The sequence below is a fragment of the Allobosea sp. 2KB_26 genome, from assembly GCF_052115715.1.
GTDB lineage: Bacteria > Pseudomonadota > Alphaproteobacteria > Rhizobiales > Beijerinckiaceae > Allobosea.
In genome coordinates this window covers 56249-113919 of record NZ_JBFRHE010000003.1, presented here as the reverse complement: position 1 = coordinate 113919, position 57671 = coordinate 56249, and the positions used below count along the sequence as shown (strand labels likewise).

The following is a 57671-nucleotide window of genomic DNA, read 5'->3' as shown; positions in this document are numbered from 1 at the left end:
CGCGCTCGGTCCCGCTGCACGCCTATGCGCCGGCCAAGGCCGCAGTCATCGCGATCACGCGCGGGCTCGCCGCCGAATGGGGGCCAGCCCAGGTCCGCGTCAACTGCGTCTCGCCGGGCTATACCCGCACGCCGGCATTGCAGGCCGCGATCGACAAGGGCGAGCGCGACATCACCAACCTCGTCGGCAGCGCAGCGCTCGGCCGCCTGGTCGAGCCCGACGAGGTCGCGCGCGTCGTCGCCTTCCTGGCCTCGCCCGATGCGTCCGCGATGACGGGCATCGACGTCCCCGTCGACTGCGGCTGGCTCGCGGGCACCTCCTGGCACAGCTATGGCGGCTTCCGTGATCCGGGAAACGGCAGCGATGCTTGAGATCCGCAATCTGGTGAAGGCCTTTGGCGGGGTGCGCGCGACCGACGACGTCACGCTGACCTTCGAGACCGCCTCGCTGACCGCGATCATCGGGCCGAACGGCGCGGGAAAGAGCACCTTCTTCAACCAGCTCTCGGGGGCGATCCGGCCCGATAGCGGCGAGATCCGGCTGGATGGCCAGAACCTCGTCGGATTGAGCATCGGCGAGATCGTGCGGCGCGGGGTCGGGCGGGCCTTCCAGGTCGCGAGCATCTTCCCGTCGCTGACGGTCGAGGAAACCCTGCTGGCCGCGGTCTCCGCACATCACCGCCATGCGGGCCGCCTCGGCACGCGTTTCCCGCTCGCCTCGACGCGCGCCCATGCCGGACATTGCGTCGCGATGGTCGGGCTTCACGACAAGCGCCACATCCTCTCGGCCAATCTCTCGCATGGCGACCAGAAGCTGCTCGATATCGCGCTTGCCCTGGTGCTCGAGCCGCGCGTGCTCCTGCTCGACGAGCCGACTGCCGGCATGGGCCCCGAGGAGCGCTGGCGCGTCATCGACAAGGTCCATGAGCTCTGGGAACGGCAGAAAATGACCGTGGTCTTCATCGAGCACGACATGGACATCGTCTTCAAGATCGCCCCGTCGATCCGCGTCCTGAGCTATGGCCGGGTTCTGGCGGAGGGCACCCCGCAGCAGATCCGGACCAACCCGGCCGTGGTCGAGGCCTATCTCGGCAGCGAGCATGAGGTGGCGGCATGAGCGGCGGTTCCGTCACCAGCCCTGCGGTCATCGAGCTGTCCGGCGTCGACGTCTTCTATGGGGCGAGCCAGATCCTGTTCGGCGTCGGTTTTTCCGTCGAGCAGGGCCAGACCATGGCGCTGCTCGGCCGCAATGGCGCCGGCAAGAGCACGACGATGAAGGCAATCGCCGGTCTTGCCCCGCCGCGGCGCGGCAGCGTGCGCCTGAACGGCGCCGAGACGACGCGCCAGAAGCCGCACCGCATCGCCTGCGCCGGGCTCGGTTTCGTGCCCGAGGACAGGCAGGTCTTTCCACAGCACAGCGTCGAGGACAACCTGCTGATCGCGGCGAAGAAGGGCCCCGATGGGCGGGACGAGTGGAACCTCGAACGCATCTACGAGGTGTTTCCGCTGCTCGTGCCCCTGCGCCAGCGCATGGCCGGGCGCCTCTCTGGCGGTGAGCAGCAGATGCTCGCGATCGCCCGCATGCTGATGGGCAACCCCTCGGTGCTGCTGCTGGACGAGCCCAGCGAAGGCCTCGCGCCCATCATCGTGCAGCGCATCGGCGAGCTGATCCGCACGCTGCGCCAGACCGGCGTCACGATCCTGATCGCCGAGCAGAACATGCATTTCTGCCTCGGCCTCGCCACCGACGCGACCGTGATCGACAAGGGCCAGATCGTCTTCAAGGGCTCGATCGCGGCCCTGAAGGCGAATGCCGACATCCGCCAGCGTTATCTCGCGCTCTGATCGCCCAGGAGATTGCTCGTGCCGACGCTCACCCGCGAGATCGCCCGTTTTGTCGTGCAGCTGCGCGCGGAAACCCTGCCGCCCGAGGTTGTGGCCAAGGCCCGCTCCTGCCTCGTCAATGCGCTCGGCATGGCGGTCAACGGCTTCGACACGCCCTATGCGCCGGTGGCCCGCAAGGCCGCCCTGGCGCTCGATGGCGAGATTGCCCACGGGGCGACCCTGCTCGGCGATGGCAGGCGCAGCACGATCGGCGCTGCCTGCCTCGCCAATGCGGCGCTGTTCCATGGCCGGGCCCAGGAGGATACCTCCGGGGCGGCGCATTTCGGCACGATCCTGATCCCGATGCTGCTGGCGATGATCGAGGCCAGGGCCTATCCGCTTGCAAGGCTGCTTCCGGCGCTGGTCGCGGGCTACGAGGCTGGCGGCCTGCTGGAGCAGGCCTTCGCCGGGCGCACGACGCCGGCCGGGTTCCGCTCCTCTGCGACCTATGGCGCCGTTGCGGCTGCGGCTGCGGCCGGCGCGCTGATGGAGCTTGACGAGGCGACGCTTGCGGCAGCGCTGGCCAATGCCGTCTCGTTCACCGGCGGCGTCCTGCAATCCTTTGCCGACGGCACCGACGAATGGCGCTATCAGGTCGGCATCGTCGCCCGCAACGGCCTGGCCGCCGCCGAGCTTGCCGCGGCCGGCTCGGTCTCCGCGCCGCATGCCGTGGAGGGCAGGGCGGGGCTCGCGCGCAGCTTTGCCGGCGTGGAGGCGCCGGCCGGTCTCGCCGCCAGCCTTGGTCGCGACTGGGCGATCCTGCGCGTCACCTTCAAGCCTTTTCCGGTCTGCGCCTTCAACCAGACGCCGGTCACCGGTGCGCTCGCCCTGCGCGAGGGGCTGGCCGGCAGGCCGCTCGCGGCGGTGCGCGTGCGGATGAACCCCTATGAGACCGGTTATGCCGGCATGGATGCAACCGGCCCGTTCAGCTCGATTTCAGGCACCTTGATGAGCATTCCGTTCTGCATCGCTACGACCCTGGTCCACGGCGCGCCGAGCACGCGGCAGATGACGACCTATGACGATGCCGCGGTGAATGCGCTGGTCGAGAGGATCGCGCTCGTCACCGATCCCGGCGTGCCGGTGCTCAGCGCAGTGCTCGAGGCCGACACGCTGGACGGCGAGACCCTGATCCATGAGCAGAGGATGACGCCCGCCGACTATGCCTTCGATCGCGCGACCTTGCGCGAATTGCTCGGTCGCATCGGCAGCGAGCAGGGGCTGCCGCGATCCCTGTTCGAACGGATCGAGGCCGTCGTCGATGCCCTGCCGCATGGCGCCATCGCGGATGTCGTCGGGCTCTTCTCGGAGATCGAAGGCCGGCGCCGGGCAGCGTAACGGCCTGCCGTGATCCACTTGGCGTGACCCGCCTTGCATCAACGTCCTGGTATCGAAGGAGTCGAACTCTCAAAAAATGAATTATGACTCATAAATCATTTTATGCTAGATGCGACTCCTGGGGATTGAGAGCTTCATGACAGAACCATTGGACCCTTCCGCCGCGCCGGCCGGCCACAACGCCGACCACGGGCTGCTCGCGCTCTATCGTTCGCTGGTGCTGATCCGCTGCAGCGAAGAGCGGCTGAGCGCGATGTTCGCCGATGGCGAGGTGCCGGGCTTCATCCATCTCAGCATCGGCCAGGAGGCGGTGTCGGTTGGGGTCATGGCGGCCCTGACGGCGCAGGATACGATCGCCTCGACCCATCGCGGCCACGGCCATGCCATTGCCAAGGGGCTTTCGCTCGACGGTTTCTTCGCGGAACTGCTGGCCAGGGATACCGGGCTCTGCCGCGGCCGCGGCGGCTCGATGCATGTCGCCGACATGTCGGTCGGCATGCTTGGCGCCAACGGCATTGTCGGGGCCGGGCTCTCGATCGCGCTCGGCAGCGCGCTGGCGCATCGGACGCAGAAGAGCGGCGCGGTCGCGGTCGCCTTCTTCGGTGACGGGGCGCTGGCCGAAGGGCTCGTGCATGAATGCCTGAACATGGCGGCGCTCTGGCGGCTGCCGATGCTTTTCGTCTGCGAGAACAACGGCTGGGGCGAATTCCTGCCGACCTCGAAGCAGCTCTCCTTCGCATTGAAGGATCTGGCCGCCGCCTACCGGATCCCGCATGTCCTGGTCGACGGCAACGACGTCGCCGCCGTTGCCGAGGCCGCCGCGCGGATCGTGCCTGAGGTCAGGGCGGACGGCCCGCGCATCATCGAATGCATGACGACGCGGGTGCGCGGCCATTTCGAGGGCGATGCCCAGAAATACCGTGATGCCGACGACCTCGCGGCGCTGAGCGAACGCGATCCGCTGCGGATCACCGCGACGCAGCTGGTGCGGGCCGGCATCGCCGAGGACGCCCTGGCCCGCATCACCGAAGAGGTCAAGGCGCGCATTCATGCCGCGGTCGAGGCGGCGCGCGCGGCACCTGGCCCTGGTTTCGAGGCCGCGCTCGCGGATGTCTACACAGCGGCGCCAGCCGGGATGGAGGCACGCTGATGCCGGAGCTTCGTTATCTCAAGGCGATCAACCTCGCTTTGGCCGACGCGATGGCGGCCGACCCGTCCGTCATCCTGATCGGCGAGGATGTCTCCGAGGCCGGCGGCGCCTTCGGAGCCAGCCGCGGCCTGCGCGAGCGCTTCGGTGCCGAGCGCATTGTCGATACGCCGATCTCCGAGGCGGCGATCGCGGGCGCCGCCGTGGGAGCCGCGCTTAGCGGCCTCAGGCCGGTCGTCGAGATCATGTTCATGGATTTCACCACGCTGGTCATGGACGCGATGGTGAACCAGGCGGCGAAGGCACGCTTCATGTTCGGCGGCCAGAGCTCAGTGCCGATGGTGCTGCGCACGCCGCATGGCGGCGGCCTAGGCGCCGGCCCCCAGCATTCGCAATGCCTGGAGGCCTGGTTCGCCCATGTGCCGGGGCTGAAGGTCGTTTGCCCCTCCGATCCGGCCAGCGCCTATGGCCTGCTGCGCGCCGCGATCGCCGATCCCGACCCGGTCGTCTTCGTCGAGAACAAGGCGCTCTACGCCATGAAGGCCGAAGTGCCGGCCGAGCTGCCGATCATCCCGCTGGGCCAGGCGGCGACGCTGCGCGAGGGCAGGGATGTCAGCATCATTGCCTATGGCGCCGCCGTCCACACGGCCCTGGCCGCTGCCTCCCAGCTCGCGGGAGAAGGCGTCGAGGCCGAAATCCTGGACCTGCGCAGCATCCAGCCCTGGGACGAGCAGGCCGTCCTGCGCTCGCTCGCCAAGACCCATCGCCTCGTCGTGGTGCACGAGGCCGTCGAGGCCTTCGGCGTCGGCGCCGAGATCGTCGCCCGTATGGCCGATATCGGCTTCGACGAACTCGACGGGCCGATCGTACGGGTCGGCGCCCCCTTCATGCCGGTGCCGTTCTCCAAGGGCTTGGAGACGGCCTACCTGCCTTCCGCCGAGCGGGTGGTGCAAGCCGTGCGCCGCACACTCGCCTGAGACCGAGAGGAACGCCCGTGTCCGACAGCATTCTCTATGAGCGCCGTGACGCCACCGCCCTGATCACGATCAACCGGCCAGCGACGCTGAACGCGCTCGACATGGCGACGCTTGCGGCGCTTGACGAGGCCGTGGGCCGGGCCGGGGCCGATCCGCTGGTCAAGGTCGTCGTCCTGACCGGAGCCGGCGAGCGCGCTTTCGTCGCCGGCGGCGATATCGCCGATCTCGATAGCCGCCAGGGCTTGCCGCATTATCTCGAGCTCGGCGAGCGGCTGCACAGCGTCTTCCGCCGCATCGAGACGCTGGACAAGCCGACGATCGCCGCGGTGAACGGCTGGGCGCTGGGCGGCGGCACCGAATTGCTGCTCTGCCTCGACATTCGCCTTGCCGCCAGCTCCGCCAAATTCGGCCTGCCCGAGATCAATCTCGGCCTGTTCCCCGGCGCGGGCGGCTCGCAGCGACTGATCCGGCAGATTCCGCTGTGCCGGGCGAAGGAGCTGATGTTCACCGGCGGACGCATCGATGCGGCCGAGGCTGAGCGGCTCGGCCTGATCAACCGCGTCGTGCCCGATGCCGAACTGCTCGACCAGGCGCTGGCACTGGCGGCCAGCATCGCGACCAAGTCCCCGCTCGTCCTGAAGCTCCTGAAGCGCACGCTCAATGACGGTGCGGATATGCCGCTGCCTTCGGCGCTGCGCCATGAGCAGGCGATGATCGGCCTCGTGCTCGATTCCGCCGATGCACATGAAGGCTGCCAGGCCTTCCTGCAGAAGCGCCAAGCCAGCTTCCGGGGCGTGTGACCATGTCGAGCGCCGCTCCCATCGTGATGCCCAAGCTCGGCCTGACCATGACCGAGGGCCTGCTCGCGTCCTGGCGCGTCTGTCCGGGCGACAGGGTTGCGGCCGGCGACATCCTGTTCATCGTCGAGACCGAGAAGATCGCCACCGAGATCGAGGCCCAGCAGGCGGGCCACATCGGCGAAATCCTGATCCCGGAAGGCGAGACGGTCCCTGTCGGCGCCGTGCTCGCGACCTGGGCCGGCACCGCTTCCGCCGCCGGGGCGCAGAAGGCCGCAGCTCCGGAGATGACCACGGCCAAGCCTGAGCCGGTGCCTGTGCCGGCCCCGGTTGCCGGGGACCGCGTGATCGCGACGCCGCTGGCGCGGCGCATCGCCCGCCGGCATGGCCTGGATCTGTCCTTGGTCGCAGGCTCCGGCCCACGCGGCAGGATCAAGCAGGCCGATGTCCAGGCGGCCCTGGCCGCGACCATCGCACCGACCGAGACGAGCGTCCGACCGACCCCGGCCGCGCGAGCGACGTCCGACCGGCGACGCCCCGCCAGCACGATGGAAAAGATCGTCGCGCGCCGGCTGACCCTGTCGAAGCAGACGATCCCGCATTTCTACGTTCATGCCGAAGCCGATATTTCGGGGCTGCTGGGCCTGCGCGAGGAGTTGAACGGCAGCAGTGGGCACACGCGCCTGAGCATCACGCATTTCATCATGGCGGCCGTTGGCCGGGCCCTGGTCGAGATGCCGGCCTGCAACCTGCTCTGGGCCGAGGACGAGATCATCGAGCTCGCCAGTCCGGATGTTGGGCTCGCGGTCGACAGCGAGCGCGGCCTGCTCGTGCCGGTGCTCCGCGAGGCCGGCCACCTGAGCCTGGATGCGGTCGCAGACGGGTGTGGCGATCTCGTGGCCCGCGCGCGCTCCGGACGCCTGGCGAGCGCCGAGCTCGAGGGCGGCGCCATCTCGGTCTCCAATGTCGGCATGTTCGGCGCCTCGCATCTCGTGCCGATCATCAATCCCGGCCAGTCGGCCATTCTCGGGGTCGCGGCGCAGAAGCCGGTCTTCCGGCCGGATGCGAACGGCCTGCCGTGCCTGCGGCGCGAGGTCGGTCTCGTTCTCTCCTGCGACCACCGCGTGCTCGACGGCGTGCGGGCGGCGCGCTTCCTCGATCACATCGTCAACACCCTTGAAAACCCGTTGCGGCTGCTGCGCCAGCGCGCGGCGGAGCGGAGGCCAGCATGAATTTCGACCGCAGCGACGAGCAACAGATGCTGGCGGAAACCGCGCGGCGGGTGGGCGAGAAATTCGGCCTGGACTACTGGCGCGAGCTCGACGCGAAGAAGGAATTTCCCAGCGCCGTCTGGCGCGAGATCTGCGCGGCCGGGCTCTGCGGCATCGCGATCCCGGAGGAGTATGGCGGCGCCAGCCTCGGCATGGCCGAGGTCGCGATCGCGGTCGAGAACCTCTGCGCGGCGGCCGGCGGGTCGACGCTGAGCCAGATGTTCATGTGCAATCCGGTCTTTGGCGGGGTGACCATCAGCCGGTTCGGCACCGAGGCGATGAAGCGCGAGCTCCTACCGGCGCTGGTGGCGGGCGACGCGCTGTTCGCGATGGCGCTGACCGAGCCGGATGCCGGCACGAATTCGCTCGCGCTCAAGACCTTCGCGCGGGCCGACGGCAATGGCTGGCGCCTCAACGGCCAGAAGATCTGGATCACCGCGGTGCCCCAGGCGACGAAGATGCTGGTCGTCGCTCGCACCCGCAAGCTGGAGGAGGTCGGCCGCAAGACCGACGGCATCAGCCTCTTCCTCATCGATGTCGACAGGGCGGGGCTGACCCATCAGGCAATCGAGAAGGTCGGCACCCACACCTTGCCCTCCAGCGCCGTGTTCTTCGAGGATGTGCGCGTCGAGGGGCATGAGCTCGTCGGCACGCTCGATGGCGGCTTTCGCGAATTGCTCGACGTGCTGAACACCGAGCGCATCGTCACCACGGCCGGGCTGGTCGGCACGGCGGAACTCGCGATCCGCCTCGCAGCCGACTATGCCCGCGAACGCAAGATCTTCAACGGCGCGGCGATCGGTTCCTATCAGGGCATCCAGTTCCCACTCGCCGAGGCGCATATCCAGCTGGAATGCGCCAGGCTGATGAACCAGAAGGCGGCGGCGCTCTACGATCAGGGCAAGCCCTATGGCAGCGAGGCCAATATGGCCAAATGGCTTGCCGGCCACGCCGCGGGGCTGGCGACGGACCGCGCCATCCAGACGCTGGGCGGCATGGGCTATGCGAAGGAATACCATGTCGAGCGGCTTTGGCGCGACGCGCGGCTGTTCCGCGTCGCACCGGTCTCGGAGGAGATGATCCTCAACTACGTCGCCCAGCATGACCTGGGGCTGCCACGCTCCTACTAGGGGCGCTGTGCGCTGATGCGATGCGGGCTGTCCGGCCAGCGCTGGCAGCCAGCGGCGTGGCGCCTGGCGGGCCAGCCGATGCGAAAGCCGGGGAGGCGACGCTCCAGAACAGGGCTTCAGGCGAGTATCCCCCCGCCAGCAGGCCCCTGCCGGGTTCATTCGTTCTGACGATGCCGTTGCCGCAGCGGCAACGCAGAATGCGGCAGAACTCGGTCAATAATGGGGGCAATGTTGGAAGCGATCGGGCGCCGACGTTCAGAAGGTTCGCCTTCTCATGCCGTGCAGTCCACTCCAGATGATGGGAGGCCGCAGGATGGTATGACCGTCCGAAACAGCGTCCTCGACCATGCGACCTGGGCAGGGGCATCGACGTACACCCTCGACAGGGATGGCCCCACCCACCATCCATTCGTCGAGATGAGCGACGATTTTTCGGACGCACCGGCGTTCGAACATCTGGAACGGGTGGTCCAGAAGCACGCAGACAAGGTCGCGCTCAGTGACGGTACGACATCGCTGACCTTTCTGCGGTTGTTGCACGCGGTTCAGATCCTCGCCGCCGTCATCGCCGATGCGGTCCCGCCCGGAGAGACGGTCGGACTGCTTCTCGGCAACGCCCTCTGGTACCCGGTGGCCATGCTGGCCGCCATGCGCGCCGGCAGGCCCGCGGTGCCGCTCAATCCGCGGGACCCGGTGCCGCGCCTGGCGGCCATTGCGGCGGATGCGCGCCTGAAGGCTATCGTGAAGGTCGGCCCTGGCGAACCGCAGGACTGGCCGGATTGGGTGGGGCTACGATGGATCGACCCGGCGCAATGTCTCGCGGAGGCGCCGCCTGGCAGGGTCCCGCTGTCGTCGTCCGCGATCTCCGTCGATGCGCCGGCCATCGTTCTCTACACATCGGGCAGCACCGGAACGCCCAAGGGTGTCGTCAACAGCCAGCGCGCGCTCCTCCAGCGCGTTCAGCAATATGTAAACGCCGGCCATATCGGCCCCGATGATGTCTTCATGCCGCTGACCGGGCCTGCGACCATCGCGGGATGCCGTGAAATGATGACCCCGATGCTCTGCGGCGCGACATTGTATCTTCTGGATGTCGAGAGCGCCGGCATCCGCGCCGTTCGCGAGCATTTCCGGACATGGGGGGTGACGGTCGCCTATCTCGTGCCGGCCTTGTTGCGCGTCTTGATGAATGGCGCTCAGCCCGACACGTTTGCCTCGCTCCGCGTTGTGCGGGTCGGCGGCGAAAGGGTGCTCTGGGCCGATATCGATCGTCTCCGCCAGGCGGTGCCGGAGACCTGCTTTATCCAGATCAGCTATTTGTCGACCGAGAGTACGGGAACACAGTGGTTCCTGCCCAGGGACTATCCCGAACAGGGTGCAACGGTTCCGGTCGGTTTCGTGCTGCCCGGTGTCGACTATGCCGTGGTGGATGAGAACGGAGACCCGGTCGCTCCAGGGCAGGAGGGCGAACTGCTGGTCCGCAGCAGCTACGTCGCCCTTGGCTATTGGGAACGCGGCAGAAATCTCCCGCTTCAGGGGAGCTCGCTCGATCCTCAGCTTCGGCTCTTCGCAACGGGCGATCTCGTCACAGTGGACGAAACCGGCTTGCTGCGGGTCGTTGGACGCAAAGGGCGCCAGATCAAGATCAATGGACGGCGGGTCGAGCCGGCCGAACTCGAGCTTGTCCTGCGGCGCGCGCCCGGCATCCGCGATGCCGTCGCGGTCGTGACGGACGGAAACGAACTGGTGGCCTTTGTCGTTCCCGCCGAACAGGCAGGCACGGACCTGATTCGAGAATTGCGCGCGCTGATCAGGCGGTCGCTGCCGGCCGCCGTCCATCCGACGCGACTGCATAGTCTTGCCGAATTGCCACGGCTTCGGGGCGGTAAGATCGACAGCATCGGACTGCGGGAGCTGGATGGCGCGCTACGCCCGCCCCAGGGCAGCCAGCAGGACATCCAGGATGCGCCAGAGGCCCGGCAGGTCGGAAACCCTCATGCTGTCGAGGCGATGGTCGGGACCATTTGGGAACGGATCCTCCAGGGCAAAGGAGAGGCAGGCCGCCGCTGGGATGAGGCGGGCGGCGACTCCCTGAAGCTGCTGCAATTCGTCATGGAACTCGAGGAAGCCCTTGAGCGGGAACTCGATCTGGACCTGTTCACCATCGACATGAGTTTTGCCGATATCGTCAGGGCAGCGTCTGGCGACGAGGACGCGAGACATCCGCCTGTCCCTTCCGACACGCGGCCTGTCCTGTTCATCGTGCCGGGGTCGATCGGCTACGGCCCAAGCCTTGCTGCCTTCGGGCTGGAGATGGGCAAGGTCGCCCGGGTTGTCGCCGTGCGCTACGAGAACCTGAGGGACCTGCTGGCCGGACGGGGAACGATACCCCGGATGGTCGATGCCGTTGTCGACCAGATCAACCACGCCCAGCCGGAAGGCAATGTGAAGCTCATCGGTTACTCCCTGGGCGGTGGCGTCGCCTTCGAGGTTGCTTCCAGGCTTGTTGCCGCGGGCCGTTCGGTCACCTTCCTGGGAATCCTGGACACCAATATCGGCCCCGGGCACCACAGCTACGCTGAGACGGTTGCTCGCACGGTGCAGCGCATCCGGGCGCACCGCGTGACCATCGATCGCATGATGTTGCGGGCCGTCGCGAAGATCTTTGCCCGTTTCGGCGCGGAGGCCCGGCTCGCCAGCGGAATCGAGAGGGTGAAATGGGAGATCCTCGCCCGGCCACGCTTCATTCTGCGCCTTGAGCTCGAGGAAGTGCTGCGCATGCGCGCCTTCGACGACTGGCTCGGGCAGCCGAAGGCCGCGCTGCCGATCGCCGCCACCCTGTTTCGATGCCGACGGCCCGGCGTTCCGTCAGATCTGGGCTGGCACGAGCTCTTCGCCGATCTGAACGTGGTTCCGATCGTCGGCGGGCATCTCGATATGCTGATTGAACCGCATCTCGCCCAAAACCGCCCCTTGATCGAGCACGCCTTCCTGGCGAGCGGCGAATAAGGCAACCTCCGGTGGACGTTTCCCTCGGCAATGGCGGCGTTCTCCAGGTATCGGCGCAGGCGAGGCATCCCGGCCTCAGGTGGGTGCCGTAGAGCATGAGGCGCAGCCTGATGCCGGGTGCAACCTCGCCCAGCCGCGCCACGATCACCGGCACCAGCACCTAAAGCATCGGCCCGGAAAGCAGATTGCGGTTTTCGGAAAGGCCGATGCAAACACAAAGGGTTAGATCATCGGCCCGGATACGATTTCTTGTCCGATGATCTAGCTGTTCGGTGCGATGGGCACGAGCCGCTACGCCTGTGCCGGATCGAAATCCTGTACCATGCGAGGGTCGCCGACCTCGCGGACCGCTGCCCGCTCTTGCTCGATGCCCTGCGGGTTGCCTGAGTGAAGCGACCGGGCATTCCAACGAAAGGATCAGACCATGTCACTCAAGGGTATTCTTCCGGGCAAGCTCGGCTTCGGCGCCGCCCCGCTTGGAAACATGTTCCGCGACATTCCCGAGCAGGAGGCGCTCGCAACGGTCGAGGCTGCCTGGAAGGACGGCATCCGCTATTTCGATAACGCTCCCTTTTACGGGGCCGGCCTCGCCGAAATCCGCATGGGCGAGGCGCTCAATGGCCGACCGCGCGACGAATACGTCATCAGCACCAAGGTCGGCCGCGTCATCCTCGACGAGATCGAGGATGTCAGTGCGCGAGATCTCGGCGAGAAGGGCGAGGTCTTCAAGCACGGCCGCCCCAACAGGATCGTGAACGACTATTCCGAGGCCGCCACATTGCGGTCCATCGAGGACAGCCTGAAGCGACTGAAGACCGATCGCATCGAGATCGCCTGGGTCCATGATGTCGCCCAGGATTTCTACGGCGACGAATGGCTCGGCGTGTTCGAGTCGGCGCGCAAGGGCGCCTTCATGGCCCTCGACCGGCTGCGCGACGAAGGCGTGATCAAGGGCTGGGGCCTTGGTGTCAACCGGGTGGAGCCGATCGAGCTGCTGCTCGGGCTCGACGGTCCGCGCCCAGACGGCTTCCTGCTGGCGGGACGCTACACGCTGCTCGACCATGCGCGCGCCCTCCAGCGCGTGATGCCGCTGGTCACCGAGCGCGGGCTCGGCATTGTCGTCGGCGGCCCCTACAGCTCCGGTGCCCTGGTCGGCGGCCCGAACTTCGAATACGCACCGATGACGGCGGAGATCCGCGCCAAGGTCGCGCACATCAAGGCCATCGCCGACCGCCACGGCGTCAGCATGAAGGCGGCCGGTCTGCAGTTTTCGCTGGCCAATCCCGCGGTCGCGGCGGTGATCCCCGGTGCCAGCCAGCCGAGCCGCATCGCCGAAGACCGGGCTGCGCTGCAGGAGGTGGTGCCTGCGGCGTTCTGGCGGGAGCTGCGGGAGGCCGGCCTGGTCCATGCCGACGCGCCCTTGCCCGACGCGCCATTGCCCGGCGCGTAGTAACCGGCGGATCGCTAGTCATGTGCCTCGCGCTTGAGAAGCGCATGTCGGGAAGCCGACGCCTGCCGTCCCGCCGATGAAACGTCTATTCCGTGACCTTGATGTCCAGTTCGCGGATCAGCCGGCCGAAACGTTCGATGTCCCCGTTGACCAGGCGCGCCATGTCCTCGGGCGAACCGGGAGCGGGGTCGAGCCCGCTGGCGGCGAGCCTTGTCGCGATTTCGGGAGCCATGATCGCGCGCGCGGCCGCCGCATTCAGGCGCTCAACGATCGACGCTGGAGTCGCGGCGGGGGCTACGAGGCCGAAGAAATTCGGGATCAGGGGATCATCGGAGAGGCCGAGTTCCGTCATCGTCGGCACCTCGCTCATGTCGCGCAGCCGGCGCGCGTTGCCGACGGCGAGCGCCTTCAGCTTGCCGTCCTGCATCAGGGAGAGCGCGGCCGGCGGCGTGGAGATGGTCAGCGCGACTTCGCCCGTCGCCACCGCGGTGACGGCCGGCGGCGCACCGCGATAGGGCACATGCACCATCTTGACGCCGAGCCTGCGCGCCAGCGCCTCGATGTTGAGATGGGCCATGCTGCCCTTGCCGAAGCTGGCATAGGGCAGCTCGCGTTGCTTGGCGAGGGCGACGAACTCGGCGAAGCTGCCGACGCCGAGCCCGGGATTGACGACCAGCACATAGGGGCCCGTCGCGACCACCCCGACATAGGCAAAGTCCCGTTTGCCATCGAGCGCCTGCTGCGGCATCAGGATCGGGTTGATGCCAAAGACCTCGCGCGGCGCCATCAGCAGCGTGTAGCCGTCAGGCTCCGCCCGCGCGACGGCGGCTGCCCCGACCATGCCGTTGGCGCCGGCCCGGTTCTCGACGACGACCGGCTGGCCGAATTCGAGGCGCAGTTTCTCGGCGACGAGCCGCGCGGCGAGATCGACCGCGCCTCCGGCCGGATAGGGCACGATCAGCAGGATCTGCTTGGTGGGATAGCCGGGCTGGCTCTGGGCGAGCGCCGGCAGGGCGAAGGAGCCTACACCGAGGAGAGCCAGGGCGGCGCGGCGAGACATCGGCTCGGACATGGTGACCTCCCATCCAGTTGTTCGGTGTCGTTGGGGTCGATGATCAGAAAGGCCTGGGCGTGTCGACATGCCGGGTCCATTGCTCCCAGGCGCGGTCCATGGCGAAGGGCGTCAGGTTGAATTCGGCGGCGGAGACCGCTTCGGCGGCAGTCAGGCGGCGAACCGCGCCGAGCTGGGCGGCCTTCAGCTGCACCTCGGCGTTGCGGGCGCCGTAGATCGCCCGAAAGGTCATTTCGCGGAGCGAGCGGCCCGCGACGGTGGCGCCATGGCCGCGCATCAGCACGGTCCAGTTCGCCCCGAGGGCACGCGCAAGCGAATCTCCCTGCGCCTGCGTCGAGACGATCAGGTTCGTGTCGCCGAACTCATCCTGGCTGTCCCAGAGCGGCACGGTTGCGCCCATGGTCGCCCCGAGATGGAAGACGGGAACGAGCGCGGCGTCGCTCGTGCAGAACGGCATCATCGCCGGCGCATGGTGGTGACAGATGGCCTGCACATCCGGACGTGCGCGGTAGATCGCGCCATGGATGCTGCGCTCGGCGAAGATGCGGGCCTGCGTCGCCGAGACGAGGACATCCTCGCGGTCGAAGACCAGCACATCCTCGGGCGTGACCAGCTCGGCCGCGCGCGTTCTCGGCATCAGGTAATGATCCCTGCGATCGGGGTGGCGCGCCGAGACATGCCCAAAACTGTCGACGATGCCTTCCCGGGCGAGAATGCGGCTCGCGAGAACGATCTCGGCGACCATCGCATCGCGCTCCGGGGAACGCTGTTGGAGCGGAACCTCGCCGGTCCCGGCAGGCGCGTTCGACAGCATGGGACGCCCTCGATTGAGATGCGCTGATCTGCGCGGCCGAGGCAGAGTCACACATTCTGCCAGCCGAAATCCAATGCGAAGCGCTTAGGTCAGCGCTAAGCGTTTCACTGTGGCTCGACGGCCGGTAGCGGGTGCCCCAACCCGATCATCGCGGCCGACAGCGTCGTCATCGCCGCAGCAACGGCGTCGCGGATGATCGGGAGCGCGGCAAGCTGCCCGGCCTTCCGGGAGCCGGCGAGGTAAAGCGTGCGTCTGAGAACCGGGGCGACGATCGGGCGGGCCGACAAGGTTCCGGCCGCGACCTCGGCGAGTACGGTGCCATAGGGAAGGATGCCGGCCGCGGACCCGCGGGCGACCAGCGTCTTGATGCCGGAAATCGACCGAACCTCGTGTTCGAGCCTGAGGACGAGCCCATGTTCGGTGGCGGTCTTCTCGACGAGGGAACGCACGCCATCGCGCGGCTCCGGCAGGATGAGGGGGTGGGCGAGAGCCTCGGTGAAGCTGATGGGGGCCGTGTCCCGGTCTCCCGTCGCGGTGACAAGGACGAGGTCTTCCTGGTAGAGGGCGCGCCTCCAGCAGCCGGGTGCGTCCGGAACCTCGTAGGCCAGGATCAGGTCGAGCTCGGCCCGATGCAGGCTGTCGACCAGGAGATGGCTCATCTCTTCGGTCAGGCTGACGGCAAGGTGAGGCGCGCGCTCCGAGATCCGCAGCAGCAGCTCCGGCCCGATGATCTGCATCAGGCTCGGGGTCAGGCCGAAGCGCACGGCCTCGCGCGCGTCCTCGCGCAGTTCGCGGCGCGTCAGCGCGACGAGGTCGAGAATCTCGACGGCGCGCCGGAACAGCTTCTCGCCGGCGGCCGTTGGGGAGACGCCGCGCGAATGGCGCGTCAGCAGCGTGACGCCAAGGCCTTCCTCGAGCTGCTTGATCTGCATGCCGAGCGCCGGTTGCGCGATCCGCAGCTCATCGGCCGCGCGCGTCATATTGGCGGCCTCAACCACGCGGACGAAATAGGTGAGTTGGCGGAGGTTCACGCCGGCTCCGTGATCGGCTGCTTCGGACGGCGAACCCTGCCACGAAGGCGCTTGCTCTGACGAGTCTGCCGCACTTGTGCGGCGGCCTGGGCGGACGTGGGAATCTGATCGAGATCAAGGCGGGCAGGGCCTGCCTGCGGCATCAGTTCGGCATGAGCTTGCTGGCCTTCATTGCGGTCTGTGCCTCGCTTCTGGGGACGCCGGGACCGACCAATACGCTTCTCGCGACCTCGGGCGCGGAGGTCGGCTGGCGTCGCTCCGCTTCCTTGCTCGCAGCCGAGCTCCTCGGCTATCTCCTGGCGATCGCCGTCCTGCGCCTGGGGCTCGGACCGTTCATTGCCTCCCGGCCGATCGTCGCGACAGTTCTTCAGGCTGTCGTGGCGCTCTATCTGGTCTACCTGGCAATGGCACTCTGGCGCCGCAGCAGCCTGCCCCTCGCACAGGGCCGTTCGATCACCTTCGCCCTCGTGTTCCTGACGACGCTGCTCAATCCAAAGGGGCTGATCTTCGCCTTCACCCTTCTGCCCGCCGCCCCGGCAGGGTTTTCGGCGCTGCTGCCGTGGCTCGCCGTGCTCTCGGCGGAGATCGTCGCGATCGGCTTCGGCTGGGTGCTGCTCGGCAGCACGTTGCAGCGCAGCCTGCAGGACCCCGCCAAGGCCAGGCTCGGCTATCGCGCCAGCGCAGCCGTTCTCGGCCTGCTGGCAAGCATGATGGCTGCGCGGTCCCTGGTTTCGCTTTGACGGAGGCCTTCGCGAAAGCTGGCGGCGTGCGCGCTTGGCCCCTGCATTCAGCTCAAGGCAGGTTCAGCCAGCCCGTAAGCCCGGGCATCGTCGAAAGCGGCAAGGGCCTCCTCGTGGGCAAGGGCTCGCTTCCTTGCCGAAACGGCAATCTCGACCATGGAATCGATATGGCTCGCTGCGTGATCGGCCATCACCTGCATGCGCCAGCGACAGGCATTGCGCGCGACCGCCGGATACTCCACCAGATTGACGATTCCGCCGTCCTCAGCCGCGTATCTCGTCATGAGCCGTGAGACCGAGGCATTCCCGAGGATGACGGGCACGAGCGCGCTCGGCTGACCCAGGACCAGGAAGTCCTCGGCGGCGAGCCTGTCACGGAGCAGAACGGCATTGGACATGAGGCGAGCCCGCCGCTCGTCGCCTTCGGGGCTGTCGATGATCGAGAGCGCGGCGTCGATGACGGCCGCCTGGATCGGTGTCATCGCATTGGTGAAGGTCGAAGGCCCGCAACTCGACCGCACCGCGAACTTCAGGCTTTCCTCGTTGCAGGCGACAAACCCGCCTGGTGACGCGAATGTCTTGGAGAACGACCCCATCAGGATGTCCACCTTGCCCACCATGTCCTGGGCCTGGAGGATACCGCGCCCGCGCTCGCCGAGGGCGCCGAGATCATGCGCGCAATCGACGAGCAATGTCGCTCCATAATCCCGGCAAAGAGCCTGGAGCGCGGCGATGTCGGGAGTATCGCTGTCCATCGAGAACAAGGTCTCGGTGACAACCAGAATGCCGGCCCTCGGATCGTTTTCGCGAATCCGCTTCAGGCGTTTCTCGACGGCTGCGGTCGATAGATGAGCGAAACGGCTGACATTCGCCGTTGCCGCCCTCGCTCCCTCCTGCAGGCAGGCATGGGCGAGGATATCGATGACGACATGATCGGTCTCGCGAACGAGCGTCTTGATCACGCCGTAGCCCGCGGCCCATCCGATCGGAAAGAGGGTACAGAACTTATAGCCAAGGTGGCTGGCGACACGCGCTTCCAGTCCAACCGAGAGCGACGTGTTCCCCATGAGGGCCGCGGATCCGGCGCTATGAACTCCAAACCGCTCGATCGCTTGGTTTGCAGCGTGGACGATCGCCGGATGACATGCGAGGGACAGATAGTCCTGGCTTGCGAAATTGACCCCGGCGATCGGCGTTCCGTCGCGGAGAAGGCCTTCCACATTCGGACCGACGGGCCCTGTCACCACCTTCTGATAGGGGTCTAGGCCGACGCCTCCGCGCTCCACAAACCACTGGCCTACGGCTTTCCAGCGAGAAACGAGATCGCGTTGATCGGCATCGAAGTGGTCAGCGATCGAGGAGAACCGCACCTCGCGCGAAATGTACTCGGGCATTCGAAATCCAGCGAAACGGTTTGACTTTGGTCGCAGCAGTCTCGGCAAGGGCCGCCGAAATTCATCACCCGCCTGGGGGATGAGCGGCAGGTTTTTGCCATTCATTGCAAGAGCCTGTGGGGACTATGCTGCGCTCGCGTGAATTCGCGGCCGCAGCCGGCAGGCACGAAGCGGCTGTGCTGCCTGAGATGCGGCCGGCAGGAAACGGGCGGCTGCCCGCCCCTCAGGCGTTTGCGATCCAGCCGCGCCAGGTGAAGGCCGCGTAGAACAGGCTGACATTGGCAAAACCGCCGGCCCGCAGGATCGCCTCGTCCTGCTCGGGGCTGAAGCTTTGCAGGCTGGCCGCGACGGCCGCGCGGGCGCGCTGGACCTGCTCGGGGGCAGCGCCCGACGCGATCGGGTAGGCCGCATAGCGATCGAGCCAGGTCTCGCGCTCCTCGGCGCCCTGGGGAAAGCTCGCATGTGCGGCGACGAAGGGCGCGCCGGGGGGCAGCCGGGCGTGGATCGCGCGCACCGTCCGCTCGCGCTCGGGCGCGGCGAGGAAATGCAGCGTCAGCAGGCAGGTCGCCGCGTCGAAGGGCCCGGCCGGCGCATCGTCGATATAGCCCTCGACCAGCGTGACCCTGTCCATCAGCGGCCCGAGCGTGCGTTCGGCGAGGCGCAGCATCTCGGCTGCCGGATCGACGCCGACGAAGCTCCAGCCCGGATGCGCCTCTGCAAGCGCGCGGATCTCGCTGCCACCGCCGGCCCCAAGCACCAGCACTTTTGCGTCGTCGGGGGCGCTTTCTGCAAGCAGCAGGCCGGTCATCCGGTGCAGGGCGTCGAGACCGGGCACGAAGCGTCGCGGCCCCTCGGCATAGCGCGAGACCGCTTCGGGATCGGAAAAGTTCTTCAGGAAGGGCTCTTCGCGAGCCGCGCGTTCAGTCGACACAGCTGGATTCTCCGGGCTGGAGCGGCGCGCGCTGCGCCAGGCGTTCACGGAAATCCGCGCTCAAGGCTGCGAGCGTCACGGTCTCGAACGAGGCCAGCAACAGGGTCTCCGCCTCGCGCATGCTGCCATCGAGCGCCGCATTGACCGCCTGCTCGACGGCGCAGGCCGGCGCCTCGCTGCGGTTGCCGATGGCGAAGAGGGCGGGCGAGCCGATGCCGTCATAGATGTCGCGCAAGGTGATCTCGCCGAGGTCGCGGGCGATGGTCCAACCGCCGCCATGGCCCTTCTCGGAGCGGACATAGCCCTGGTCGCGCAAGCCCGACATGATCCGGCGGATCACCACGGGATTGGTCCGCATCATCCGCGCCAGCGCCTCCGAGGTCACCGGGCTGTTCTGGTCCGCCATGTGCAGCAGCACGTGCAGCACCCCGGACAATCGACTGTCGCGATTCATGTAACTTCATATGTTGCATGATGAGGATGGCGTCAAGCGGCACGGGAGCGCTGGGCAGGGGCGTCGTCCCTACGGCCGTGCCGAACCGCTGACTGTCAGGCCGAGCCGTGGCGGGGAAACGAGAAGCTCAGCGGCGTCAACTGCGGCATCGTGGCCGGCTATGGCGCTGGCCGGGCGCAGCAGAAGGTCGTAAGGCAGTCGGGCCGCTCGCTCCTGGCCTGCTTGGTCAGACCTGCGGCATCCAAGGTCGAGCTCCCCGCGTGAGCTCCCGACGGAAGACGGCTCCGCAGTGATGCGGGGCCGTTTTCGTTTGTGGGCGCGCTGACCTGCCTGTCAGGCTTCTCGCACCTGCCGATAGCCCGCCGCCTTCGCCACTGTGATGAACTTGCGATCGAAGGTCGCGAAACCCTCGCAATGGGCCGACTTGCAGAGATGCAGGGCATCGGCGAAGTCCATGCCGCGCTCAGTCAGATCCAGGGCAGCAGCGACCACCGCGCCGTCTTCGACCGTCACTGTGGGGAGGCCGGCAAAGGCCCTCAAGGCCCGGGTGATATCGGCCGCACCGTACTCATAGGCGCTGCGCAACACCCATTCGACTTCGAGCATCACGGTTTGCGCGACGAAGACCGGCTGTCCATCGATCAGAATGCGCGCGCGCTCTGATTGCTGGGGATGGTCGCCCGTCAGGTAGCGAACGATCAGATTGGTATCAATCGCGAGCATGCCGGCGCTTTGCCTCAGCCAGAACACTCGCCGCCATCTCTTCCAGCGTCTTCGCCCTGCCGACAGGCGGGAGAACGCCAAAGACGTCCTGAGGCTGGGTCTCCGCAAAGGCAGGAGCCGGCTTCAGCAGCACGCCATCGGGTGTCTCTTCGACGATGAGGCGCGTTCCGGGCCCCCATTCGCGCCGCTGGCGAATAGAGCTGGGCAGAATGACCTGGCCCTTCGTGGAGACCGTCGTGGTCAGTTTCGGCGCGCTTGCCATGGTGTCCAATGCCGTGGGTAAGACGATCGTAAGATAATGCCGCGTGGGCTGGCCTTCAAGCGGGATCGCGCCGCCGCGGGATCCGGCATCCCCAAGCTACGCCCGCCGCGCGAGCGCGACGCAGCGTCTCTGGATCTGCGCCGGACACGATCAGGCATTGCGATGGCCGGCGTGGCATATTGGGCGCGCAGCCCCCTTGCGAGCCTCAGCCGTGCCGTGCCGCCTCGATCGCGGCGACATCGATCTTCCGCATCTCCATCATCGCGGTAAAGGCGCGCTTCGCTTCCTCGCCGCCGGCAGCCATGGCCTCGGTCAGCACGCGCGGCGTGATCTGCCAGGAGATGCCCCATTTATCCCGACACCAGCCGCAGGCGCTTTCCTGCCCGCCATTGCCGACGATCGCGTTCCAGTAGCGGTCGGTCTCCTGCTGGTCGTCGGTGGCGATCTGGAACGAGAAGGCTTCGTTATGCTTGAAGGCGGGCCCGCCATTCAGGCCGAGGCAGGGGATGCCGGCGACGGTGAAGTCGACTGTCAGCACGTCGCCCGCCTTGCCGGAGGGGAAATCGGTCGGCGCGCGGTGGATGCCCCCCACCGCGCTGTCCGGAAAGGTCTCGGCGTAGAAGCGGGCGGCCGCTTCCGCGTCCTTGTCGTACCAGAGGCAGATCGTGTTCTTGGCGATGGCCATGGCCTGTCCTTTCGCTGTTCGCAGCCAATTCCGGTCTGGTTTTCCAGGCATACGGAGGCGGTTCAGGGTTCGTCAAAAGTCCCCCACGACCTTGGAATGCGCCGGCCCCATCGGGGTTCCGCCAGCAAGGCAGCAGGAAAGGCCATCGCGGCATCAGGGTCGCGGGAGGCCGTCAGCCCGGCAGCGCATTCTTGTAGATTTTGCCATCCTTCATGATCACGACGAAGGACCGGTGCGGATCAGCGACGAGATTGATGTTCTCGAGCGGATTGCCGTCGACAAGCAGCAGATCGGCCAGGGCGTTTGGCGCAACCACGCCGAGTTTCCCCGGATAGGGGTTGCGCAGGCCGGACAGTTCCAGCAGCCGCGCATTCGTGCCGGTCGCCATGGCCAGGGTCTCGGCGGGGGTGAACCAGCGCGTCCACTTGGCGAGAAGTTCGCCATGCCGCTTCGCGAGCTGCGGCGAAAACAGGATATCGGTCCCGAAGGCGAGCTTGAGCTTGTATTTTTTCGCCAGCTCGAAGGTCTTCTCCGTGCCGGCAAACACCGTATAGGCCTTGGCCCGCTCGCCAGAGCCCGGCGGAAAGGCCTCCGCCATCTCGTCCGGGAAGGCCTGCGTGCTCAGCCAGATGTCCTTTTCCGCGATCAGCCGCGCCGACGCCTCGTCCATCAGGTGACCGTGCTCGATGCATTTCACCCCGACGGAGATCGCGCGCGTGATCGCCGCCGGCGTGTAGGCGTGCACAGTGACATAGGTCCCCCAGTTCTCGGCGGCCTCCACGGCCGCGCGCAGCTCGTCTGCGGTAAAGGTCGAGACATCGAGCGGGCTGAACGGCGAGGCCACGCCGCCGCCTGCCGTCAGCTTGATCTGGGAGGCGCCCTGCATCAGCTGCTCGCGCACGCGCATGCGCACCTCGTCCGGGCTGTCGGCGACCATGCTGCCGCCGACCTGCTCCATCCGCGACAACGAGCCCGACGCCCGCGGCAGGTCGGTCAACTGGCGGAAATCCCCGTGCCCGCTGGTCACCGTGATGACCGCACCGGAGGGATAGATGCGTGGTCCGGGCAGCACGCCGCCATCGATGGCCTGCTTGAGGCCGAATGACGGGCCGCCCATGTCGCGGACCGTGGTGAAGCCGCGCATCAGGGTCTCAGACGCCTCGGCGCCGGCCGTCAGATAATTGAAGCCGAGATTGCCGAAGAGCGATTGCGACGGCGTCGAGCGCACCAGCATCGCGTGCCAGTGCATGTCGGTCAGCCCAGGCATCAGCGTTCGCCCGCCGCCCGCGATGACCATGGTGCCGGGCTCCGCAGGGAGCGGCGCCGCCGAGATGCGCTCGATCAGATTGCCGCGGACGATCACATGCGACGGTGCCGAGAGCCCGCTGCCGGTCCCGTCGAAGATGCGGACGTCCTGGAACAGCGTCGTGCCGGTGCCTGTCGGGGTGCCGACCTGCGCGCGCAGCGGGGATGCCAGGCAAGAGGCCAGAGCCGGAAGAGAGGCGACAAAGCGCCGTCGGGTCAAAAGTGCCACGCTGCAACCTCCCGAAGCCAGATGGGGGAACGCCATGCTCTCAGGTCCAAAGGCGTATCCCAGGAGAGCCCGGATGCATACTGCCAGCCTAGATCGCCGTGCGTCCGTTCGGACGCACGGCGATCTAGCTCTTTGTTCGAGCATCGGATTCTTCCGAAAACCGGATTCCACTTTTCTGTCCGATGCTCCAGCGCGCGACCCGTCATGACGCTCCGGTCATCCGCCAGGGCGCAGGCTGTACGCACCGACAGGGCAGGGGTGCGAGGATATGCGCGTGACGGCCACAGCCGCGCTCATCCTGCGGGCCGCCTCCTACGATCGGTCTTGCCTCCAATCTGATCTGCCCGCCAATCGACAATGCCGGCGGCCCCGCGCAAAATCCGGCGATGATCTTCTTCGAGTCGATCCTGGCCATCATGCTGGGGGCGGTCATGCTCTCGGCGGGCGCGCGGCGTATCGGCGTGCCTTATCCGGTCGTGCTCGCGGTCGCCGGGACGGCGCTGGCGCTGGTTCCGAACGCGCCGGAATTCGCGCTCGATCCCGAACTGGTGCTCGCCCTGTTCGTCGCGCCGATCCTGCTCGACGCCGCCTTCGATACCTCGCCGCGCGATCTGCGTCGGAACTGGCTCTCCGTCGGCAGCCTCGTCGTCGTCGCGGTCGGGGTGACGACGGTCGCGGTCGCCGCGGTCGCCCGGTGGCTGGTGCCGGACCTGCCCTGGGCGGCGGCCGTCGCGCTCGGCGCGATCGTCGCGCCGCCAGATGCTGTCGCGGCGACTGCCGTTCTGCGCCGCCTGCGCCCGCCGCACCGGCTCCTCGTCATCCTGGAAGGCGAGAGCCTGCTGAACGACGCGACCGCGCTGCTGATCTATCGCGTGGCCGTCGGCGCGGTCGTCGCCGGCGGCTTCTCGCCGGCATCGGCGCTGCCGACCTTCGGCCTCGTCGTCATCGGCAGCATCGGGCTCGGCGCAATCCTCGGCTGGACCCTGGTCCGGTTCCTCAGCGTGTTCAAGGATCCGTCAAGCTCCATCATCCTGCAGTTCATCACGACATTCGGGGTCTGGATCCTGGCGGAGAGGCTGCATCTGTCGGGCATCATCACCATCGTCGTCTATGCCATGGTGATTGCACGCACCGCACCCGCCCGCACCAGCGCGCGCCTTCGCATCCCGTCCTATGCGGTCTGGGAGACGACCGTCTTCGTTCTGCAGACCCTGGCTTTCGTGCTGATCGGCCTGCAATTGCGGCCGATCCTCGCCAATCTCAGCTCTCACGAGATCGGCGCATTTCCCGTCATTGCGCTGGCCATCCTGGCAACCGTCATCATCGTGCGGCTGAGCTGGGTCATGACCTATCAGGCGATCGCGAAAGTGACGCGCTGGGCCACGGCGGGCGCCAAGACTGAAAGCGCCAAGACCCAAGGCGCCAAGACCCAAGGCGCCAAGACCCAAAGCGTGAAGACCGACGGCGCGAAGGACGGGACGCGCCCGGCGTCAACGGCCGGCTCCGACGGCCTGATCATCGCCTGGTGCGGCATGCGCGGCATCGTCACGCTCGCAGCCGCCTATGCCCTGCCGGCCGGTTTTCCGCACCGCGACCTGATCCTGCTCTGCGCCTTCACGGTCGTGGTCGGGACCTTGCTGATCCAGGGACTGACGCTGCCGCTGCTGCTGCGCCGGCTGTCTCCGCGGGACGACCGCCCGGTCGAGCGCGAGTTCCGCATGGCGCGCAAGCTCGCCCTCAAGGCGGCCATTGCAACGATCGGCGATGCGCCGTCCGAGGCCGCTCTGGCGGTGCGCCGCGAATATGACGACATGCTCGCGCAGACGCGCGACAGCGACGAGTTCGATACGACGCAGAACCAGCTCCGGCGCGATGCGCTCGCCGCGGCGCGCGACAAGGCGCTCGCGCTGCGGCGCGACGGGACGATTGGCGACGATGCCTTCCATCGGCTCGAGGAAGAGCTCGACTGGCTGGAACTGGGCGCAGCAGCAAGGACGGTCGAATGAGCGCAGATGTCGATGTCGTTGTGGTCGGCGCCGGCGCGGCCGGCATCGCGGCAGCGCGGCGTCTTACGGAAGTCGGCCTGTCGCTCGCCGTCATCGAGGCCGGCGACAGGGTCGGTGGCCGCGCCTGGACCATCCGTCACCAGGGTTTGCCGATCGATCTCGGCTGCGGCTGGCTGCACTCCGCCGAGCGCAATCCCTGGACCGCGCTGGCGCCGGATCTCGGCTTCACCATCGACAGGACGCTGCCGCCCTGGGGGCGCCAGTTCAGGAACCTGGGCTTCCCCGCCTCCGATCAGATGGCCGCCCGCGCCGCCTTCGCCAGCTTCGAGCAGCGCCTGCGCCAGGCCCCGGCTGGCACGGACCGGGCCGCCGACCTGTTGGAGCAGGGTGGCACCTGGAATCCCTATCTCGAGGCGGTCAGCAGCTATATCAACGGAACGGACCTCAAGAGCCTCTCGATCCGCGACTATCTCGCCTTCGCCGATGCGGATACGGGCGTGAACTGGCGCCTGATCGAGGGCTATGGCGCGCTCATCGCCAGGGCGGCATCCGGGCTCCCGATCTCGCTCGGCATGCCCGTCTCGGCAATCGAGGCTGACCAATCCCGACTCGCCATCGTCACGGGCTCGGGCACGATCAGGGCAGGGGCTGCGATCATCACGGTCTCGACCGATGTCCTGGCTTCCGGAGCGATCCGCCTGCCGGCTGCGCTCGTTGACCGGCTGGAGGCTGCGTCCCGCCTGCCGCTCGGCCTTGCCGACAAGGTCGTCTTTGCGATCGACCGTCCCGACGAGCTTGAACCGGACACGCAGGTGCTGGGCAACCCGCATTCGGCGAAGACCGGAAGCTACCATTTGCGGCCGTTCGGCCGGCCCTTGATCGAGGGCTTTATCTGCGGCGCCGCGGCGCGCGAGCTCGAATCCGGCGAGGACATGGTCGCCTTCGCCCAAGACGAACTCGCCGGCCTGTTCGGCGCCGGCATCCGCCGCCGGCTGAGGCCCGTCGCCCAGACGCGCTGGGCGAAATCAGAGTTCATCAGGGGCTCCTACAGCCACGCGCTTCCAGGATGCGCCGCGGCGCGCGCCACCCTGGCAAGGCCATGGGACGAGCGCATCTTTTTCGCGGGCGAGGCCTGCTCGACGCAGGATTTCTCGACTGCGCACGGGGCCTATCAGGCGGGGCTCGATGCGGCGGATGCCGTTCTGAGCAGCCATCATTCCACACGCCTCGGGGGCCCTGCGCGGCGCGATGGCTGATCCTGCCAAACCTAGGAAGACGCTGACCGTTGGTCGTTCCAGGATGGGCGGCGATCAACCACAGCATCCGCCCGTTCGGCTTGAGACAATCTCCCGACATTTGTCCCTGACCGAACCGCGATTGATGCAGCGCATGGGCGAGGTCTGCAAGCCACCCAGCCGTGACGGTGCTAACACCTGCGAACGGGGCAGGGCTTGCGACATAGCCCGCACAGGTCTCGCCCCTGAAGCGTTAGCCGTGACCGTGCGGCGGTCGGCGACGCGCGGCGTGCGTTGACATTCATCGCAGGTCGATATTCTCTTATAAGGCATAGCATTCCATAATAAAAGAATGTGAGGGACCATGAAACGCCTGCTCGGATGCCTCCTCGCCTGCAGCCTGCTCACCGGACCGTCGCTCGCCCTCGCACAAGAGACGGGGGGCATCGCCACGGTGGCGACCGTCGGCGAGCCGCCGACCATGGACCCGATGGTCTCGACCGCCGATCTGGTCGGCACGATCACCCAGCATGTCTTCGAGACCCTCTACACATTCGACAAGAGCTGGAAGGTGACGCCGCTGCTCGCGGATGGGCTGCCCGCGATCAGCGACGACGGCAAACGCTACACCATCGCGTTGCGGCCGGGCGTCACATTCCATGACGGCTCCGAGCTGACCGCCGAGGATGCCGTCGCCTCCCTGCAGCGCTGGATGAAGCTCGCCTCGCGCGGAAAGCAGGCGGCGGGCTTCGTCGAGAGCGTCGAGGCCGCAGGCCCGGCCTCGCTCGTGATCACGCTGAAGCAGCCTTATGCACCGCTGACCTCGCTGCTCGCCTTCAACAACTCAGCCGCGATCATCATCCCGGCGAATAAGCAGACCGACCCGATGAAGGAATTCATCGGAACGGGCCCCTACATGCTGAAGGAGCGCAAGGCCGATCAGTACATCCAGCTCGTCCGCTTCGCCGGCTACAAGCCGCGCGACGGCCAGGGCGACGGCTATGGCGGCGCGCGGCGCGCCCTGCTGGACGAGGTCCGCTTCGTGCCGGTCCCGGATCCGAACACCCGCGTCGAGTCGGCCGTTTCCGGCCAATACTCCTATGTCGATTCAATTCCCGTGGAATCCATCGACCGGTTGAAGGGGGCGGCCTCGCAGCCCGTCCTGCTGAAGCCCTTCGGCTATCCCGTCTTCATCTTCAACACCGCCGAGGGTGCGGCGAAGAACCTGGCGGTCCGCAAGGCGATCCGCACGGCGCTGAACATGGAGGACATGCTGGCTGCAGCGTTCGGCAGCAAGGAGTTCTACGCGCTCGACGGCAACATCTATCCGCCGGGCTATGTCTGGCACACCGATGCCGGCGTCGCCGGAAACTACAATATCGGCGATGCCGAGAAGGCGAAGGCCGCCGCCAAGGCGGCCGGGTACAAGGGCGAGCCGATCCGCATCCTGACCAGCCGCCAGTACGAGTTCCACTACAAGATGGCGCAGGTCGCGGCCGAGTATCTGAAGCTCGCCGGCTTCACCATCGACCTGCAGGTCGTCGACTGGGCGACCCTGACCCAGCGGCGGACCGACAAGGCCGTGTGGGAGATCTACATCACCCACAGCCCCTTCCTGCCGGAGCCGGCGCTGATCGGCTCGCTGTCGACCAGCTCGCCCGGCTGGTGGGACACGCCTGCCCGCACGGCCGCCGTCGACGCCTTCACCTCCGAAGCCGACCCCGCCAAGCGGGCCGTGCTGTGGGCGAATGTGCAGAAGGCGATCTACGACGAGGTGCCCTTCATCAAGATCGGTGACTTCAACGCGCTGTCCGCGAAATCCGCGAAGCTCGACGGCGTCGTGCCGGCGCCCTGGCCCTATTTCTGGAATGTCACCCGGAAGAAGTGATCCCCCTTCGCCGACCGGCCGTGTGATCACGGCCGGTCGGCGAGCAACGAGGCGGTCGGGCCATGGTCGGCTACATCCTTCAACGCATCTCCGGCATGGTCGCGGTCATGCTGCTCGTGGTCACGATCGTCTTCGTGATCGTGCGCGTCACACCAGGCGATCCCGCCGCGGTGATGCTCGGCCCCGACGCGACGGCGCAGGACGTCGCGGATCTGCGCAGCAGGCTCGGGCTCGATCGCTCGATCCTCTCGCAATACGTGCTCTATGTCGGGCAGCTGCTGCGCGGCGATCTCGGCCAGTCGATCTTCCTGAACATGCCGGTGACCTCCGCGCTGCTGGAGCGGGCCGAGCCGACTTTCTTCCTGACATTGCTGTCGCTGGCCATCGCGAGCGTCATCGCGCTGCCCGTCGGCATCTACGCCGCCTATCGGCGCGGCTCCTTCATCGACCAGGCGGCGACGACGCTCGCCATGCTCGGCGCGAGCATTCCCGGCTTCTGGCTCGGGCTGATCCTGATGCAGATCTTCGCCGTGCGCCTGCAGATCCTGCCGGTGTCCGGCTATGGCGGGCCCGATACGAGCCTGATCGAACGGATCCGGCACCTGATCCTGCCGGCGGTCGCGCTCGGGCTCGTCTCCTCGGCGCTGATCATGCGCTTCACCCGCGCCTCGATGCTCGACGTGCTCGGCGACGACTATATCCGTACGGCGCGGGCCAAGGGGCTCGGCGAACAGGCCGTCATCCTCACCCATGCGCTCAAGAACGCGCTGATCCCGATCCTCACCGTGCTCGGGCTGACCGCCGCCGTGCTGATCTCGGGCGCGGTCGTGACCGAAACGGTGTTCGGCCTGCCTGGCGTCGGCAACCTCGTGGTCTCGGCCGTGCTGCGGCGCGACTATCCGGTGATTCAGGGCGCGTTGCTCGTGATCGCCGGCCTGTACGTCCTGATCAATTTCGCGATCGACATGCTCTATCTGCTGGTCGATCCAAGGGTGCGCTACTGATGGTCGACCTCACACCCGATGCGCCCGCGCAGCGTCGCGGCTCGACCTTCCTGCAACACCTGATGAGACGCCGCACAGTGGCGATCGGCCTCGCGATCCTCCTCGTCTTCGTGCTGCTCGCGGCGCTGGCGCCGCTGATCGCGCCCTATGCGCCCGGCCGGATCTCGATCGTCAACCGTCTGAAGCCACCGTCCGCGACCTACTGGTTCGGGACCGACGAATTCGGCCGGGATCTCTTCTCGAGGATGCTCTATGCGGGCCGCCTGTCGCTCTCGGTCGGCGCCGCCGTCGTCGTTCTGTCGTCCCTGATCGGCGTGACGCTCGGGCTGTTGGCCGGGTTTTTCAGGCGGTTGGACACGCCGATCGCCCGCTTGATCGACGCGATGATGGCGTTCCCCGACATCCTCCTGGCGATCGCGCTGGTTGCGGCGCTCGGTCCTTCGCTCCTGACGGTGATCGTGGCGCTCGCGATCGTCTATGCGCCGCGACTGGCGCGCATCGTCCGCGCTGCGACCCTCGTGATCCGCGAGCTGCCCTATGTCGAGGCAGCCCGTGCCTGCGGCAAGACGACCTTCCGGATCATGACGCGGCATGTCCTGCCGAACATCGTCTCGCCGATCACGGTGCAGGCCACCTTCATCTTCGCCAGCGCCATGCTGGCCGAGGCTGGGCTTTCATTCCTCGGACTCGGTGTCAGCCCCGATGTCCCGACCTGGGGCACGATGATCGCGTCCGGCCGACAATATATCGGTCAGGCGGATTGGATGACCTATTTCCCCGGCCTCGCCATCGTGCTCGCCGTGCTCTCCCTGCAGATGGTCGGCGACGGCCTGCGCGACCTCCTCGATCCGCGGCTGCGGAAGGATCTCTGAGATGACGTCTGTGACCCGCCAACCTCTCCTCATCGCGAATGTGAGGCCGGTCGCCTTCGGACCGGCGATTCCCGCCGCGGCGACCGACATCCTCGTCGGCGGCGATGGCACCATCACCGCGATCGGCCCGGCGTTGTCAGCACCGGCCGACGCGCTGCGCGTCGACGGCAAGGGCGCCTTCGTCTCGCCCGGCTGGGTCGACCTGCACGTCCATGTCTGGCACGGCGGCACCGACATCTCGCTCAGGCCGAGCGATTGCGGGGCCGCGCGCGGCGTCACCACCATGGTCGATGCGGGCTCGGCCGGCGAGGCGAATTTCCACGGCTTCCGCGAATATGTCATCGAGCCGGCGCGCGAGCGGATCAAGGCCTTCCTCAATCTCGGCTCGATCGGGCTCGTCGCCTGTAACCGCGTGCCGGAACTACGCGACATCAAGGACATCGACCTCGACCGCATCCTCGAATGCTATGCGGAGAACAGCGAGCATATCGTCGGCATCAAGGTCCGGGCGAGCCATGTCATCACCGGCTCCTGGGGCGTGACGCCGGTCAAGCTCGGCAAGAAGATCGCCAAGATCCTGAAGCTGCCGATGATGGTCCATGTCGGCGAGCCGCCGGCCCTCTACGAGGAGGTGCTGGAGGCGCTGGGGGCGGGCGACGTCGTCACGCACTGCTTCAACGGCAAGGCGGGATCGAGCCTGATGGAGGACGAAGACCTCTTCACCCTCGCCGAGCGCTGCGCCGCGCGGGGCGTCCGCCTCGACATCGGTCATGGCGGCGCCTCCTTCTCCTTCAAGGTGGCCGAGGCCGCGATCAAGCGCGGGCTGATGCCGTTCTCGATCTCGACGGACCTGCACAACCGCTGCATGAACTTCCCGGTCTGGGACCTCGCGACGACGATGTCGAAGCTGCTCTCGGTCGGCATGCCCTTCGACGCCGTCATCGAGGCGGTGACCCACGCCCCGGCCTCGGTGATCAAGCTCGCGATGACGGACCGATTGACGATCGGCGAGAGGGCCGATTTCACGATCTTCGATCTGGTCGACGGCGATCTCGAGGCGACCGATTCGAACGGCGACGTCTCGCAGCTGACGCGGCTGTTCGAGCCGCGCTACGCGGTGATCGGCGCGGAAGCGATCACGGCCAGCCGCTACGTGCCGCGCCCGCGCCGGCTGGTCCGGCACAGCCACGGGCTGTCCTGGCGTTGACGAAGGGGCCGGCAAGGCAGCGCGGTCCGCAAGGCCCCAACGGAGACCGCGGGAGGCACCGCCGTTGAGTGATCGCGCGGCAGTATCGAAAGCTCGGACATGAAAGCCACGACGACGCAGCCGCGCGAAGACGAGCCCGAGCGCGCCGGGCAGCGGCGTTCGCGCGTCAGCGGCATCGACCGCGCCGTGCAGATCCTCGACCATCTCCAGCAGGAGGGGCGAGCCCAGACCGCCTATGAGGTTGCCCGCGCGATCGGCGCGCCGCTATCGACCGTCTACGCCATCGTCGAGGACCTGCTCGACAAGAGCCTGCTGACGCGCTCCGGCGAAGGCGGCGTCTGGCTGGGTCCCCGACTCTACCATTATGGCCTCGCCTATGCGCGCGATCTCCAGGTCATCACCGTGGCGACGCACGAGATGCATGTGCTGGCGCGCGAAGTCGGCGAGACCGTCCAGATCTGCGGCCGCGACGGCGGCATGATGGTGGTCGAGGCGATGGCCGAGGGCCCGGGGCACTTCGTCATCACCTCGCGCGTCGGCACGCGCGTGCCGCTGAACTGGACCGCCTCCGGCCGCCTGCTGGTCGCCGGCCTGGACGAGGCGGAGCGGGCAGCCCTGTTCCGGAGGAGTGCCAAGGCCTCGCCGACCGGGCGCGCCGTCACCGACCCCACGATCCTGCTCGCTCAATCCAGCGAGGCGCTCGCCGCAGGCCTGTCGATCCAGGCGGGCGAGTCCGACTATGCGGTCGCCTGCATCGCCGCGCCTGTACTGGACGAGGCCGGCGCCTGCCCGATCACCGTCTCGGTCGTCCTGCCCGAGTTCCGCGTCAACGAGGAGCATTCGAATGTCGTCGCGGCGGTGAAGACGGCAGCGCACCGCATCGAGGACAAGCTCGGCTGGCGCGTCGGACCATTCGCCGCTGTCCGGAAGAGCGATTGAAGGCCACTCGCGCCGCGGTTACCCCAGGCAGATGCGCCCCGAGGCGCGGCCGGTCTTTGGCCCATTCCGATGGATCAACCGAGGTCCCGGCGCTGGCGCCTATTCGGCTTAGGAACCGAATTAATTTGTGTGTTCGAGACAAGAAGATCTCCGGGTGTAGCGCCATCGATGGCATTAATGCTTGTTATAGAATTCAAATTCTACCTCATCACCACAATATCCAATAGCCTCTTGTAGTTAGTAACAATATCATACTTGATATGATTTGGTTTAATTTGCCTCTCAATCTCCGCAAAAAACTTCCGAGCGCACGCAATTTTGGTGTTTTCGATATTACGGAGCTTCATCGAGGACATGGTGCCCTTGGTTTCGGCGACAAAATAGATGTGTTTGACGCTGCCTTCCTTAAAGGAAATCGCCCAGTCTGGATTGTAGTCGCCTACCGGCGTTGGAATCAGGAAGCCGCGAGGAAGCTTCGCATAGACCACCACCTCGCTACTGGCATCGAGCTCACTGACGAATTTGCGCTCGACTTCGGAGTCCGTGACGACGTAGTCGTAGACGTGACGATTGAGTTTCGGGCTGGCCTTGGAGAAGTCCTGCCCGGTCTGGCTGGCCGTGAAGATGTCCACGTCGTACCGCTCTGACAGACCGTCGTAGGCGAGCAATTCGATAACCATCGTGGCCTTCTGTTCGGCGATGATCCGGGAAGCCTCGGAGATGAAATGCTCCGGGTTCTCCCTGAACTGGCCGAACACGCTGGCCTGGATTCCAGTCAGGATGTCGGCCGCCGTCTTTCGCGTTAGTTCGGTGCTTTCCGCGACTTTGCCGAGAAGGTCGTACTTCACGAGCGAATGGATCGAACCGCCGCGCTCGGTTGTTGATCCAGTCAAAGCAAAGCCGTCGCCGGCCTTCAGCAGCTCATCGGTCAGCCCATCGCCCTGGATCCCTGTCTGCACCGTGTACTGGAGCGGCGTCACGCGAAGCTGGCTATCGAGGGCGCTCACGCATTTGCGGACCAACTCTTCGGAATCGAACTCGACGCGATAGACGGCCTTCTGGTTGATGCGCCGCCAAAGCTCCTGGAACTCCTTCTTCTCGAAATTCTCGTTCAGCGGATTGGTCTTCGGCTTCCGGCCGTCCTCGACCTTCGGCAGTTGCGCATCGCTGAACACGCTGTCGATGATCTGGAAAATCTGATCGGTATGGGCCTTCAGCTCGTCAGGCAAAGCCGCCAGCGCTCCGGCTTCCTTCGCCTGATGGTAGGCAGTTGTGATCTGATCCGCATCGTCGGAATAATCGTTCTTCACGAGATAGCGGTAGATCTGCTTCGCCATTGCTGACGTGATCTCGATCGAGCCGGTCTCGGTCGCGATGGTCTTGCCGGTGAAGTAGAGCTCGGTCGCTTTGCGCGGTCGGGATGTCAGCGTGTCGGCGATCTCCTTCTGGAGGCCAGCCACGAAGTTCTTGTAGCTCTCGCTGGCCACGACGGTGAGGACGTTGATGTCGTGGACGACCGCGGGATTATCCATCCGGTCGCCGTGTTGATCGACCGACAGCCGAAGCCCGCGGCCAACCTCCTGGCGCCGCGAAACGGTGTTGTCGCTGTGCTTGAGCATGCACATCACGAACACGTTGGGATTGTCCCACCCTTCGCGCAGCGCCGAGTGCGAGAAGATGAAGCGTGTGGGCTCAGCGAAGGACAGCAGCCGCTCCTTGTCCTTCAGGATCAGGTCATAGGCGTCGACGTCGTCTGAATCGACCGACCGCGCCCCGACTGCGGGGTCTTTCAGCCGATTGGTCTTCTTGTCGATCGAGAAATAGCCGTTGTGCGTCTTGGCCGCATCGATGCCCGACAAGTGCTTCCGGTAGACGTCGTTGTCGATCGCCAGCTCAGACAGATACTCCGCCTTGAGAAGCTCGTACTCCTCCTCGAACACGCGGGCATACTCGCCCTTCTCATCGGGCTGCGCGTAATCGCGGTACTTCACCACCTCGTCGATGAAGAACAGCGACAGCACCTTGATGCCCTGGGCGAAGAGCTGCTTCTCCTTGTCGAGATGCGCCTTGACCGTCTCGCGGATCTGGATACGCCGGATATCGCTTCCAGACACATCGCCGGTCGCTTCACCGGCCCGAAGCGCAAGGCCGTTGGTGAACTCCACCGTGTCGTTGCGAGCGTCGATCTGGGAGATCGTGAAGCCGTCACGGTATTGGTCCAGCTCGCCGGACTCCACGAACAGGTCGTCGCGGAACTCCAATCGCTTGAGCTGGCGCTTGATCTCGCCGCTCGCGAGCTTGACTTCGATCTCGAGCCTCGCTACCGGCGCCTTCTTCGAGATTTCGATCCCCTCAAGGTACAGATAGGCGTTCGTGCCGGCGAGCCCGCGCGTCTGGATGCCCCGCACGGCGATCTTCTTCACCAGCTTCTGGTTATAGGCGTCGAGCGCATCGAGCCGGTGAACCCGGTTGTGCTGCGTCTTGTGGGTTGCCGAGTAGCGCAGGATCATGAGCGGCTTGAACTTCGGCAGCGCCTCCGTCGTCGCCGTGCCTTCCATCTTCTGCGGCTCGTCGAGGATCAGGATCGGCCGGTTGCTGGCGATGACGTCGATAGGCTTGCGCGACTGGAAGTCGTCCAGCTCCTCATAGATGCGGCGGTTGTCGGCGCCGCGCGCCGCGAACGCTTGGATGTTGATGACCATCACGTTGATGCCGGCGTCCGACGAGAAGCTCTCGAGCTCGTGCAGGCGCTTGGAATTGTAGATGAAGAAGCGCGCCTTTTTACCGTAGCTTTCGGTGAAATGGTCGGCGGTGATCTGCAGCGACTTGTGTACGCCCTCCCGGATGGCGATCGAAGGGACCATGATGATGAACTTCGACCAGCCGTAGCGCTTGTTCATCTCGAAGATCGTCTTGATGTAGCAATAGGTCTTGCCGGTGCCCGTCTCCATCTCGATGTCGAGGTTGATCCTGCACCCGGCGCTGGCGACCAGCTTGTCCGAGACCGGCAGGTTCTGGCGGCGCTGGACATCCTTGATGTTGGCCAGCACCTGAAGCTCGGTGAGCGCCAGGTCTGCGTTCTTGAAGCCCTCATCGAAGGCGCCCATTTGCGCCTTCCGGCCCGGGTCGATCCGGTAGGTGATGCCGCTGGACATCGGTTGCCCGGCGAAGCAGTCGACGACCGCGTTCACAGCCTGGGTCTGATAGGGCTGGACCTTGAACTTCAGCTTCATGCCCGCCCCCTCAGAGCGACTTGACGTCGGTGCCAGGGGACAACTGGCGGAAGACCTGCTCGACGTTGATCTTCACTGCATCAGAGACGAAGCCGTTGTCGCGGAACACGACACGCAGCGGCTCACGGCCCGCAAGCTCCTTCACCAGCTCCTCTGTCACGCCCGTCTCGAAGCATGCGACCAGCGCGTTTCCGTCAACGAAGAACACGGTCTTGTCCTGCACTGTCTCGCGTCGGATCGACAGCGTCAGATCCACGCCCCAGTCGACGAGCACCTGGAACAGCAGGTCCTCGGCGCTACGGTCAGGTTTGATGTTGTCGACCGCAGCCAGCAGGTCGTTTTGGTCGATCTGGTCCGGACGGTAAAATACGTCCTTCATGTTCGACGAGTCGATCTTCAGCACCCTGAAGCCAACGTCGCGATTCCAGTCGGGGTTGCACTCGCCCTGCAGGACTTTCTTTCCAGCACGACGAACGCGTTCCTTCGTGATTTCGGCGATAGAGTGATAACCTTTTCGTTGAGCTTCACTTCGAGCATCAACTTGCTCAGGAATTTGAACGAGAATGAAGCGTCGATTGCCGCCGTCCTCGGCGTTCTTCTTCATTACAGCATGGGCAGTAGTGCCGGAGCCTGCAAAGAAATCCAACACGATATCGTTGGGGCCACACCCGTGTTCAATCACACGCTCAATTAACTGAACGGGCTTCGGATTCTCAAATACTCGTTCTGGAATGAGATCGTGGAAATCTCGACTGCCGTCATCAGTATTTCCTGCAAATTTGTGATCCCAGAAATTCATAGGGGTCAATCCGCGAGCGCCGGAAAGAAACATCTTAATTGACGGAATATTCGACCTTCCGTCGGCTCCCCAGTATAGTAAATTTTCCGCTTGGAGCTTTTGGAATTCGGCTTTTGATCTGCGCCAAGCATTCCTAGACGGGAGAGTAACAGCGCCGGTGTTTGGATTCGTGATGGGATAGCAGAGATTCGGACGCTCCTCGGGTCTAGCTGGATTTAAGAAGGAAGCTCCTTTCCAAGGCCCTCTAGCGTCGTTGTCGGGATTAGTATATCGCGCATCGGCTTCGTCCGATCGTTCCAGAAGGTTCACCACAAAATCTTCCGAGCGTGCGTACACAAGTATATTCTCTGCGACCGTAGTGAAGTCGACAGTATTATTGCTTCTAGTGTATCTTTTTTGCCAAACTACCTTTGATTTGAAGTTTTCGCCTCCGAAAATCTCGTCGCATATTTTTTTCAGGTTATCCAGCTCACCATCATCTATGCTGATAAAAATCACGCCCGATTCACAAAGAAGGTCTCGCGCCCTTTTCAGGCGTGGGTAAATGAAGCTCAGCCAGTCAGAGTGGAAGCGCCCATTTGTCGTGGGGTTCGAAACTAAACGTTGACCGGAATCGTCAGACTGTGCGGATCTAATTAAATATTCATGAGAATGTTCTGCAAAATCGTCCTCATAAACATAATCATTTCCTGTATTATATGGGGGGTCTATGTATATAATTTTTACCTTACCCAAATAGGCCTCTTGAATTAGTTTTAGAGCGTCAAGATTGTCGCCTTCGATAAGCAGATTATTGGTGGTATCAAAATCGCTGCTCTCGTTCTGTGCTGGGCGGAGAGTTCTTGCAATCGGCGCATTCGCCAGCGCCAACGCCTCTCGCTTCCCTGGCCAGTCCAGCCGATAGCGCTCCTGGGGCCCTTCAACGATGTGACCGCTCAACTCCTGACGCAGTTGGTCGAAGTCGACCGCCAGACGCAGCTGCCCCGTCGCCTCATCGCGCGCCTCGGTCACGCAGCCGGGGAACAGGTCGCGGATCTTCGCGGTGTTCTCTTGGCTCAGGTCAGGGCTGTGCATCTTCAGCTTGTCCATTGTCATTCCCTTACTCACTCGTCGCAACGCTGACGGGATCGCCCCCGGAGAGGCGCTCCAGTTCCTGCCGCGCGGCGCGCAGCTCGGCATTAATCGCCACGCGCTTGTTGAATTGTTTCTCGCGGGCAAGCCGGGCCTTGATCCGGTCCACCTCCCGCGTCTTTGCCCGGATCGCCTCCATCCGCGCCACACGCGCCTGGATGTCCTCGCCGGACTGTTCACCTTTAGCAGTCGCCTTCGGCATCAAGGCCGTGAGGAGGGTGTCGTAGAGCCCGCCAAGATTGAGCGTGACCGGTAGCGGCCGGCGCGGTGCGTCGTCGGGGGCCCAATCGGTCGCGAAATAAGCGCTAACAACCCACTTGGTGGAATCGGCATCGCTCGGCCGCTTGAAGGCGGCCACCGCCTTCCGCTTCCCTGACCAGCTGAGTTCAAAGATCAAGGGGAACGGGATCGCGCGGTCAATCGCGCGCAGCACCTCTTCGTCGAGCTTACCGGTACGCAGGCTGATGCCGAACACCTGGATCTCGTAGACGCCCTTCGTCGCCGCGAGGTTCATGGTCTCCGGCGCCAGCTTGTGCTTCCAAACGATCTGATCGACCTGGGTGACGAACAGGTCCTTCAGCGCCGTGCCGACGCCGGCATGCTCATAGATGCGGCTTTTGGGGACAACGCGGCCAAAGGCGGCTGCCTTAGGATAGTCGAAGAAGGCCGCGGTCATGCCGCCCCCTCCTCGATCACGAGGAAGGCGATCAGCTCGAAATCGTCGAGCCCGGCGATGGTGTGGACGAGCGCCGTGGTCCGCCCGCCGCTGAACAGGCTGTCGATGTCCTTCTCTTCCTTCACCTCGATCATCGAGCGGATCGCCGCGCTCAGAAGCGCGGAGCAGTGCTCCATCTTCCGACCATCCTGCGTCCGCTCATTGAACAGCTGGCAGACCGCCCGGATCGGCTCCGCCTGGCCCTTGCAGCTCGTGCGGATCAGATCGAGCAAGCGCTTCACCTCGGTGTGGTCGATGATGACCGCACCGTCGTGACCGACATAGACGAGATAATAGGGGTGTAGCCGGTTCTGCTGGTTGATGTTCACGCTGTCGTGGATGTTCTTCAGCGCGAAGATCACACCGGGCTTGAGCCCGAGCGCCGGCTGCGCCGGCACCACCGCATGCATGCCGTTGGGCAGGTGCTCAAGGTTGCCGTGCTCCTTGATGTGGTTCAGAAGATCCATGCGGAAATCGTTGAGGCCGAGATCGGTGATGGAGATCCCGGTCCGCACATCTTCCAGCTCGATTACCTCCTCCTGGAGGCGCTTCAGCTGCTCCTTCCGGTAGGCGATGTCGCTGCTCTTGGCCGTCAGCACATTGTCGTCGCCGGTCGCTGTGACGTCGGCGATCATCATGCGGTTTTCGACGCGCTCCTTGAGATTGATGTATTCGTCCAGTGAGATTTCCGGCCAATAGTTGACGAGCTGGATTTGCGAGTTCGGAGACCCGATACGGTCGATGCGCCCGAACCGCTGAATGATCCGCACCGGGTTCCAGTGGATGTCGTAGTTGATCAGATAGTCGCAATCCTGAAGGTTCTGACCTTCTGAGATACAGTCCGTACCGATGAGGATGTCGATCTCGCCGGTTTCGTGCGGCAGGATCAGATGCTTTTCCTTCGCGCGGGGCGAGAACAGCGTGAGCAGGGACTGGAAGTCGTAGCTCTTTTTCAGCGTGCTCTTCGGCGCGTCGGAGCCGGTGACCATGCCGCAGTGCAGGCCGTGCGACTGCAGAAAGGCCGTCGCCAGGTTGGTGTAGAGGTACTTCGCCGTATCCGCAAAGGCGGTGAAGATGAGAACCTTTCGATTCCCGGGATTGAGCGGGTCGACGACCTTGCGGGTGATAACGTCCTTCAGATGCTGCAGTTTGGCGTCATCATCAGGCCCCACCTTGTCCATTGAGGCGATCAGGTCGCGGATCACAGCGAGATCCGCGGCGAGGTCGTGCTTCCAGGACGGAATGTCCATATCCGACAGGCTGATCTGGATTTTCTTTCCGACCGTGAACTCGTCGAGCCCGTTCAGGTCGTCGTCGTCGGGATCGAAACTGGGATCGCCGAGATGGTCGGTCACGCTAGTGGCGGCACCCGTACGTTCATACGATTCGATCGCCTGGAGCGTCTGCGCGATATTGCTGCTCAGAGCGTGCAAGGTGAGACGAAATGCTTCGACCGAGCTCTCCAACCGTTTGAGCAGGTTGGTGGTCATGAGAGCCTGAAGGCTCCGTTCGCGGTCAGCCTGGCGCAGCTTGCCGCGACCGCCCTCGACCTGGGTGTCGTAGATTTCTTCGTACTTCCGAAGCCGGCTCGGCAGAATGTAGCTGATCGGAGCGTAGACGGCGAGCTTGAGCACCGACAGGCTGCCGAAGATGTCGTTGAGGCCGAGCACGTCCGACCGATGGGTGATCGGGCACTGGTACGAAAGCGGCTTTCGACGCTGCGGGAATTTCCCGATATCCTTGGTGTCGTAGAACGTCTCGATATGCTTGCGCGACCGGGCGATCGTCACCGCATCCAGCATCTCGAAGAAGTCGAAGTCGAGCGCCTTGAGGATCGCAGTGGCGGTTCTCTCGTGGGGCGGAAGATCCGACCAGGCGTTGAACGCCTTCTGGGCACGCCTGAAAATCTCCTCGATCCCGGTGTTGGTTTTCAGTTTGCGGCTGAGGTTTTCGGAATCGCCCTCGTAGGCCAGCGCAAGCTGATTACGCAGGTCGTTGAACCGGTTGTTCACCGGCGTTGCCGAAAGCATCAGAACCTTGGTCTTCACGCCGGCGCGGATGACCTTGTCCATCAGCTTCTGGTAGCGCGTTTCCCGATCTTTGAAGACGTCGTTGTTCCGGAAATTGTGCGACTCATCGATGACGACCAGATCGTAGTTGCCCCAGTTGACTCGATTCAGCGGAATGCCGAACGAGTCTCCCGACGTACGGGAGAGATCCGTATGACTGAGGACGTCGTAGTTGAAGCGGTCCTTCGCAAAGATGTTCGTGGTCAGGTTGGTGTTGTAGTTTCGCCAATTGTCGGCGAGCTTCTTCGGGCAAAGGACCAGGACCGACCGATTGCGCAGCTCATAATATTTGATCACCGCTAGCGCTGTGAACGTTTTGCCGAGTCCGACGCTGTCCGCCAGAATGCAGCCGTTGTGCATTTCTAACTTATTGATGATGCCGGTCGCCGCATCCCGCTGATAGTTGAACAGCTTGTTCCAGACGAGACTGTCCTTGTAGCCCGTCAGATCGTTCGGCAGCGCGTCCTGATCGACCTCTTCGAGGAAATCCTGGAAGAGATTGTAGAGGATATGGAAGTAGATCCGCTCGGGTGAGTTCTCCTGGTAGACGGACTCGATATGGTCGCAAATCGCGGCGGTGACGTCGCTAACCTTTTCTTCGTCGTTCCAGATCTGATTGAACAGCTGAAGATAGACCTGTGTGTGTGCAGCATCGTCGATGCGGGTCACAAGGTTCGAGACTGCGTCACCCTTCTGATAGCCCAGGTCGACGGCGGTGAAGCCGCTGATCGGCATGTAAGCGACGTCGCCAGCTTCCGCTCCTGTATGGATGAACTGTTGCATCGGCGCCCTGGTCGTGTTCGACCGGAAGCGGGCCTTTTTGCGGATCCAGTCGGCGCATTCGCGGGCTACTGCACGCTGCGTTAGCTTGTTGCGGAGCTGAATTTCGAACTCAGTTCCGTACAGGCCTCGCTCGCGCGTTGACTTGGGGATGAAGAATTCCCGCCGCTCCTTACTGAAGCGACCGGTCATCTCCGTGGGTAAGAAGGTTGGAGCAGTAAAAATAAATTGAAGATTTTCGACCTTTGACAGCTCCATCTTGAGCGCCTCGAAGGCGTAGATCGAAAAGCAGGATGCCGCGATCTTCAATCGTGCACCACGCCCCACATTCGCCTTCAGATCGTCGCCGAGAAGCAGCGAGATGTTGTCAATAAGTTTCATCGTTGGCCTGCATCCCGCCCGGCGACTTGCCCCCGACTCACCGATCCTTTTGAGAGCCTCCAGGCTGATAGCGTATCCCCCGCGCCTCCGGTAGCGACTGGCGGCGGGGGAAATGACAAGGCGGTTTGGATCCGAATCCGAGGCGCCCCGAAGCCGAGATCGCGAATGTCGCCTTGGCCGTGTTCAATCGACTCGTCCCGCTGAGGAGTTCGCCTGCTCCGCCATCCGCATCAACTCAATAGGCGCCGCTCCCATCGCCCTCGCAATGGCGATGGGAGCGGGTTGAAGCCAAAGCGGGCGCCCAGTGCGGATGGGCCCGCGTTCTAGAGATACCCGAATTTTGTTCGCGCATGCTGCACCCAAGCGGCCGCCCCGAAGCGGGCGATGCTAACCAAGGACAAGGGCGCGGGCGTGCCGCCTCGTATCCCGTCAGACGGCCGGACTCGAGGCGACCGAGCACCTCCTGCTCCGCGCACAACGCCAGCCCGCCTGCGCCCGTCACTCCGCAAAATACATTTGTGTCATAAAACATTCATTTGTATGATCCACTGCAAATGCACTGCCCCGCATCTGACGGCGGCAGGCCGCTTTCCCTTTCGGGAGCGCCCTAGGGAGGGGACAAATGCAGCTTGTCGTGCAGATTTCCGACACCCATCTCAGCCCGGGCAAGCCGCATTTTGCCTGCAACTGGGAGCCGTTGAGAGCCTGGCTGGCGGGGCAGGGGCCGGATCTCGTCATCCATACCGGGGATGTCACGGTCGATGGCGCCGATGTCGACGAGGACATGCGCCATTGCCGCGAGTTGCTCGACGCGCTCGGCCTGCCGGTGCTGAGCATTCCCGGCAATCATGATGTCGGCGAGGCCTGGCACCCGCATCAGCCGGTCAATGCAGAGCGTCTCGCCCGCTGGCGCAGCCATCTCGGCGCGGATTTCTGGAGCCGCGATATCGAGGGCTTCAGGCTGATCGGCCTGAATTCGATGCTGTTCGGCAGCGACGAGGCGGATGAGGAGCGCCAGCTCGCCTGGCTGGAGCGCGAGATCGCGGAAGCTGAGGGGCGCCGGCTCGGCTGGTTCCTGCACCGGCCGCTCTTCGTCGAGACGCCCGATGAAGGCGACAAGGGCTATTGGAGCGTGCCGCCGAGGCCCCGGGCCCATCTGCTTGATCTCGTCCGCCGTCATGACGTCGCCTTCGTCGCCAGCGGCCATCTGCACCGGGCCCATGATTTTTCGGTCGAGGACACCCGCTACATCTGGGGGCCGTCCTCGGGCTTCGTCGTCGGTCCCGCACTGCAGCCCGGCATGGCCGGCTCAAGCACGCTCGGCGCCGTCGCCTACAGCTTCGACGGTCGGGAGTTCACGGCCGCGATCCATGAGATTCCCGCGCTGACGACGCTCTGGATCGACGATGTGATCCACGAGGTCTACCCGCCGCGCGCCGCCTGACGCCGCCGGCGGCCGCGCCTCGCGGCCGCCTTCGACACCGCTCCACGATCCCTCACAGTTCAAGAGGCGAACGACATGGCCACAGTCGCGCTGTCTTCCATCGCCAAGGCGTTCGGGACCACAAAGGTGCTCGGCGGCGTCGATCTCGACATCGCCGATGGCGAATTCCTGACGCTAGTCGGCCCCTCCGGCTGCGGAAAATCGACCCTGATCCGGATCATCGCCGGGTTGGAACAGCAGGATTCCGGCAGCGTCGCCATTGGCGGAAACGGCGTCGATCACCTGCGCCCGCATGAGCGGCGCGTCGCGATGGTGTTCCAGTCCTATGCGCTCTACCCGCATATGACCGTGCGGGGAAATATCGCGCTGCCGCTGATGATGGCGCGGCTGAAACTCTGGCAGCGCCTGCCGCTGCTCCACCTGCTCTCGGGCCAGCGGCGCAAGGCGATGGCCGGCATCATGACGGATGTCGACGCGGTCGCGGCCCAGCTCCAGCTCGGCCATCTGCTCGATCGCAAGCCGGCGCAGCTCTCGGGCGGCCAGCGCCAGCGCGTCGCGCTCGGGCGCGCCATGGTGCGCAGTCCCGATGTCTTCCTGATGGACGAACCTCTGTCCAATCTCGACGCCAAGCTGCGCGTCCATATGCGCACCGAGCTGGCGGAGCTGCACAAGCGCCTGGGCGCGACCTTCATCTATGTCACACATGACCAGGTCGAGGCGATGACGATGTCGGACCGCGTCGCGATGATGGATTCAGGGGCGATCCTGCAGCTCGGCACGCCCTCGCAGCTCTATGAGAAGCCGGCCTCGCTCAAGGTCGCGCAGTTCATCGGCAGCCCGGCGATCAACCTGCTGCCCGCGACGGTCGGTACTGCCGGCCGCCTCGAACTCTTTGGCCGGCCGATGGCGCTTGCGGTGGCGCGGGCGGCGGGGCAGGCGGTCACGCTCGGCATCCGCGCGGAGGCGCTGACGCTCGTCCATGGCGAGCCGGCCGGCGCAGGCCGCGCCTGGTTCTCCGCGCGCCTCAGGCGCAAGGAGAACCTCGGCTCCGAATACGTCCTGCATTTCGATCTCGCGGGCCGCGATGCGCCGGGCGTGACCATGCGCGCCAGCCCCGCGATCGCCGCCGGCGTCAACGAGGCGGCCGAGGTCACGCTCGGCTTCGACGAAGCCGCGAGCCACATTTTTGACGCGCAGGGCGACAGGCTCGAGCCGCGCGGGCAGGGCAGTCTCAGCGCCTCCGTCGTGCCGCTGAGGGCCTGAGCATGAATCATGCCCTTGCATCGCCCGCCGCTTTCGCCCCTGTCGCCCGCCGCCGGGCGCTGATCGAGCGGCTGACCGGGCTCGGCTTCGCGCTGCCGGCCTTCATCCTGCTGCTGCTGACGATCCTGCTGCCGCTTGCGGTGCTGATGCTGCTCAGCCTGACGAATTACGAGTTCGGCGGCGTCGACATGGACTGGGTCGGCCTCGCCAATTTCCAGAAGGCGCTGGCCGATCCGATCATCCGGCGCTCCGTCGTCAACACCTTGCTCTATGTCGCCATCGTCGTGCCGGGCGGCGTCTTCGGCGCGCTGCTGATCGCGGTCATGGTGCATCGGCGCCGCCGCAGCCGCTCCTTCTACGAGGTGATCTATTTCCTGCCGGTGACCTCGACGCTGATCGCGATGGCGACCGTCTGGCAGTTCCTGCTCCACCCCTCGCTCGGCCCGGTCAACGGTCTCCTGAAATGGTTGGGCTTTGCCCCCGTCGCCTTCCTGAGCGAGCCGTCGACGGCGCTGGCGACGCTGGCCGTGATCGGCATCTGGCAGCTGCTCGGTTTCAACATGATCCTGTTCCTCGCCGGACTGACCGCGATCCCGCGCGATCTCTACGAGGCGGCCGATATCGATGGCTGCTCCAGCGCGATCGATCGCTTCCTCACCATCACCTGGCCGCTGCTCGGGCCGACCACGATGTTCGTGCTCGTCACCACGATGATCACCGCCTTCAAGATTTTCGACACGGTGGCGGTGATGACGCGCGGCGGCCCGGTCGGCTCCACCGAGGTGCTGCTCTACAACATCTATCTCGAGGGCTTTCAGTATTTCCACACCGGCTATGCCGCGGCGCTGACCTTCATCTTCCTCGCCTTCATCCTCGTCTTCTCGGCGGTGCAGACCTTCGCGCTGGACAAGAAGGTGCATTACTGATGGCCGCTCCCGTGCTTGCCCCCGCCGCCGTCACGCCCGTGCATTCGCTGCTGCGCCGTTTCCTTTCGCTCGCCCTGGTCCATGGCGTGCTGATCGCGGGCGCCATCTTCATGCTGGCGCCCTTCATCTGGATGCTGGTGACCTCCATCAAGCCGCCGGCCGAGATCTTCAGCGCCGAGATCTCGCTCTGGCCAAAACAGTTCTACGGCCTGCAGAATTACGGTTTCGCGATGGAGAAGGCGCCGCTGCTGCGCTTCGCGCTGAACGGCGTCATCCTCTGCGCCGGCATCCTCACCGTGCAGCTGCTGGTGGCCATCCCTTGCGCCTATGCATTGGCGAAGCTGAATTTCCCCGGCCGCAATGCACTCTTCGTCCTGGTGCTGCTCGGGCTCTGCATCCCGGTGCAGGTGCCGGCCATGCCGCTCTATATCGCGCTCGCCCAGCTCGGCCTGATCAACACCTATTTCTCGATGATGGTGCCGTTCTTCCTCTCGGTCTTCGCCATCTTCCTGTTCCGCCAGTTCTTCCGCAGCTTCCCTGACGACATCATCAATGCCGCCCGGCTCGACGGCATGAGCGAATTCGAGATCGTCTGGCGCATCGTCACGCCAAGCGCCTGGCCGGCCATCGCCGCCTTTTCGGTCTTCTCGGCGGTGGCGCATTGGAACGACCTGTACTGGCCGCTGATCGTCATCTCCGACGCCAAGCTCGCCCCGCCGCCGCTCGGGATGATGTTCTTCGCCGATGCCGAGACGGGCTCGAATTACGGCGCGCTCACCGCCGCGGCGACGATCCTGACCGCGCCGCTCGTCCTCGCTTTCCTCATCGCCAGACGGAGGTTCATCGACGGCATCACGATGACCGGGGTGAAGTAGGCAGGCTCCGACACGGACCGGCACTGCCTAGCCCCAACCGCAAGACGCTCAGGCCTGACGTAGTGAATCAATCCGGCAGCTTTGCTGTCCATGTCACGGAGATCAAACATGAAACCCTTCGGCAAAGCGCTTGCTGCGGCAGCGCTCGCCCTCGTCGCATCCACGGCCGCCCGCGCCCAGGATGTCACGCTCGACGTGCTCTATGCCTTCCCGGCCTTCGCCAAGTTCCACGAGCCGATCGCCGCGGAATTCATGAAGACGCACCCGACGATCAAGATCAATTTCCGCGCGCCTGCGGCGAGCTATGACGAAGGGCATCAGGCGATGCTGCGTCAGTCCGTCACCAACCAGCTGCCGGATGTCTATTATTCCGGCTTCCATCTGCTCAGCGAATTGGTCGAGACGCTCGACAAGCGCAAGCAGGTCGTCGATCTCGGCCCGCTGCTGAAGGGGGAGCCGGAAGACTGGCGCAAGGCGAATTACTCCGACGCGCTGCTCGCGCTCGGCCAGGTCGGCGGCAAGCAGGCCGGCCTTGCCTTCAACGCCTCGACGCCGCTGATGTATGTCAATGCCGAGCTGGTGAAGAAGGCCGGCGGTGACCCAGACAAGCTGCCCGACACCTGGGCCGATGTCGTCGCGCTCGCCAAGAAGATCCGCAGCGCCGACACCGCCGGCCTTGCCTACAACATCCATGACTGGCCGGATGACTGGCTCTGGCGCGGCGTGATCCTGCAGGGCGGCCATTCCATGCTGTCCGCCGACGGCAAGAAGGTCGCCTTTGGCGGCGAGGTCGGCGAGAAGACGCTTGGCCTGCTGCGCAGCCTGGTCACGGAAGGCGGCATGCCGGTGATCGACTGGGACCAGTCGCGCCAGCAGTTCATCGCCGGCAAGATCGGCATCTTCTTCGACACGCCGGCACGGCTGCGCCAGGTCACCGACCTGATCGGCGACCGCTTCACCCTGAAGACCGCGCTCTTCCCGGTCGATGACAAGGCCAAGGGCAAGCTGCCGACCGGCGGCAATGCCGCGCTGATCACGGCCAAGGATGCAGCCAGGCAGAAGGCGGCCTGGGAATTCATCAAGTTCGTGACCGGCCCCGAGGCCCAGAAGATCGTCGTCGAGACCGCCGGCTATATGCCGACCAACCTGCGCGCCGGCGGCGATGCGTTCCTCGGTCCGTTCTACAAGGACAATGCCAATTTCCGGACGATCAACGGCCAGGTCCAGCGCGCCGCTCCCTGGGAAGGCTATCCCGGCGGAAACTCGGTCCGCATCTGGCGCCAGCAGCGCGAGGTGATCTCCGGCGTGATGCGCGGCGACATCCAGCCCAAGGCCGGCATCGAGCGCATCGTCTCCGAGACCGAAGCGCTGATGAAGTGAGCAGGCACGCCTGACGCTTCGCTCCCACGCCGCCCGGCGCTAGCCGGGCGGCAAATCCTTTCTCCATGCCCCATTTGCCTGGCCCCCATTTGCCTGGCCCTGCGGAGCCTTCATGATCATCGCCCAGCTCAGCGACTTCCACGTCCGCCCGCATGGCCAACCGGCCTATGGCATCGTCGACACCAATGCCGCGACACGGCGCGCCATCGATGCGGTGCTGGCGCTGGAGCTCCGGCCGGATTGCGTGCTCGTCACCGGCGATCTCTGCGATTGCGGGCTGCCGGAGGAATACGCGATCGTGCGTGCCGAACTCGCAAGGCTGCCGATGCCGGTCTATGCCGTGCCCGGCAATCATGACCGGCGCGAAGTCTTTGCTGCCATGCTCGGGCAAGATGGCCTGGGGCAGGGCGGTTCCTCCCTGCCGAAAAGTGGCTTCCTGCATTACGTGATCGAGGATTATCCGGTCCGGCTGATCGGGCTCGACACGGTCGTTCCCGGCGAGGATGGCGGCGAGATCTGTGCCGCGCGCGAGGCCTGGCTCGCGGAGCGCCTCGCAGAGGGGCGCGGCCGCCCGACGCTGATCTTCATGCACCATCCGCCCTTTGCGGTCGGTGTCGACGGTATGGACATCATGCCCTGCCGCGTCTCGGCGGGTTTTGTCGCGCTGATCGCCCGTCATCCCGAGATCGAGCGCGTGCTTTGCGGCCATTATCATCGCCCGATCCAGCTTCGTTTCGCCGGCACGATCGGCTTCGTCGCGCCGGGCACCGCCCATCAGGTCGCGCTAGACCTGCGCCCGGGGACGGAGAACAGGTTCGTCATGGAGCCGCCCGCGCTCGCGCTCCATGTCTGGAAGCCGGAAACCGGCATTGTCAGCCATCTCCAGCCGATCGGCGATTTCGGCCCGCGCCGGCCCTTCGTGCTCGACCCCGCCTATCCCGGCAAGCAGCAGGCGGTGGCAGCCCATGTCTGATCGGCGCCTTCTCTCCCTCCTTGAACAGGCCGGCGGGCTGGCGAGCGAGGCCGCCGATCTTCTGGTCCGCATGCAGGGCGAGCAGCTTTCGGTGACGCGCAAGGAATTGCGCGATGTCGTCACCGCCGCCGATCTCGCCTCGGAGCGCCTCGTCATCGCGGGCCTGCGCCGGTTGACGCCGGAGGCGGCGATCCTCTCCGAGGAGGCCGGCTTCTCCGGCCCATCAGACGCGCCCTGCTGGATCATCGACCCGCTGGACGGCACGGTGAACTATGCCGGCGGCCTGCCCTGGTTCTCGGTGACGCTCGCCTATCAGGAAGAGGGCCGCACCGTGCTCGGCCTGACCCATGCCCCGCTGGCCGGGCTGGTCGCGCGCTATGCCGAAGGGGCCGCCGCGAGCATCAATGGGCTACCGGCCGCAGTTTCCCGGACGACGAGCCTCGCCGACGCGACCGTCTCGATCTGCCTGACCTCGCATTATTCGCTGGAGGATACGGAGCGGACCTGCGCCGTCATCCGTCGCCTGTCGGGCTTGTGTCGCGGCGTGCGCATCATCGTCTCCGGCGGGCTCGAAATGTCGCTGGTGGCGGCGGGCCGGCTCGATGCCTTCATCGGGCTGAAGGCCGATATCGTCTCGCATGCCGCCGCCCTGCCGCTGGTGCGCGCCGCAGGCGGCAAGGTCACGACGGTTTCGGGCCGAGATTCCCGCGACGAGGACCTGGAGAAGGTCGTCTCGAACGGACTGATCCACGAAGAGCTTCTGGAGGCGATCCGAAGCGCCTGACTTCAGGAGGAGGGGCAAGAGCCGCTTGAGGCGGGCTCGCTGGTTTCAGCCCCGGTGCAGCGCCAGTACCGCCGAAGCGGCGTCTTCATCGGTGATCACCACGGAGGCCAGCCTGGCGCGGAGTGCGGCTGCGATCACCGCGGCCTTGTTCGTGCCCCCGGATGCAAGGATCATGGTTGGGATGCGGCGCAGGCCGTCCAGGGGCAGGGCGATGGCGCGGCGGTTGATCGGGTGGTCGATCGCGTTGCCCTCACCGTCGATGAACTGACCCAGCATGTCGCCGACCGCGCCATGCTCCGCCAATTCCCTGGGGCCGACATCGCCGGGCAGCCCGTAGCGCACCAGGAGCGAGCGCTCGCTCAGGTCGCCGGCGCTGAGGATCGCGACATCGGTCGCGCGGATGCGGGCGAAGGCGGCCTCGAACACGTCCTGCGCCAGGATGGTGTCGCGCGATTGCGGCGTGCCGGCATAGATCGGCGCAGCCAGATAATGGCACTCCGCCTGCCAGAGCCTGGCGAAATGGCTGGCGATCTCGAAGGTGTTGATCTCGATGCCATAGGTCAGCCCGCCCATCATCGAGGTCACGGTCAGGTCGCGATACTGGCCGGCCCGCACATGCCGGATCGTCTCGCGCAGCGTCCCGCCCCAGCCGACGCCGAAGACGCCCGAGGGATGCTCGTCGATGATCTGCGAGACCAACTCGCCGGCCGCCTTGCCGATCTGCGCGGAGATCTGCGCCGGGTCGCTTGGCGTCGGCACGACGATCGCATCCTTGAGGCCGAAGGCCTCGACCAGCGCCTGCTCGAGCCTGATGCAGCTCTCCAGCCGCGAATTGATGGTGATATTGACGAGCCCGCTGCTGCGCGCCTCGTTCAGCAGGCGGTTGACCCGCAGCCGCGTCATCTTCAGCCGGTCGGCGATATCGGCCTGGGTTAGGCCTTCCATGTAATAGAGCCAGGCTGCTCTGACCTGGGTTTGCGGATCCTCCGGCATCGCGTCATCCCAAGGGCGAGAGCGGCGTCGAGACCGCCAGCCCTTCGCGGCGGAATCGGTCGAGATTGCGTTCCTGCACCGGGCTTACATCGCTTTCATTCGCTGCGACAACGCACAGCGATGCGGCCTGCCGCTGCGGATTTGCCTTGACCATCACTAATGTAAATACAAAAATACATTTGTTGAAGGTCTATGCGAAGCCGGAGTGCATTGCGCGATGTCCCACGCCATCTTTCTTCACGCCGCGGGTGACGCGCGCTTCGCGCCGTTCAACCTGCGCGAGGGGGCTGCCAGTGAAACCCTGCTGGATGTCGCAGCCGTCGGCCTCTGTGGCAGCGACCTGCATTATTACAAGGATGGCGGCATCGGTTCGGCCGTGATTGCCGCCCCTTTCGTGCCCGGCCACGAGTTCAGCGGCTGGCTGACCGAGGATCTGCCGGAGCTTGGCCTGGCGCGGGGCGCGCTGGTCGCCGTCGATCCCAACCAGGCCTGCGGCCAGTGCCAGCATTGCCGCGACGGCCACCCCAATCTCTGTCCCGATGTCGTGTTCATCGGCGCGCCTCCGCATGATGGCGCGATGACCGAACGCATCTGGGTGCCGAAATCGCAGATCGTTGCCGTGCCGGAACGCTTCACGCCGAGCGATGCCGTGATGCTGGAGCCGCTCGGCGTCGCGATCCACGCGGTCGACCTCGCCAAGCCCCGCCTGCTCGAACGCGTCGCGCTGATCGGCTGCGGCCCGATCGGGCTCCTGATCCTGCAGGTGCTCCGGAGCGTCGGCGTCGGCGAGGTTCTGGCCTGCGATCCGCAGCCGCATCGGCGCGCGCTTGCGCTCGATCTCGGGGCGAGCAAGGCCGGCGCCAGCGTGGCCGAGATCGCGGACTGGACGAAGGGCGAGGGCATGCCGCTGGTGATCGAGGCCACCAATGCACCGGAAGGCTTTCGCGATGCCATTCGCGCCGCGCGCATCGGCGGCCGCGTCGTGCTCGTCGGCATCCCGGATGGCGACAGCTATGTCGTGCCCGCCGCCGAAGCGCGCCGGCGCGGGCTCACCATCAAGTTCTCGCGGCGCATGGGTCATGTCTATCCCCGGGCGATCGAACTCGTCGCGCAGGGCAAGGTCGATGTCGATGCGGTGGTCAGCCACCGCTTCTCGCTCGCTGACGGGCCCGAGGCCTTTCGTCGCCACGCCGCCAACGAGCCCGGCATGGTGAAGAGCCTGATCTATCCCAAGGGGGCGACTGATGACGCGCGCTGAGCCGTGCGGAAACATGACCAATGTCGGAAACCGGCGAGGCGGTGTGACGTGAGCTTCATCGGGATCGATCTCGGCACCTCGTCGCTCAAGGCCATCCTGGTCGACGGGCAGCAGCGCGTCGTCGCCGCGGCGACGCGCGATCTGACCGTGCTTCGTCCCGCGCCCCTCTGGTCGGAGCAGGAGCCGGGCGACTGGATCGCCGCCGCCTTCGGGGCGTTGCAGGACCTCCGGGAGGCCGCGCCGGCTGCCTTCCGCCTCTGCCGGGGCATTGGCCTCTCCGGGCAGATGCATGGCGCGGTTCTCCTGGACGAGGCCGACCGGCCGCTGCGTCCCTGCATCCTCTGGAACGATGGCCGCGCCAGCGCGGAATGCGCCGTGCTCGAAGCGGCCGAGCCGGCCTCGCGCGCCATCACCGGCAACATCGCGATGCCGGGCTTCACCGCGCCAAAGCTGCTCTGGGTCCGCCGGCATGAGCCCGCTCTCTTCCGGCGCATCCGAAAAATCCTGCTGCCGAAAGCCTATCTGCGCCTGGTGCTGACGGGGGAGGCGATCGAGGAGATGTCGGACGCATCAGGCACGCTCTGGCTTGATGTGGGTTCCCGCGACTGGTCCCAGAGGATGCTTGCTGCGACCGGGCTCGACCGCAGCCAGATGCCCGCCCTCGTCGAGGGCTCGCAGCCCGCCGGTCGGATGCGTGCCGATCTTGCCCGCGAGCTCGGCTTTGATTCACCGCCGCACTTCGCCGGAGGGGCGGGCGACAATGCGGCCGGGGCGGTTGGCTTGGGCGCGGTCACTGCCGGTTCGAGTTTCCTGTCGCTCGGCACATCCGGCGTGCTCTGGCGCTCCACCGCCGGTTTCGAGCCGCGGGCCGACAGAGCGGTTCATGCCTTCTGCCATGCCTTGCCCGGCCTCTGGCACCAGATGTCGGTGCATCTTTCCGCCGCCGCGAGCCTGAGCTGGTGGGCCGGCATCGCCGGATGCCCCGAGGCGGAGCTGCTTGCTCCCTTGGGCGAGATCGTGCAGGCGCCATCGCCGGTGCTGTTCACGCCCTATCTCTCCGGCGAGCGCACGCCCCATAACGATCCGCAGATGCGCGGCGGCTTCGCCCGCCTCGGTCACGAGACCGGCCGCAACGCCATGACTCAGGCGGTGCTGGAGGGCGTCGCCTTCGCATTCAGGGACGGCAAGGCGGCGCTGGAAAGCGCCGGCGCGCCGATCACGGAGGCGCTCGTCATTGGCGGCGGTGCGCGCTCGGGCCTGTGGCTCTCCATCCTCGCCAGCGTCCTGGACATGAGATTGCATCGCTATCCCCAGGCCGAGACCGGCGCCGCCTTCGGGGCGGCGCGGCTCGCCCGCCTCGCCTGCACCGGCGAGAATCCCGCCGAAATCTGTACCCACCCCCTGGGGAGCCCCGAGATCTTCGCCCCTCAGCGCGATCTCGTGGCCGCCTATACGCAGCGCTACGACGCCTGGCAGAGCACCGCCGAATTCAGCCGCACGCTGCACTAGGCGCGGTCGAGGGATTTGACAGAAACGCGAGCGGATGCTCTTGATCAGAGCATCCGTTCAAGATTGTTGCTGTCTCATGGCTCCGCATCCACGCTTCGACCTCATCATCCTCGACTGCGACGGCGTGCTCGTCGACAGCGAGGCGATCAGCTGCCGCACCCTGTTCGATATTCTCTCGCCACTGGACCCGGATTATGATCTGGAGGCGGTGATGCGGCGCTATCTCGGGCGCCCCGCCAGCGCAGTCGTCGAGGATTATGAGCGCATGATCGGCCGGCCGGCTCCGGAGAGTTTCAGGCGGGACTGGCGGTCGCGGCTCTTCGCCGCCTTCAGTGCCGCGCTGCAGCCCGTTGCAGGCGTGCGCGAGGCGGTCGAAGCCTTCGATGTCGACTATTGCGTCGCATCCTCCAGTGATGAGGAGCGTATCGAGCATTGCCTGCGCAAGACGGGGCTTTGGGACCTGTTCGAGGGGCGGATCTTCAGCACGACGCGGGTCCAGCGCGGCAAGCCCGCGCCCGACCTGTTCCTGCTGGCGGCCCGCGAACGCGGCGTAGCGCCCGAGCGCTGTCTCGTCATCGAGGACAGCGTCAGCGGCGTGCTTGCCGCCAAGGCGGCGGGAATGACTGCCTTTGGCCTGACCGCAGGCAGTCATTTCGCCGTGCTCGATCAGCGGCAAGCGCTGATCGAGGCCGGGGCCGACAGGTTGCTCGGCGCCTGGTGCGAGCTTGCCCTGCCCGTGACGGCGGGCTGACGCGCCATGGCCGAGAATGACAGCGCCCGCCTCGACGATGCCGCCCGCGCCGGCTGGCTCTATTACATCGCCGGCCGCACGCAGGACGATATCGCGCAGATCCTGAACATCTCACGCCCGGCGGCGCAGCGCCTGGTTTCGCTCAGTCGCAGCGAGGGCCTGATCAGCTTCCAGATGAACCATCCGATCGGCGCCTGCATGGAGCTCGCCGCGCGCCTGCGTGACCGTTTCGAGCTGCTGCATTGCGAGATCGCGCCCTCCGACGGCTCGGCCGAGACGGCCGCGGCAGGCGTCGCTTCGCTCGGGGGCGTGCTGATCGAGCGCTGGCTGCGCTCGCGCAAGTCGCTGGTCATGGCGCTCGGCACCGGCCGCTCGATGCGTGCCAGCATCGAGCGGGTGTCGCCGATGTCCTGCCCGCTGCACCGGCTCGTCTCGCTCGTCGGTACGATCTCGCCGGATGGCTCGGCCAGCCCGTTCGACACGCTGGTCAAGCTCGCCGAGATCACCAAGGCCCAGCATTTTCCGATGCCGCTGCCGCTCTATGTCTCGAGCCCCGAGGAGCGGGCGCAACTGATCGAGATCGAGGCGATCCGGCGCATCCGCGCCATCGCCGGCGAGGCCGATCTTTGGCTGATGGGCATCAGCCAGATCGGCGAGGATGCCGTGCTCTATCGGGACGGCTTCATGACGCGCAGCGAGCTGCTCGAAATGGTCCGTCACGGCGCGGTCGGCGAGGTTACCGGCTGGGTCTTCGACGGGGAGGGCAGGCTGCTCGACCGCGGCACCAATCTGCGCGTCACCTCCGTGCCGCCGGAGCCCGGCGGCGACCGGCTGCGGATCTGCATCGGGCAGGGCACGGCCAAGGTCGCCCCCTTGCGGGCCGCGCTCAGCGGCCGTCTCATCAACGGTCTCGTCACGGACGAGGATACGGCGCGCGCCCTGCTGGCGCTCTGAGTCCGGCCAGCGGCTCCCAGGTCACCTCCGCTTCGTCTTGTCCTCCAGCCCGTGTCCGGGGTTGCCGGTGGTCGTCATCGCTTTGTCATCGACGGTTGACATAGAGGCGGAGTGTGCGAGCATATGCTTCAATCAAGAGCATATGCTCATATAAACCGACGAGGGAGGCTTTGAATGCGACCTGTCTTTAGTGCGCTTGCAGGCGCTGGTGCGCTGCTTCTGGCGGGGTTGTCCTGCGCCCAGGCGGCAACCGAAATCGAGTTTTGGCACGCGATGAGCGGCACGCTCGGCGAACGCGTCGACGAACTGGTCAAGAAGTTCAACGACTCGCAGAAGGACTATGTCGTCAAGGCGGTGGGCAAGGGCACCTATGACGAGGTCCTGAACGGCACGATCGCCGCCTACCGGGCCAAGCGGCAGCCGGAGATCGTGCAGTCGAACGAGCGCTCCTTCCTGACCATGGTCAATTCGGGAGCGATCATTCCGACCAGCGAGCTGATGGCCCAGCAGGGCCAGCCGATCGACGTGAAGAAATACATCGCGCCGGTCGTCAGCTACTACGCCATCGACGGCAAGCTCCAGGCGATGCCGTTCAACTCCTCGACGCCGATCCTGTTCTACAATCGCGATCATTTCAAAGCCGCGGGCTTCGACAAGCCGGGCGCGACCTGGCAGGAGCTCGAGCCGCAGCTCGAAGCGATCAAGGCCAAGGGCGTGTCGAAATGCGCCATGGTGCTGCCGGGGGACTACGAGTGGAGCTTCCTGGAAAACTACAGCGCCGTGAACGACATTCCGTATGCGACCAAGCGCAACGGCATGGACGGGCTCGACACGAGCTTCGTCTTCAACAAGGGCAAGCTCGTCGGCCAGGTCGAGCGGATGAAGCGCCTGATCGGCCCGGGCGTGATGCAGCTCGCGGGGCAGGGCGTCATCCCGATCCAGCTCTTCACCTCGGGCGAATGCTCGACGATCATCGCCTCGACCGCCTCGCATGCCGCCGTCGTCGCCGCCGCCAAATTCGACTGGAGCGCGGCCGAGATGCCCTTCGAGCAGGGCGTGACGCCGAAGAACAGCGTCATCGGCGGCGCGGCGCTCTGGACCCTGAAGGGCCATTCGCCGGAGAAGTACAAGGCGATCGGCGCCTTCTACAATTTCCTGGCCCAGACGGACACGCAGGTCTGGTGGCACCAGGCCACCGGCTATGTGCCGGTCACGGTTGCGGCCTATGACGCCGCCAAGGCGCAGGGCTACTACCAGACGAACCCGACGCGCGAGATCGCGGTCGTTCAGCTGATGCGCGGCACGCCGAGCGACAATTCGCTGGGCTTCCGCATCGGCAACAGCAACCAGATCAATGTTGCGATCATGGAGGAGGTCTCGGCCGCCTTCCTCGGCCGCAAGCCGGTGCAGCAGGCGCTCGACGATGCCGTCTCCCGCGGCAACGAGTCGTTGCGCCGCTACGAGCAGCTCAATGCTGGCAAGAAATAGCGCGGCGGAGCTTCCCGCGGCGGCTGCCGGCGGCTGGCGCTTGCGCTGGCCGCTGCGGCGCCGGGCTGCTCCGGCTTTCTCCGACGGGCAGGCCGAGAGCGGCCTGAAGCGGGCCCATTTCACGGAATGGCGCTTGCCCTTCTGGCTGCTGGCGCCGCAGCTCTTCATCCTCCTGCTGTTCTTCTTCATCCCCTCCGTCCGGGCGTTGATCCAGGCCTTCCAGCTCACCGATCCGTTCGGCGCGACGACGCAATGGGTCGGCTTCCAGAATTTCGAGCGGCTGTTCCGCAGCAGCGTCTACTGGTCCTCGGTCCAGGTCACGGTCGTGTTCACCGTCGCGCAGAACGTGCTGACGCTGACGCTCGCGCTGCTGCTCGCCTTCGCCTCGAACCACATCCTGCGCGGGCGCGGCGCCTACCGCACCATCCTGCTGCTGCCCTATGCGATCGCGCCCGCGATCGCCGGCATCATGCTCGCCTTCCTGTTCAACCCGCGCGTCGGCCCGGTCGCCCATATGCTGCAGGGGCTCGGCTTCGACTGGGACCCGAACCGCAATTCCTCGCACGCGCTCGCCCTGATCGTCATGGCGGCGTCCTGGAAACACATCTGCTACAACTACATCTTCCTCGTCGCGGCGCTGCTTTCGGTGCCCCACTCGATCCTGGAATCCGCCTATCTCGACGGGGCCGGGCCGATCCAGCGCTTCCTGCGCATCTCGCTGCCGATGATCGCGCCGACGCTGTTCTTCCTGATCGTCATCAATTTCGTCTACGGGCTGTTCGAGACCTTCGCCATCGTCGACGCGACGACGCGCGGCGGCCCGGCCGGAGCCACCTCGATCCTGGTCTACAAGGTCTATCAGGACGGCTTCGTCACGCTCGATCTCGGCTCGTCGGCCGCCCAGTCGGTGATCCTGATGGGGCTGGCTCTGCTCCTCACCTATGCGCAGTTCCGCTTCATCGAGCGGCGCGTGAACTACAGCGTGTAAGGGGAGGGCCTGAGCATGAACGAGCGCACACCCGTCCTCGATGTCGTCTGCCATCTCATCCTGCTGGTCGGCGCAGCGCTGGTCTGCCTGCCGCTCTACTTCGTCTTCGTCACGGGCACGCTGACGCAGCAGGAGGTGATGCGGGTGCCGATGTCCTGGCTGCCTGGCGACGCCTATTTCACGAACCTGCAGACCGTGCTGGACAGCGCGAATTTCGGCCGGCTGCTGCTCAACTCCTTCATCATCGCGACCGGCATCACAGTCGGAAAACTCTCGGTCTCGGTGATCGCGGCCTTCGCCGTCACCTATTTCCGCTTTCCCTTCCGGCTGACCGTGTTCTGGCTGATCTTCATGTCGCTGATGCTGCCGATCGAGGTCCGCATCGTCCCGACCTATGAATCGGCGGCGAATGTCGCGCTGCCGCTGAACATCCTCGGCTCCTGGCTCGGCATGCAGGTGCTGGTCGATCTCGACTGGAACATGGTCAACCGCTATTCCGGCCTGATCCTGCCCTTGATCGCCTCGGCCACCGCGACCTTCCTGTTCCGCCAGTTCTTCCTGACCGTGCCGGACGAGATCTGCGAGGCCGCCCGCATCGACGGCGCCAGCCCCTGGCAGTTCTTCCGCCTGATCCTGCTGCCGCTGTCGCGCTCCAATATCGTCGCGCTCGCGATCATCCTCTTCCTGATGGGCTGGAACCAGTATCTCTGGCCGCTGCTGCTCACCACCGAGCCCGCCATGGCCAATGCCGTGATCGGGCTGAAGAAGCTGATGCCGCAGGCCGACTCGCTGCCGACCTGGCATCTGCTGATGAACGCGGCCCTGCTGACGATGCTGCCGCCGACCCTCGTCATCCTTCTCCTTCAGCGCTGGTTCGTGAAGGGGCTTGTCGACAGCGGCAAGTAGCGACCGGCACCTTACAAACCCAAGGCTACCATCATGCGGATCATCGGACATCGCGGCGCGCGCAATATCTGGGCGGAGAACAGCCTCAGCGGCTTCCGGAACGTCTGCGGGCTCAAGGTCGACGCGGTCGAACTCGATGTGCATCTCTCCGCCGACGGCGAGATCATGGTGATCCATGATCCGCTGCTCGAGCGCACGACGGACCATAAGGGGCCGGTCGCCCAGCTCTCCCGCGAGGCGCTGCGCAAGGTCCGGCTCCACGACACGCTGGGCGAGAC

General features: G+C 65.6%; 49 protein-coding genes (2 of these 49 running past the window's edge). 34 read left to right on the top strand and 15 right to left on the bottom strand.

Going from position 1 to position 57671, the window contains the following annotated elements; genetic code table 11:
* The 11 genes from AB4099_RS11335 to AB4099_RS11285 form a co-directional block, all read left to right on the top strand.
* Positions 1 to 371 carry the end of an SDR family NAD(P)-dependent oxidoreductase gene (locus AB4099_RS11335; protein ID WP_441478146.1) on the top strand. The gene continues 418 nt to the left of window position 1, outside the view, so 371 of the gene's 789 nt are visible here — the last part of the coding sequence; the start codon falls outside the window, past its left edge; its stop codon occupies positions 369 to 371.
* Positions 364 to 1116 carry an ABC transporter ATP-binding protein gene (locus AB4099_RS11330; RefSeq protein ID WP_441478145.1) on the top strand — a complete coding sequence of 251 codons (753 nt, stop codon included), beginning with the start codon at positions 364 to 366 and terminating at the stop codon, positions 1114 to 1116. The genes AB4099_RS11335 and AB4099_RS11330 overlap by 8 nt, the downstream gene beginning before the upstream one ends.
* Positions 1113 to 1844, top strand: coding sequence for an ABC transporter ATP-binding protein (locus tag AB4099_RS11325; RefSeq protein WP_113517921.1), 732 nt, complete (start codon positions 1113 to 1115; stop codon positions 1842 to 1844). The genes AB4099_RS11330 and AB4099_RS11325 overlap by 4 nt, the downstream gene beginning before the upstream one ends.
* 18 nt (positions 1845 to 1862) lie before the next feature.
* On the top strand, positions 1863 to 3221 hold the full coding sequence (locus AB4099_RS11320) for an MmgE/PrpD family protein (RefSeq protein WP_441478144.1): 1359 nt from the start codon (positions 1863 to 1865) through the stop codon (positions 3219 to 3221).
* A gap of 136 nt (positions 3222 to 3357) precedes the next feature.
* Positions 3358 to 4371: a thiamine pyrophosphate-dependent dehydrogenase E1 component subunit alpha gene (locus tag AB4099_RS11315; protein WP_441478143.1), complete on the top strand. Its 1014-nt coding sequence runs from the start codon at positions 3358 to 3360 to the stop codon at positions 4369 to 4371.
* Positions 4371 to 5345: an alpha-ketoacid dehydrogenase subunit beta gene (locus AB4099_RS11310; protein ID WP_113517924.1), complete on the top strand. Its 975-nt coding sequence runs from the start codon at positions 4371 to 4373 to the stop codon at positions 5343 to 5345. The genes AB4099_RS11315 and AB4099_RS11310 overlap by 1 nt, the downstream gene beginning before the upstream one ends.
* Before the next feature lie 17 nt (positions 5346 to 5362).
* Complete coding sequence (locus AB4099_RS11305; protein WP_441478142.1) at positions 5363 to 6145, top strand: enoyl-CoA hydratase/isomerase family protein; 783 nt, start codon at positions 5363 to 5365, stop codon at positions 6143 to 6145.
* 2 nt (positions 6146 to 6147) lie between these two features.
* Complete coding sequence (locus AB4099_RS11300; protein WP_441478141.1) at positions 6148 to 7374, top strand: dihydrolipoamide acetyltransferase family protein; 1227 nt, start codon at positions 6148 to 6150, stop codon at positions 7372 to 7374.
* The gene (locus tag AB4099_RS11295) at positions 7371 to 8543 is read left to right on the top strand and encodes an acyl-CoA dehydrogenase family protein (RefSeq protein WP_441478140.1); all 1173 of its coding nucleotides are present in this window, start codon (positions 7371 to 7373) and stop codon (positions 8541 to 8543) included. The genes AB4099_RS11300 and AB4099_RS11295 overlap by 4 nt, the downstream gene beginning before the upstream one ends.
* A 318-nt stretch (positions 8544 to 8861) precedes the next feature.
* On the top strand, positions 8862 to 11552 hold the full coding sequence (locus tag AB4099_RS11290) for an AMP-binding protein (RefSeq protein WP_441478139.1): 2691 nt from the start codon (positions 8862 to 8864) through the stop codon (positions 11550 to 11552).
* Positions 11553 to 11976: 424 nt separating this feature from the next.
* Positions 11977 to 13002: an aldo/keto reductase gene (locus AB4099_RS11285; RefSeq protein WP_441478138.1), complete on the top strand. Its 1026-nt coding sequence runs from the start codon at positions 11977 to 11979 to the stop codon at positions 13000 to 13002.
* 85 nt (positions 13003 to 13087) lie between these two features.
* On the opposite strand, the gene AB4099_RS11280 is transcribed toward AB4099_RS11285, so the two are convergent.
* The 3 genes from AB4099_RS11280 to AB4099_RS11270 all read right to left on the bottom strand — a co-directional run bounded on the left by AB4099_RS11280 (position 13088) and on the right by AB4099_RS11270 (position 15919).
* Positions 13088 to 14074 (bottom strand): Bug family tripartite tricarboxylate transporter substrate binding protein, encoded by a 987-nt coding sequence (locus tag AB4099_RS11280; protein WP_441478137.1) that lies wholly within the window; start codon positions 14072 to 14074, stop codon positions 13088 to 13090.
* 43 nt (positions 14075 to 14117) lie between these two features.
* Positions 14118 to 14888: a class II aldolase/adducin family protein gene (locus tag AB4099_RS11275; RefSeq protein ID WP_441478136.1), complete on the bottom strand. Its 771-nt coding sequence runs from the start codon at positions 14886 to 14888 to the stop codon at positions 14118 to 14120.
* Positions 14889 to 14992: 104 nt separating this feature from the next.
* Positions 14993 to 15919, bottom strand: coding sequence for a LysR family transcriptional regulator (locus tag AB4099_RS11270; protein WP_441478135.1), 927 nt, complete (start codon positions 15917 to 15919; stop codon positions 14993 to 14995).
* A gap of 152 nt (positions 15920 to 16071) precedes the next feature.
* On the opposite strand from AB4099_RS11270, the gene AB4099_RS11265 reads away from it, so the two are divergent.
* The gene (locus AB4099_RS11265; RefSeq protein ID WP_441478134.1) at positions 16072 to 16659 is read left to right on the top strand and encodes a LysE family translocator; all 588 of its coding nucleotides are present in this window, start codon (positions 16072 to 16074) and stop codon (positions 16657 to 16659) included.
* 47 nt (positions 16660 to 16706) lie between these two features.
* Here AB4099_RS11265 and AB4099_RS11260 read toward each other — a convergent pair whose 3' ends face one another.
* From AB4099_RS11260 to AB4099_RS11230, 7 genes are all read right to left on the bottom strand, one after another.
* Positions 16707 to 18053, bottom strand: coding sequence for an aminotransferase class I/II-fold pyridoxal phosphate-dependent enzyme (locus AB4099_RS11260; RefSeq protein ID WP_441478133.1), 1347 nt, complete (start codon positions 18051 to 18053; stop codon positions 16707 to 16709).
* Between the two features lie 223 nt (positions 18054 to 18276).
* Positions 18277 to 18984: a class I SAM-dependent methyltransferase gene (locus AB4099_RS11255; RefSeq protein WP_441478132.1), complete on the bottom strand. Its 708-nt coding sequence runs from the start codon at positions 18982 to 18984 to the stop codon at positions 18277 to 18279.
* Positions 18974 to 19438, bottom strand: a complete 465-nt coding sequence (locus AB4099_RS11250) for an Rrf2 family transcriptional regulator (protein WP_441478131.1) — start codon at positions 19436 to 19438, stop codon at positions 18974 to 18976. Before AB4099_RS11250 ends, AB4099_RS11255 begins: the two co-directional genes overlap by 11 nt.
* Before the next feature lie 333 nt (positions 19439 to 19771).
* On the bottom strand, positions 19772 to 20161 hold the full coding sequence (locus AB4099_RS11245; RefSeq protein ID WP_441478130.1) for a type II toxin-antitoxin system VapC family toxin: 390 nt from the start codon (positions 20159 to 20161) through the stop codon (positions 19772 to 19774).
* On the bottom strand, positions 20148 to 20423 hold the full coding sequence (locus tag AB4099_RS11240) for an AbrB/MazE/SpoVT family DNA-binding domain-containing protein (protein WP_113517937.1): 276 nt from the start codon (positions 20421 to 20423) through the stop codon (positions 20148 to 20150). The genes AB4099_RS11245 and AB4099_RS11240 overlap by 14 nt, the downstream gene beginning before the upstream one ends.
* 205 nt (positions 20424 to 20628) lie before the next feature.
* The gene (locus AB4099_RS11235) at positions 20629 to 21102 is read right to left on the bottom strand and encodes a VOC family protein (RefSeq protein WP_441478457.1); all 474 of its coding nucleotides are present in this window, start codon (positions 21100 to 21102) and stop codon (positions 20629 to 20631) included.
* 178 nt (positions 21103 to 21280) lie between these two features.
* Positions 21281 to 22678: a metal-dependent hydrolase family protein gene (locus tag AB4099_RS11230; protein WP_441478456.1), complete on the bottom strand. Its 1398-nt coding sequence runs from the start codon at positions 22676 to 22678 to the stop codon at positions 21281 to 21283.
* Between the two features lie 350 nt (positions 22679 to 23028).
* Here AB4099_RS11230 and AB4099_RS11225 point away from each other — a divergent pair, with 350 nt between their 5' ends.
* From AB4099_RS11225 to AB4099_RS11195, 7 genes are all read left to right on the top strand, one after another.
* Positions 23029 to 24648: a cation:proton antiporter gene (locus AB4099_RS11225; protein WP_441478129.1), complete on the top strand. Its 1620-nt coding sequence runs from the start codon at positions 23029 to 23031 to the stop codon at positions 24646 to 24648.
* Entirely contained in the window at positions 24645 to 25904 is a 1260-nt protein-coding gene (locus AB4099_RS11220) for a flavin monoamine oxidase family protein (RefSeq protein ID WP_441478128.1), read from the top strand. The genes AB4099_RS11225 and AB4099_RS11220 overlap by 4 nt, the downstream gene beginning before the upstream one ends.
* 343 nt (positions 25905 to 26247) lie before the next feature.
* Positions 26248 to 27771, top strand: a complete 1524-nt coding sequence (locus AB4099_RS11215; protein WP_441478127.1) for an ABC transporter substrate-binding protein — start codon at positions 26248 to 26250, stop codon at positions 27769 to 27771.
* Between the two features lie 62 nt (positions 27772 to 27833).
* The gene (locus AB4099_RS11210; protein WP_441478126.1) at positions 27834 to 28775 is read left to right on the top strand and encodes an ABC transporter permease; all 942 of its coding nucleotides are present in this window, start codon (positions 27834 to 27836) and stop codon (positions 28773 to 28775) included.
* Entirely contained in the window at positions 28775 to 29647 is an 873-nt protein-coding gene (locus AB4099_RS11205) for an ABC transporter permease (protein ID WP_441478125.1), read from the top strand. The genes AB4099_RS11210 and AB4099_RS11205 overlap by 1 nt, the downstream gene beginning before the upstream one ends.
* Before the next feature lies 1 nt (position 29648).
* The gene (locus tag AB4099_RS11200; RefSeq protein ID WP_441478124.1) at positions 29649 to 30854 is read left to right on the top strand and encodes an amidohydrolase/deacetylase family metallohydrolase; all 1206 of its coding nucleotides are present in this window, start codon (positions 29649 to 29651) and stop codon (positions 30852 to 30854) included.
* Positions 30855 to 30953: 99 nt separating this feature from the next.
* The gene (locus tag AB4099_RS11195; protein WP_441478123.1) at positions 30954 to 31793 is read left to right on the top strand and encodes an IclR family transcriptional regulator; all 840 of its coding nucleotides are present in this window, start codon (positions 30954 to 30956) and stop codon (positions 31791 to 31793) included.
* A gap of 200 nt (positions 31794 to 31993) precedes the next feature.
* Here the strand turns inward: AB4099_RS11195 and AB4099_RS11190 are convergent, their stop codons facing one another.
* The 4 genes from AB4099_RS11190 to AB4099_RS11175 are packed head-to-tail and all read right to left on the bottom strand — an operon-like array spanning position 31994 to position 40829.
* Positions 31994 to 35026 carry a type III restriction-modification system endonuclease gene (locus tag AB4099_RS11190; protein ID WP_441478122.1) on the bottom strand — a complete coding sequence of 1011 codons (3033 nt, stop codon included), beginning with the start codon at positions 35024 to 35026 and terminating at the stop codon, positions 31994 to 31996.
* A gap of 10 nt (positions 35027 to 35036) precedes the next feature.
* A complete protein-coding gene (locus AB4099_RS11185) occupies positions 35037 to 36914 on the bottom strand; it encodes a site-specific DNA-methyltransferase (RefSeq protein WP_441478121.1) in 1878 nt (625 codons plus the stop codon).
* A 10-nt stretch (positions 36915 to 36924) separates the two neighbouring features.
* Positions 36925 to 37632, bottom strand: coding sequence for a DUF4391 domain-containing protein (locus AB4099_RS11180; protein WP_441478120.1), 708 nt, complete (start codon positions 37630 to 37632; stop codon positions 36925 to 36927).
* A complete protein-coding gene (locus tag AB4099_RS11175; protein WP_441478119.1) occupies positions 37629 to 40829 on the bottom strand; it encodes a helicase-related protein in 3201 nt (1066 codons plus the stop codon). The genes AB4099_RS11180 and AB4099_RS11175 overlap by 4 nt, the downstream gene beginning before the upstream one ends.
* A gap of 694 nt (positions 40830 to 41523) precedes the next feature.
* Here AB4099_RS11175 and AB4099_RS11170 point away from each other — a divergent pair.
* The 7 genes from AB4099_RS11170 to AB4099_RS11140 all read left to right on the top strand — a co-directional run bounded on the left by AB4099_RS11170 (position 41524) and on the right by AB4099_RS11140 (position 48546).
* The gene (locus AB4099_RS11170) at positions 41524 to 42345 is read left to right on the top strand and encodes a metallophosphoesterase family protein (RefSeq protein WP_441478118.1); all 822 of its coding nucleotides are present in this window, start codon (positions 41524 to 41526) and stop codon (positions 42343 to 42345) included.
* 75 nt (positions 42346 to 42420) lie between these two features.
* Positions 42421 to 43608, top strand: coding sequence for an ABC transporter ATP-binding protein (locus tag AB4099_RS11165; protein ID WP_441478117.1), 1188 nt, complete (start codon positions 42421 to 42423; stop codon positions 43606 to 43608).
* Between the two features lie 2 nt (positions 43609 to 43610).
* On the top strand, positions 43611 to 44534 hold the full coding sequence (locus AB4099_RS11160) for a carbohydrate ABC transporter permease (protein WP_441478116.1): 924 nt from the start codon (positions 43611 to 43613) through the stop codon (positions 44532 to 44534).
* Positions 44535 to 44644: 110 nt separating this feature from the next.
* On the top strand, positions 44645 to 45409 hold the full coding sequence (locus AB4099_RS11155) for a carbohydrate ABC transporter permease (RefSeq protein WP_441478455.1): 765 nt from the start codon (positions 44645 to 44647) through the stop codon (positions 45407 to 45409).
* A 108-nt stretch (positions 45410 to 45517) separates the two neighbouring features.
* The gene (locus AB4099_RS11150) at positions 45518 to 46789 is read left to right on the top strand and encodes an ABC transporter substrate-binding protein (protein ID WP_441478115.1); all 1272 of its coding nucleotides are present in this window, start codon (positions 45518 to 45520) and stop codon (positions 46787 to 46789) included.
* A gap of 112 nt (positions 46790 to 46901) precedes the next feature.
* The gene (locus AB4099_RS11145; RefSeq protein ID WP_441478114.1) at positions 46902 to 47762 is read left to right on the top strand and encodes a phosphodiesterase; all 861 of its coding nucleotides are present in this window, start codon (positions 46902 to 46904) and stop codon (positions 47760 to 47762) included.
* Positions 47755 to 48546 carry an inositol monophosphatase family protein gene (locus tag AB4099_RS11140; protein ID WP_441478113.1) on the top strand — a complete coding sequence of 264 codons (792 nt, stop codon included), beginning with the start codon at positions 47755 to 47757 and terminating at the stop codon, positions 48544 to 48546. Before AB4099_RS11145 ends, AB4099_RS11140 begins: the two co-directional genes overlap by 8 nt.
* Positions 48547 to 48591: 45 nt before the next feature.
* Here the strand turns inward: AB4099_RS11140 and AB4099_RS11135 are convergent, their stop codons facing one another.
* Positions 48592 to 49539, bottom strand: a complete 948-nt coding sequence (locus AB4099_RS11135) for a sugar-binding transcriptional regulator (RefSeq protein WP_441478112.1) — start codon at positions 49537 to 49539, stop codon at positions 48592 to 48594.
* 217 nt (positions 49540 to 49756) lie between these two features.
* Between AB4099_RS11135 and AB4099_RS11130 the strand changes: the two genes are divergently transcribed.
* From AB4099_RS11130 to AB4099_RS11095, 8 genes are all read left to right on the top strand, one after another.
* Complete coding sequence (locus AB4099_RS11130; RefSeq protein ID WP_441478111.1) at positions 49757 to 50797, top strand: zinc-dependent alcohol dehydrogenase; 1041 nt, start codon at positions 49757 to 49759, stop codon at positions 50795 to 50797.
* A gap of 48 nt (positions 50798 to 50845) precedes the next feature.
* Complete coding sequence (gene xylB / locus AB4099_RS11125; RefSeq protein ID WP_441478110.1) at positions 50846 to 52306, top strand: xylulokinase; 1461 nt, start codon at positions 50846 to 50848, stop codon at positions 52304 to 52306.
* 76 nt (positions 52307 to 52382) lie between these two features.
* Positions 52383 to 53057: an HAD family hydrolase gene (locus AB4099_RS11120; RefSeq protein WP_441478109.1), complete on the top strand. Its 675-nt coding sequence runs from the start codon at positions 52383 to 52385 to the stop codon at positions 53055 to 53057.
* Between the two features lie 6 nt (positions 53058 to 53063).
* Positions 53064 to 54011 (top strand): sugar-binding transcriptional regulator, encoded by a 948-nt coding sequence (locus AB4099_RS11115; protein ID WP_441478108.1) that lies wholly within the window; start codon positions 53064 to 53066, stop codon positions 54009 to 54011.
* 174 nt (positions 54012 to 54185) lie between these two features.
* On the top strand, positions 54186 to 55499 hold the full coding sequence (locus AB4099_RS11110; protein ID WP_441478107.1) for an extracellular solute-binding protein: 1314 nt from the start codon (positions 54186 to 54188) through the stop codon (positions 55497 to 55499).
* A complete protein-coding gene (locus tag AB4099_RS11105; RefSeq protein WP_441478106.1) occupies positions 55483 to 56487 on the top strand; it encodes an ABC transporter permease subunit in 1005 nt (334 codons plus the stop codon). Before AB4099_RS11110 ends, AB4099_RS11105 begins: the two co-directional genes overlap by 17 nt.
* Positions 56488 to 56502: 15 nt before the next feature.
* Positions 56503 to 57393, top strand: coding sequence for a sn-glycerol-3-phosphate ABC transporter permease UgpE (ugpE, locus tag AB4099_RS11100; RefSeq protein ID WP_441478105.1), 891 nt, complete (start codon positions 56503 to 56505; stop codon positions 57391 to 57393).
* Between the two features lie 33 nt (positions 57394 to 57426).
* Positions 57427 to 57671: the start of a glycerophosphodiester phosphodiesterase family protein gene (locus AB4099_RS11095; RefSeq protein ID WP_441478104.1), read on the top strand. It continues 496 nt past the right edge of the window; only the first 245 of its 741 coding nucleotides appear in the window; the start codon lies at positions 57427 to 57429; its stop codon lies beyond the right edge, outside the window.

Excerpts from the sequence above, each read along its gene's own strand:
- AB4099_RS11330 (WP_441478145.1), top strand. The coding sequence starts at position 364 with ATGCTTGAGATCCGCAATCTGGTGAAGGCCTTTGGCGGGGTGCGCGCG.
- AB4099_RS11325 (WP_113517921.1), top strand. The coding sequence starts at position 1,113 with ATGAGCGGCGGTTCCGTCACCAGCCCTGCGGTCATCGAGCTGTCCGGC.
- AB4099_RS11315 (WP_441478143.1), top strand. The coding sequence starts at position 3,358 with ATGACAGAACCATTGGACCCTTCCGCCGCGCCGGCCGGCCACAACGCC.
- AB4099_RS11310 (WP_113517924.1), top strand. The coding sequence starts at position 4,371 with ATGCCGGAGCTTCGTTATCTCAAGGCGATCAACCTCGCTTTGGCCGAC.
- AB4099_RS11300 (WP_441478141.1), top strand. The coding sequence starts at position 6,148 with ATGTCGAGCGCCGCTCCCATCGTGATGCCCAAGCTCGGCCTGACCATG.
- AB4099_RS11295 (WP_441478140.1), top strand. The coding sequence starts at position 7,371 with ATGAATTTCGACCGCAGCGACGAGCAACAGATGCTGGCGGAAACCGCG.
- AB4099_RS11290 (WP_441478139.1), top strand. The coding sequence starts at position 8,862 with ATGACCGTCCGAAACAGCGTCCTCGACCATGCGACCTGGGCAGGGGCA.
- AB4099_RS11285 (WP_441478138.1), top strand. The coding sequence starts at position 11,977 with ATGTCACTCAAGGGTATTCTTCCGGGCAAGCTCGGCTTCGGCGCCGCC.
- AB4099_RS11280 (WP_441478137.1), bottom strand. The coding sequence starts at position 14,074 with ATGTCCGAGCCGATGTCTCGCCGCGCCGCCCTGGCTCTCCTCGGTGTA.
- AB4099_RS11275 (WP_441478136.1), bottom strand. The coding sequence starts at position 14,888 with ATGCTGTCGAACGCGCCTGCCGGGACCGGCGAGGTTCCGCTCCAACAG.
- AB4099_RS11265 (WP_441478134.1), top strand. The coding sequence starts at position 16,072 with ATGAGCTTGCTGGCCTTCATTGCGGTCTGTGCCTCGCTTCTGGGGACG.
- AB4099_RS11260 (WP_441478133.1), bottom strand. The coding sequence starts at position 18,053 with ATGCCCGAGTACATTTCGCGCGAGGTGCGGTTCTCCTCGATCGCTGAC.
- AB4099_RS11250 (WP_441478131.1), bottom strand. The coding sequence starts at position 19,438 with ATGAATCGCGACAGTCGATTGTCCGGGGTGCTGCACGTGCTGCTGCAC.
- AB4099_RS11245 (WP_441478130.1), bottom strand. The coding sequence starts at position 20,161 with ATGCTCGCGATTGATACCAATCTGATCGTTCGCTACCTGACGGGCGAC.
- AB4099_RS11240 (WP_113517937.1), bottom strand. The coding sequence starts at position 20,423 with ATGGCAAGCGCGCCGAAACTGACCACGACGGTCTCCACGAAGGGCCAG.
- AB4099_RS11230 (WP_441478456.1), bottom strand. The coding sequence starts at position 22,678 with ATGGCGTTCCCCCATCTGGCTTCGGGAGGTTGCAGCGTGGCACTTTTG.
- AB4099_RS11225 (WP_441478129.1), top strand. The coding sequence starts at position 23,029 with ATGATCTTCTTCGAGTCGATCCTGGCCATCATGCTGGGGGCGGTCATG.
- AB4099_RS11220 (WP_441478128.1), top strand. The coding sequence starts at position 24,645 with ATGAGCGCAGATGTCGATGTCGTTGTGGTCGGCGCCGGCGCGGCCGGC.
- AB4099_RS11215 (WP_441478127.1), top strand. The coding sequence starts at position 26,248 with ATGAAACGCCTGCTCGGATGCCTCCTCGCCTGCAGCCTGCTCACCGGA.
- AB4099_RS11210 (WP_441478126.1), top strand. The coding sequence starts at position 27,834 with ATGGTCGGCTACATCCTTCAACGCATCTCCGGCATGGTCGCGGTCATG.
- AB4099_RS11205 (WP_441478125.1), top strand. The coding sequence starts at position 28,775 with ATGGTCGACCTCACACCCGATGCGCCCGCGCAGCGTCGCGGCTCGACC.
- AB4099_RS11200 (WP_441478124.1), top strand. The coding sequence starts at position 29,649 with ATGACGTCTGTGACCCGCCAACCTCTCCTCATCGCGAATGTGAGGCCG.
- AB4099_RS11195 (WP_441478123.1), top strand. The coding sequence starts at position 30,954 with ATGAAAGCCACGACGACGCAGCCGCGCGAAGACGAGCCCGAGCGCGCC.
- AB4099_RS11190 (WP_441478122.1), bottom strand. The coding sequence starts at position 35,026 with ATGAAGCTGAAGTTCAAGGTCCAGCCCTATCAGACCCAGGCTGTGAAC.
- AB4099_RS11185 (WP_441478121.1), bottom strand. The coding sequence starts at position 36,914 with ATGGACAAGCTGAAGATGCACAGCCCTGACCTGAGCCAAGAGAACACC.
- AB4099_RS11180 (WP_441478120.1), bottom strand. The coding sequence starts at position 37,632 with ATGACCGCGGCCTTCTTCGACTATCCTAAGGCAGCCGCCTTTGGCCGC.
- AB4099_RS11170 (WP_441478118.1), top strand. The coding sequence starts at position 41,524 with ATGCAGCTTGTCGTGCAGATTTCCGACACCCATCTCAGCCCGGGCAAG.
- AB4099_RS11165 (WP_441478117.1), top strand. The coding sequence starts at position 42,421 with ATGGCCACAGTCGCGCTGTCTTCCATCGCCAAGGCGTTCGGGACCACA.
- AB4099_RS11160 (WP_441478116.1), top strand. The coding sequence starts at position 43,611 with ATGAATCATGCCCTTGCATCGCCCGCCGCTTTCGCCCCTGTCGCCCGC.
- AB4099_RS11155 (WP_441478455.1), top strand. The coding sequence starts at position 44,645 with ATGCTGGCGCCCTTCATCTGGATGCTGGTGACCTCCATCAAGCCGCCG.
- AB4099_RS11150 (WP_441478115.1), top strand. The coding sequence starts at position 45,518 with ATGAAACCCTTCGGCAAAGCGCTTGCTGCGGCAGCGCTCGCCCTCGTC.
- AB4099_RS11145 (WP_441478114.1), top strand. The coding sequence starts at position 46,902 with ATGATCATCGCCCAGCTCAGCGACTTCCACGTCCGCCCGCATGGCCAA.
- AB4099_RS11140 (WP_441478113.1), top strand. The coding sequence starts at position 47,755 with ATGTCTGATCGGCGCCTTCTCTCCCTCCTTGAACAGGCCGGCGGGCTG.
- AB4099_RS11135 (WP_441478112.1), bottom strand. The coding sequence starts at position 49,539 with ATGCCGGAGGATCCGCAAACCCAGGTCAGAGCAGCCTGGCTCTATTAC.
- AB4099_RS11130 (WP_441478111.1), top strand. The coding sequence starts at position 49,757 with ATGTCCCACGCCATCTTTCTTCACGCCGCGGGTGACGCGCGCTTCGCG.
- AB4099_RS11120 (WP_441478109.1), top strand. The coding sequence starts at position 52,383 with ATGGCTCCGCATCCACGCTTCGACCTCATCATCCTCGACTGCGACGGC.
- AB4099_RS11115 (WP_441478108.1), top strand. The coding sequence starts at position 53,064 with ATGGCCGAGAATGACAGCGCCCGCCTCGACGATGCCGCCCGCGCCGGC.
- AB4099_RS11110 (WP_441478107.1), top strand. The coding sequence starts at position 54,186 with ATGCGACCTGTCTTTAGTGCGCTTGCAGGCGCTGGTGCGCTGCTTCTG.
- AB4099_RS11105 (WP_441478106.1), top strand. The coding sequence starts at position 55,483 with ATGCTGGCAAGAAATAGCGCGGCGGAGCTTCCCGCGGCGGCTGCCGGC.
- ugpE (WP_441478105.1), top strand. The coding sequence starts at position 56,503 with ATGAACGAGCGCACACCCGTCCTCGATGTCGTCTGCCATCTCATCCTG.